Below are 55,736 nucleotides of genomic sequence, written 5' to 3'. Positions count from 1 at the left end.
CTGCGGGCGTCCAGTGCATTCTGAACTTTGCACCAGTTGTCCTTCAGGTTCCAGACAACGTCGAGGTGCGCAAGGTTGACTTGGCGGTCGAGATGCAGATCCTGTCGTTCCACGTCGCTCGACGTGCGGACGAGGCTGTGCACGCCTCAAGTGGCGGGGTCTCGGTCGGCAACAACGGACTCGGTGTGGACGGGATGGTGATTCGCCCGTGAGCGTGAGCCAATCGGCTCCGGCAGACGTGGTGACCACATGAGCTTGCTCGTAGTCGGTCTGTCGCACCGCACCGCCCCCGTTCCGGTCCTGGAACGCGTCACCGTGGCCGAGCCGAACCTGCCCAAGGTCCTCGGCCAGCTGCTCGCCGCGCCCAGCGTCTCCGAGGCGATGGTCCTGTCGACCTGCAACAGGGTCGAGGTCTACGCCGTCGTCGAGTCGTTCCACGGCGGCATGTCCGAGGTCGTCGACGTCCTCGCGCAGCACGCCCAGGTCGACGCGAACTCGCTCTACGAGCACTTTTACGTGCATTACGCCGCCGCAGCCGTCGAGCACCTGTTCTCCGTCGCGGCCGGCCTCGACTCGATGGTCGTCGGCGAGTCCCAGATCCTCGGCCAGCTGCGCGGTGCGTACGCGGCGGCGGACGAGGCGGGCACCGTCGGCAGGACCGTCCACGAACTCACCCAGAACGCGCTGCGCGTCGGCAAGCGCGTGCACTCCGAGACCGGCATCGACCACGCGGGCGCGTCGGTCGTGTCCGAGGCCCTCGGTGACGCCGAGGCCCAGCTGGGCACCCTCGTGGGCAAGCGCGCGCTGCTCGTCGGCGCGGGAGCCATGGGTGGCCTGGCCGCCGCGCACCTGCGCAGGGCGGGCATCGGCGAGGTCGTCATCGCGAACCGGACGCAGGCCAACGGTGTGCGTCTCGCCACGTCGCTGAAGGCGGAGGGCGTCCCCGCGACGGCCGTCGACCTGGCCGCGCTGGGCGTCGAGATCGACCTCGCGGACATCGTCTTCGCGTGCACCGGGTCGGTCGACACGGTCGTCCGCGCGGACATGATCAGCAAGCGCTCGCGGCCACTGGTCGTGTGCGACCTGGGCCTGCCCAAGGACGTCGACCCGGCCGCGGCCGAACTGCCGAACGTTCGTGTGGTGGACCTGGAAACGCTGCAGCGCCGTCTCTCGGACGCGCCCGCCGGCCAGGACACGCGGCTGGCGGTCCAGCTGGTCGCCGACGAGGTGAAGGCCTACCTCGCGGGCCAGCGGTCCGCCGAGGTCACGCCGACCGTCACGGCCCTGCGCAAGCGGGCCGCCGAGGTGGTCGACGCCGAACTGCTCCGTCTTGATTCGCGACTTCCCGAACTGGACGCCGCGACACGCGGTGAATTGGCCAAGACGGTGCGCCGCGTTGTAGACAAGCTCCTGCACACGCCGACCGTCAGGGTGAAGGAGCTCGCCTCCGCCCCTGGTGGTACCGGCTACGCGGAGGCTCTCCGCGAACTGTTCGGGCTCGACCCCCAGTCGCCTGGGGTTGTCAGTCAGACCAAGTCTTCTGTGGATGGTGAAACGCGGTGACCCGCACCCTACGGATCGGTACCCGAGGCAGCGCTCTGGCGCTCGCGCAGACGGGAACCGTGGCCGAGGCGCTGAAGGCTGCCGGAGCACAGGTCGAGATCGTCGTCATCAAGACGCCGGGCGACCTCTCCGACGCGCCGATCGCCCAGATCGGCATCGGCGTCTTCACGTCGGCTCTTCGTGACGCGCTCGCGAACGACGAGATCGACGTCGCCGTCCATTCCTACAAGGACCTCCCGACCGCGCCGGACCCCCGGCTGACGCTCGCGGCCGTGCCCCAGCGAGAGGACCCGCGCGACGCTCTCGTGGCGCGCGACGGCCTCACGCTCGGTGAGCTGCCGCAGGGGTCCACTGTGGGCACCGGTTCGCCGCGCCGCGCGGCCCAGCTGGAGGCCCTCGGCCTCGGGCTGGACATCGTTCCGTTGCGCGGCAACGTGGACACGCGGATCGGCAAGGTCCGCAACGGCGAGCTCGACGCGGTGGTGCTGGCTCGCGCCGGCATCGCGCGGCTCGGCCGCACGAGCGAGATCACCGAGAACCTGGAGCCCATCCAGATGCTTCCCGCACCCGCGCAGGGTGCGTTGGCAGTCGAGTGCCGGGTCGACGACGTCGACGCCGAGCACCTGATCCAGTCCACTTTGGACGATTCGGCCAGCCGGGCCGCTGTGACCGCTGAGCGCGCCATGCTGGCCGCACTCGAAGCGGGCTGCAGCGCGCCGGTCGGCGCGCTGGCCGATGTGGTGGAAGACCTCGATGACGACGGGAAGGTCGTGTACCGGCTTTCTCTGCGCGGGGTCGCTGCGACGCCGGAGAACGATCTCCTCCGGGCGTCCGCCACCGGTGACTTGACCGAAGCTGAGGGACTTGGCCGGGCGCTGGCCGCCGAGTTGCTCGACCTCGGGGCCGCGGTTCTCAGCGGTCCAGAGGCGTAATCGATGGGGAGTGCCCTGATGACCCGCGCACGCAAGACCCCCGGACGCATCGCCTTCGTGGGCTCCGGCCCCGGCGACACCGGGCTGCTCACGGTCCGGGCCCACGACTTGCTCACCAGGGCTGAACTCGTGGTCACCGACCCGGACGTTCCTTCGGACGTCCTCGCGACCGTGCCGGAGGGAGTCGAGGTCCGCCCCGCTGTCGGCGAGTCCGCCGACGTGGCCAAGGACCTGGTGAACGAGGCGCGCAACGGTGCGACCGTCGTCCGTCTCGTCGCGGGTGACCCGCTGACGCTCGACTCGGTCGTCAAGGAAGCGCAGGCCGTCGCGAAGTCGACGATCCCGTTCGACGTCGTACCCGGAGTGCCCTCGGGCACCGCGGTTCCGGCGTACGCGGGTGTCGCTCTCGGTGGTGTGCACACCGAGGTCGACGTGCGCGCCGTGACGGACTGGGCCGGCCTCGCCGCCGCGCCCGGCACGCTCGTGCTGCACGCGACCGGCTCGCACCTGGCAGAGGCCGCGTCGAACCTGGTGGAGAACGGCCTCGCGCCGCAGACACCGGTCGCCGTGACCGCCGAGGGAACGGGCTTCCAGCAGCGCACCATCGACACCACGCTGGCCGCCGTCGCGGCCGACGCCGGTGAGATGGGCGGCCCGCTGGTCGTCACCGTCGGTGCCGCCGCCGCCAACCGCTCGAAGCTCTCCTGGTGGGAGTCGCGGGCGCTGTACGGCTGGCGAGTGCTGGTCCCGCGGACCAAGGAGCAGGCCGGCGCGATGAGCGAGCGTCTGCACTCGCACGGCGCTATCGCCGTCGAGGTGCCGACGATCTCGGTCGAGCCGCCCCGCAGCCCCGCGCAGATGGAGCGCTCGGTCAAGGGTCTCGTCGACGGCCGCTACCAGTGGGTTGTCTTCACCTCGACCAACGCCGTCCGCGCGGTGTGGGAGAAGTTCCGCGAGTTCGGCCTGGACGCCCGTGCGTTCTCCGGCGTGAAGATCGCGTGCGTCGGCGAGGCCACGGCCGCGAAGGTGCGCTCGTTCGGCATCATCCCGGAGCTCGTGCCGTCGGGTGACCAGTCGTCCGAGGGCCTGCTGAACGACTTCCCGCCCTACGACGACATTCTCGACCCGGTCGACCGCGTGCTGCTGCCGCGGGCCGACATCGCCACCGAGACGCTGGCCGCGGGCCTGCGCGAACGTGGCTGGGAGATCGACGACGTGACGGCGTACCGCACCGTGCGTGCGGCCCCGCCGCCCGCCGACACCCGCGAGATGATCAAGTCCGGTGGCTTCGACGCGGTGTGCTTCACCTCGTCGTCGACCGTCCGGAACCTGGTCGGCATCGCGGGCAAGCCGCACGCCCGCACGCTCGTCGCGTGCATCGGCCCGCAGACCGCCGAGACGGCGCGGGAGTTCGGCCTCCGGGTCGACGTGCAGCCCGAGGAGGCGAACGTGCCCGCGCTGGTCGACGCGCTGGCCGCCCACGCCGCCCGGTTGCGCGCCGAGGGAGCGCTGCCTCCTCCGCGCAAGACCAAGCGTCTGCGCCGCAGCTAAGTCAATGAAGCCGTCGGGGCCACTCAAGATCCTTTGAGTGGCCCCTTCGACTCTCTTCCGTCAGGGAGTCAACGATGTACCCACTGCACCGGCCGAGGCGTCTGCGCACGACGCCCGCCATGCGCCGCCTGGTCTCCGAGACCGAGGTGCGCCCGAGGCAGCTCGTGCTGCCGATGTTCGTCAAGGAAGGCCTGGCCGAGCCTGCTGAGATCAGCAGCATGCCGGGCGTCCTGCAGCACTCCCGTGACTCGCTGCGCAAGGCCGCGGTCGAGGCCGTGCAGGCAGGAGTCGGCGGCATCATGCTGTTCGGCGTCCCCGCCGTGCGCGACGCCGTCGGTTCCGGCGGCACCGACCCGGACGGCATCCTCAACGCCGCACTGGGCGACCTGCGCGCGGAACTGGGCGACAGCACCGTGCTCATGTCGGACTGCTGCCTCGACGAGTTCACCGACCACGGCCACTGCGGTGTTCTCACCGCTGACGGCAGTGTGGACAACGACGCGACCCTGGAGGTCTACGGCGAGATGGCCGTGGCCCAGGCGCGCGCCGGTGCTCACGTCGTCGGCCCCAGCGGCATGATGGACGGCCAGATCGCCTTCATCCGCAACGCCTTGGACCAGGCGGGCCTCGCCGACACCGGCATCCTGGCCTACTCGGCCAAGTACGCGTCGGCGTTCTACGGCCCGTTCCGCGACGCCGTCGAGTCGCAGCTGTCGGGCGACCGCAAGACCTACCAGCAGGACCCGGCGAACGCCCGTGAGGCGATTCGCGAGGTGCAGCTGGACCTCGCCGAAGGCGCGGACATGGTCATGGTCAAGCCCGCCCTGCTGTACCTGGACGTGCTGCGCTCGGTCGCCGAGATCTCGGACGTTCCCGTTGCGGCGTACCAGATCTCCGGCGAGTACTCGATGATCGAGGCCGCTGCTCAGAACGGCTGGATCGACCGCGAGCGCTCGATCCTGGAGTCGCTCACGTCCATCCGCCGGGCCGGCGCGGACATCGTGCTCACGTACTGGGCAACCGAAGCCGCCCGATGGCTGGACCGGTAACTCCCGCTCCCGTCCCGAAGCTGATCGACGTCGCGCGCTGGCTGTGGATCGCCAGCGCGTGCGTCGGAATGCTGCGGTTCGTGGCGCAGCTCTTCGACCGCGAGACCCTGGTGGCCGAAGCGCGCCGGCAGAACCCGGCGATGAACCAGGACCAAGTTGACGCCGGCGTGAACGGCGGTGTCCTCTTCGGACTGCTGATCGCCGTAGCGGTTCTGCTCGCGTACACCCGTCTTGCCAACGCGATGGCGCGTGGCCGCAACTGGGCCCGGATCGTGCTGACGGTGCTGGGCGGGGCCTCCGTCGCGTTCGGACTGTTCCGGCTCGGTGCCTGGGCGAGCGGGGTAGCCGCGGAACTCGGCGTGGAGATGCGGGCGGTCGATCTGGCGGTAACGCTGGTCACCACCGTGCTGGACGCGACCGCGATCGTGCTGATGTACCGGGTGTCCGCGCACTTCAGGAAGCGCGTCACGGTGGACAGCACCTTCCTGCGGACCTAGGTTTCGAGCGTGACGTCTCCGAAGGAATCGGGCACCCCTCGCACCATCACCGCGGGCTACTGGCTCGTCGTGGCAGGTGTGGCCCTGAGCGTGCTGGCCTCGCTGTACGTGCTGCTCAACAAGCAGGTGCTGGTCGAGGCCACCCTGCAAGGCAACAAGGACCCGAAGGTCACGCGGGAGATGATCGCGTCGACGGTCGACACCCTGGTGATCGTCTCGCTGGTCGTGACGCTGGTGCTGGCCGGTCTCTCCGTGTGGTTCGCGGGCAAGGTCAAGGCGGGGATCAGGAAGAGCCGCACCGGCCTGATGATCACGTTGCTGATCGGGCTGTTCTTCCAGCTGATCTCGAACACCCTGGGGGTCGTGACGGTGCTGATCGCCATCTCCGGCCTGGTGCTGTTCTACTTCCGGCAGTCGACCGACTACCTGACCGAGCGCGAGCAGCTGACGTGAACGAGGCTCCCCGGCCGGTCCGCATCGCGGTCGGACTCTGGCTCGCGACGGCCGTTTTCGTGGTGTTCACCACGGCCGGGCTGTGGTTCCAGCGAGGCGAGGTGCAGCGCCTGACCGACTGGACTTCCGGACAGGTCACGAGCTTCCTGGCCACGCTGTCCGGGGTCGCGCTGATCTTCGTGGCGGCCTACGTGGTGCTGACCAGGCTGTTCCTCAAGCGCAGGAACTGGGCGCGGATCACGTTGTCGTTCGTCGCCATCGCGCACATGGTCTGGATCCTGTTCGTCGGCATCAGCGCGTCGAACTTGGTCACGTTGCTGCTCATCTGCTTCGCAATCGTCTTCACGTGGCAGGCGCGTACGGCACAGTGGATCGCGGAGGTGCGAGAGCAGTGACCTATCCGCAGGACCCGTGGCAGCAGCAGAACCCCGACGACGTCCAGTGGCAGAACCCCGCCGGCGCCTATCCCGTGGCCCCGGCGCCCGCCGGGCAGTACCAGGTGAACCAGGTCGGGCAGGCGAGCTTCGCGATGGCGCCGCTCTCGCCCGTGCTGCCCCACGAGATGGCGCCGCCGCGGCCCGCCACGATCACCGCCGCGATGTGGATCTGGATCGCGGGTGCCCTGCTCTCCGTGGCCGTGATCCCGGTGCTGCTGCTCGTCAACGCCGACTACATCCCGAACCAGGGCAGCTCCGTCACGGAGGAGGACCGGCAGGCGGGCGAGCTCGGGGTGCGGGTCATGGCCGTGTTCTCCGGATTCGCCATGCTCGTCGCCGCCGCGCCGTACGTCGCGTTCGCCGTCGTGCTGCGCAACGGCCAGAGCTGGGCGCGCATCCTGCTCACGATCCTCGGCGTCATCGGGTTCCTGTCGATGATCGCGATCACGCTCATCTCGCTGAACGCGCGGGTGTGGCAGCCGGGCGTGGTGATCAGCGTCGTCGTGATCGGGCTCACCGTCGCGGCCGTGGTGCTGCAGTTCCTGCCCGCCTCGAACAAGTTCGTGCGCTAGTGCTCTACCGGGAGTCCGGCAGCAGCTGGTGGCCGTTGGTGTGGGGACCGGGGTTCGCGGTCGCCGGGTACCTGATCGAGCTCATCACCGGGCCCGCGTCCGCGGCGCTGTGGACGATCGTGGGGCTCGTGCTGACGCTGTGCGCGGTGTTGTGGGTGAACCTGCGGGTCAAGACCGGCAGCGTCGTGCTGACGACCGAAGAGGCCCAGTTCGGGCGGGAGAAGCTGCCGGTCGCGATGATCCAGGCCTTCACCGACGTCGGCGCTCCGACGGGCGCCAAGGTGCTCGGCGGCGGCTGGTCGGTGCCCAAGGGAACGACCGCGATGCCGTTGCGGCTGGTCGACGGCACGGTGGTGCTGGGATGGGCGCGTGATCCGGAAGCCTTCCTCGCGGCGCTGCGGCGGGTCGTGAGAGGGTGAGCGACGTGACAGAGGCCGTGACTGAGCCGGAGTCGGACACCGTCGTGGCGGAGCCTGAGGCGGCCCCGCCGGTCGGTCCGAGCCTGCACCAGCCCAAGCGGTGGCTCATCGCCGCGGGTGAGGTCGTCGCGATCGTCGTGCTGGTGATCGTCGCCGTGTGGGCCTGGAACCGCGGCGTCGTGCGCCTGGAGTACCCGATCGACGGCCGCGAGCCGTTGATCTCCACGCGCTATCACGGCAACTGGCTGGGCACCGCCGCCGGCGCTCTCACGCTGGCCGTGGTCTTCCTCCTCGACGCCGTGCGGCAGGTCCTGCTGGCTGTGCGCACCCGGCCGCAGAAAGCCGCCGACTCCGACATGTGAGACTGGGGTACGTGACTGCGAGTCGATCCCAGGCCCTGTTCGAGCGCGCGTCGACGCTGACCCCCGGCGGGGTCAACTCTCCGGTGCGGGCGTTCCACTCCGTCGGCGGCACCCCGCGATTCATGGTTCGCGGCGAGGGCCCGCACCTGTGGGACGCGGACGGCAACCGCTACGTCGACCTGGTGTCCTCGTGGGGCCCGATGATCCTCGGGCACGCCCACCCGGCCGTGGTCGAGGCCGTGCGGAAGGCGGCGGTGAACGGTCTGTCGTTCGGCACGCCGACCGAGGGGGAGATCGACCTCGCGGCCGAGATCATCGACCGCGTCGAGCCGGTCCGCCAGGTCCGCCTGGTCAACTCGGGCACCGAGGCGACGATGAGCGCGATCCGCCTCGCGCGCGGCTTCACCGAGCGCCGCAAGGTCATCAAGTTCGCCGGCTGCTACCACGGCCACGTCGACGCGCTGCTCGCCCAGGCGGGCTCCGGTGTCGCGACCCTGGGCCTGCCTTCGTCGCCCGGTGTCACGGGCGCGCAGGCCGAGGACACGATCGTCCTGCCGTACAACGACATCGAGGCCGTGCGCGCGGCGTTCGCGGAGAACCCCGGCGAGATCGCCTGCGTCATCACCGAGGCGGCGGCGGGCAACATGGGCGCGGTCGCGCCCGGCTCCGACTTCAACGCGGGCCTGCGCGAGATCTGCGACGCCGACGGCGCGTTGCTGATCATGGACGAGGTCATGACCGGCTTCCGCGTCTCGCGGGCCGGCTGGTTCGGCCTGGAGCGCGTGCGCGGCGACCTCTACACGTTCGGCAAGGTCATGTCCGGTGGCCTGCCCGCGGCGGCGTTCGGCGGCCGCGCGGACGTGATGTCCCGCCTGGCGCCCTCCGGCCCCGTCTACCAGGCCGGCACGCTGTCGGGTAACCCCGTCGCCGTCGCCGCCGGTCTGGCCACGTTGAAGGCAGCCGACGAGGACGTCTACCGGGCCCTCGACCGCAACGCCACGCGCCTCGGCGCGCTGTTCACGGCCGCGCTGACCGAGGCCGGTGTCGAGCACCGCGTGCAGTTCGCCGGCAACCTGGTGAGCGTGTTCTTCGGTGCCACCGAGGTGAAGGACTACGCGGGCGCGCAGGCGTGTGAGACGTGGCGCTTCCCGCCGTTCTTCCACGCCCTGCTGGAGCGAGGCGTCTACGCCCCGCCGTCGGCGTTCGAGGCGTGGTTCGTGAACGCCGCCATGGGTGAAGAGGAGTTCGCAGTGATCGCCGACGCGTTGCCGCACGCGGCCCGTGCCGCCAAGGAGGCCAGCAAGTGACCCGCACCGTCGTCCACCTGCTCCGCCACGGCGAGGTGCACAACCCGACCGGCATCCTCTACGGCCGCCTGCCCGGCTTCAAGCTGTCCGAGCGGGGGCAGAAGCAGGCGCTGACCGTGGCCGAACACCTGGCGGACCACGACATCGTGCACGTCGTCGCGTCCCCTTTGGACCGTGCACAGCAGACCGCGTCGCCCATCGCCGACTCGCATCGGCTGGAGCTCGCGACCGACGACCGGTTGATCGAGGCCGACAACCAGTTCGAGGGGCTGAAGGTCGCTGTCGGCGACGGGGCTCTGCGCTCTCCCCAGCACTGGTCGAAGCTGGTCAACCCGTTCAAGCCCTCGTGGGGCGAGCCGTACATCGAGATCGCTCACCGGATGCTGGGCGCGGTGCAGAAGGCTCGCGCCGCCGCCGAAGGCCATGAGGCCGTGTGCGTTTCGCACCAGCTGCCCATCTGGACCGTGCGACGGTTCCTGGAGGGCAAGCGGATGTGGCACGACCCGCGCAAGCGGGAGTGCTCGCTCGCCTCGCTCACCTCGTTGATCTTCGAGGGTGAGCAGCTCGTGCGCATCGCCTACTCCGAACCGGTGGGTGCTACCAACCCTCGGGTGACCGGGGCATGAAGCGTTTTCTGGTGCTTTTGTTGTTGCTCGCCGGGTGCACGACCGGAAAGGACGCCGCTCAGATCGGGGCCGGGGACTTCTACCTCGTGGCGCCCGGCGGGCAGGTCAAGATCCGGTACGCGCCTGGCGAGCGCAAGGAGTTGAAGGGGCTCGAAGGCGAGTCCCTGCTCGAAGAGGGCAAGGTCGTCAAACTCTCCGACTACGCGGGCAAGCCCGTCGTGATCAACATCTGGGGAGCCTGGTGCGGGCCCTGCCGGACCGAGGCGCCCGAGATGCAGAAGGTCTTCGACGCCGGTACCCAGGTGCTCGGGGTCGACGTCAAGGAGACCTCGAAGGATCATCCCCGGGACTTCATGAAGGACCGGTCGCTGACCTACCCGTCCATTTACGACGCTTCGGCGCGGAGTTTCATCAACGTGTTCCGGGGAGTTCCGGCCAACACCGTGCCTTCCACGTTCATCGTGGACAAGGACCACAAGGTGGCGGCGGCGTTCCTGGTGCCGGTGCTGGCCTCCGACCTCCAGTCCGTTCTGGACGAACTGGCCAAGGAATGAGAAAAGGGGGCCCTCGCGGCCCCCTTTTTCGTTGCGGCGCCTACTGAGCGGGCGGTTCCACCGGAGCGTTCAGCGACGGGATCCTGGCCTTGAAGGCCTTGATCATCGCGTCCCGGCCGATCGAGTTGAACTGCTTGCCCAGCGTGCGCATGATCGAGTTGCCGGTCGGCCGGTAGAGGCCGGTCTTGTAGTACCGCGCACCCTCGACCGGGGCGACCACGCCGCCGTCCGGGGAGGGCTTGCCCAGGTACTCGCCCCACTTCGCGCCGGTCGGGTCGTTGGTCACGTTGATCTCGCGCGGTTCGGAGCCCACGTAGTTGGCGTACGGGTAGTCGTACTCGTCGGCCAGGCCGCCGATCGAGTGGCCGAGCTCGTGGATCGCGATCTGACCGGCCTGCGCGTTCGAACCGGACGCGGTGGCCACCGAACCGCCCGCGCCGCCGTACTTCGCGGTGTTGCCGAGGGCGATCACCTGGTCGGCCTGAGGGGCCAGCGCCGCGAACTCCTTGGCCTTGGTCTCGTTGACGCACAGCAGGCGCTCGGTGTTGGCGTCCCGGCCCTGGCACCAGAAACCCATGTCCAGCGCGGTGTTCTTGAGCAGGCCCTTGGTCGGGTCGTGGTCCACACCGGACTCGGCGGAGATCACGTTGACCTGCCAGACGTTGAAGTACTCCTTGTAGGAGGCGAAGGGCTCCACCGCGGAGAGCTCTTCCCACTTGCTCTTCACGTTGCCGGTGTAGGTCTCCAGGTCGTCGGCCGTGTAGCCGTCGCCCACGAAGACGAGGTCGAAGCGCTCGGCGGAGTCACCGGTCACCTGGACGGGGATCACGTCGGCCGCCGCCAGGGCGCGGAAGTTCGTCGACTTCTCGGCTGGTGCTTTCGGGGTCAGGGCCTGGGTGATGGAGCCGTCCTCGTTGAAGACCTCTCGCCATTCCATCGCCGGGGCAGCGCCACCGGCCGGTACCTGCGCGAACAGTGCCAGCGCCGCGACGGTGAACGCGGGGAGCAGCAGCCGGGAACGATGCATGACCTGACGCTAAGCAACCGTGATGTCACCCACAAGCGGCAATTGTTCGTAATTTTGGCCCAAGCCTTGTGTCGGGTGGAAACCGGTGCCGGTCGTCGCGTGATCTGGGCAACTACCTACTCTGAGGTCTGTGAACCCCACCGATCTGGCGATCTCCGGGCCGTTGCTGCTGGCCACCGGGGTTGCCTTGCTCGCTGGCTTCATCTCGTTCGCGTCACCGTGCGTGGTGCCGCTCGTGCCCGGTTACCTCGCGTACCTCGCCGGTCTGGTCGGTGCCGAGGCGCCTCGGGTGGAGGCGAACGAGCCGGCCAAGCAGGGCCGGTGGCGTGTCGCCGGAGCCTCGTTGCTGTTCGTGCTCGGGTTCACGGTCGTCTTCGCGTTGGCCTCGATGGCCATCCTCGGCGCGTCGGACGCGTTGTTCCTCAACGCCGATCTGTTCCAGCGCATCGGTGGTGTCGTCACGATCCTGATGGGACTGGTGTTCCTCGGTCTCGTTCCGGCGCTGCAGAAGGACGTGCGGTTCCACACCAAGCCCAACGCCGGGTTGTTCGGCGCGCCGGTGCTCGGGGCCGTGTTCGCGCTCGGGTGGACGCCCTGTCTCGGGCCGACGCTGGCCGGGGTGCTCGCTGTCGCGCGCAGCACCGAGGTCGGGTCGTCGACGGCGCGCGGCGCGGTGCTGGTCCTGGCCTACTGCCTGGGGCTCGGGTTGCCGTTCGTGGTCCTCGCGCTCGGCGCGCGGTGGGCGCTGGGCGTCACGAAGTGGCTGCGCACGCACGCCCGGCAGGTGCAGATCTTCGGTGGCGTGCTGCTGATCCTGGTCGGGATCGCGCTGGTCACCGGGCTCTGGGGTGAGTTCGTCGGGTGGCTGCGCTACTCGTTCGTCGACGTCGTGAGGCTGCCGCTCTAGTGATCGCCTTCCTCCGCAACACGTGGCGCGGGCTCACCTCGATGAGGACCGCGCTGACCCTGCTGTTCCTGCTCGCGCTCGCGGCCATGCCCGGCGCGTTGCTGCCGCAGCGGTCGCTCAACTCGGCCAAGGTCGACGACTACATCGCCCAGAAGGGCTGGTGGGGCGAGCTCCTGCTCAAGCTCGGGTTCTTCGAGGTGTACGCCACGCCGTGGTTCGCCGCGATCTACCTGCTGCTGTTCACGTCCCTCGTCGGGTGCCTGCTTCCCCGCACGTGGGAGTACTTCAAGCAGATGCGCGCGAAGCCGGTGCTGACGCCGCGCAATCTCTCGCGGATGCCGCACCACGCGCAGGCCGAGCTCGACATCACATCGGACGAGGCCGTCGCGCGAGCCAAGAAGGTCCTGCGCGGCTGGCGGATGGAGACCGGCGAGGACACGGTCAGCGCCGAACGCGGGTTCCTGCGCGAGACCGGCAACCTGGTCTTCCACTTCGCGCTGCTCGGCCTGCTGGTGTCGTTCGCGCTGGGCAAGATGTTCAGCTACGAGGGCCAGATCATCGTCCAGGCCGACGGCGGCCAGTTCTGCAACGGCGGCATCTTCAACTACGACCAGTTCCGGCCGGGCCTGCGGGTCGACGGCACGGACCTCACGCCGTTCTGCGTCGAGATCGGCAAGTTCTCCGCCGAGTACCTCGACAACGGCCAGCCCGTCGGCTTCAAGGCGGACATCCGCTACCAGTCGGGCGAGAGCCTCGCCTCGAACACCTGGAACCCGTACACGCTGCAGGTCAACCACCCGCTGCGCACTGAAGGCGACCGCCTCTACCTGCTCGGCCACGGCTACACGCCGACGTTCACGGTGACGTTCCCCAACGGCGAGAAGCGCACGCAGGGCATCCAGTGGCTGCCGACCGACCAGCTCACGCTGGCCTCGGAGGGCGCGACGAAGTTCGACCCGCCCGGCGTCACGGACTCCGAGACGCGGCGCAAGAACCAGATCGCGGTGACGGGCCTGCTGGCGCCGACGCCGTTGCTGCACGGCAACATCCTGAACTCGAAGTTCCCGGCGCTGAACGACCCGATGGTCGCCGTCGACGTGTACCGCGGCGACCTGGGCGTGGACGACGGCCGCGGCCAGTCGATCTTCTCGATCGACCAGAAGATGGTCGACCAGGGCCGGTTGCAGAAGGTCGCGCGCAAGAACCTCGCGCTGGGCGAGGAGATCGCGCTCGACGACGGCACCAAGGTGCGCTTCGACTCCGTGAGCGACTGGGTGTCGTTGCAGGTCTCGCACGACCCGACCCAGGGTTACGTGCTGGTTTTCGCCATCCTGATCATCCTCGGCCTGGGGGTCTCGCTGACCGTCAAGCGCCGCAGGGTGTGGGTCCGTGCGACTCGTCTGGAAGACGGGCGTACTTTGGTCGAGGTCGGCGGGCTCGCCCGCACTGACCAGGCAGGATACGGCGAGGAGTTCACGCGGCTCGCCCGCGCGGTGCTGAACGAGGAGAAGTCCTGATGCCGGTCAACGAGACCTTCGCGACCTACAGCGACTGGCTGTACCGCAGCGCCCTCGGGGTCTACCTCTTCGCGATCCTGCTCTACGCGGTCGAGCAGGCCTTCGCCCGTGCGCCGCGCAAGGCGCTGGTGGGTGCCGGTGGGCCGGACGTCCTCGTCGACGAGCCCAAGGCCGAGCTGACCAGGGCCGAGCGCATCGGCCGCATGGGCGCCGCGATGACGGTCCTCGGCGCGCTGCTGCACCTCGGCTCGTTGGTCATGCGCGGCCTGTCCGCCGGGCGCGCGCCCTGGGGCAACATGTACGAGTACATGTCGCTGCTGTGCCTCGCGGCCGTGGTGACGTGGATCGTGCTGATGGCGAAGTTCCCGATCCGCCGTCTCGGCGTGTTCGTGCTGCCGCCGATTCTGACGCTGCTGTTCCTCGGCGGCACCGTCCTGTACGCCGAGTCCGCTCCCGTCCAGCCGGCGCTGCGGTCGTACTGGCTGGTGATCCACGTCTCGGTGATCTCGATCTCGTCCGGCGTGCTGCTGATCCCCGGCGTGACGTCGATCCTCTACCTGCTCAAGGACAGCAAGGCGGACCGCTTCCCGAAGCTGCCGTCCGCCGACGTGCTGGACCGGATGTCGTACCGGACCACCGTGCTGGCGTTCCCGTTGTTCACGGCCGGGATCATTCTCGGCGCGATCTGGGCGGAAGCCGCGTGGGGCCGGTTCTGGGGCTGGGACCCGAAGGAGACGGTCGCGTTCGTCTCGTGGGTGGTCTACGCGGCGTATCTGCACGCGCGCGCTACGGCCGGATGGCGTGGCCGTGGGGCCGCTTGGATCAACATCGCGGGCTTTGCCCTGAACGTGTTCAACCTGTTCTTCATCAACTTGGTTACTAGCGGGTTGCATTCGTACGCGGGTCTCTAACGAGTTAAGCCCCCAGGTCGATGGAACCGTTGCCGGTTGCGTACCGTCGCAACCTGGGGGTCGGGGAAGTCTCGGTCCCTCTTGCTCAGGGAGGGCCACAGCGGTGACATGGCAACCACCGGGTGAGGAACAGGGCTCCGGCCCGCAGTACGTCGACCCGCAGGCGGCGGCCTACCTCGACCCGCAGCAGTCCGGTCCGCAGCACGTCAGCGGCGGCCAGTCCGGCCCGTACAACTTGGGCAACCAGTCGGGTTCCTACCCGGTGCCCGGCAACGCCTCCGGCCCCTACCAGGTGCCCGGCAACGCCTCCGGCCCCTACCCGGTCCCCGGCACCAGCTCGGGTGCCTACCCGGTGCCGGGCGCGCAGTCAGGTCCCTACCAGGTGGGTGGCGGCCAGTCGGGTCCCCACAACACCCAGAACACGGCGCAGTACGGCCAGTTCGCCGGCGCTCAGTTCCCGAACAACTTCCCGCAGCAGGAGTACCGCTCGCAGGCGCAGGAAGTCTCGTCGCAGCAGCTGATCAAGAAGGAGAAGCGTCCGCCGACCTCTGGCTGGCGCAAGTCCCTGCACTCGCTGTCCGGCGGCGCCATCAACCTCGGCGAGAGCCCGGCCGACGTGCGGCGACGCGAGCTGATCGCGCGGATCAACCAGCCCCTGCGCGGGTGCTACAAGATCGCGATGCTGTCCCTGAAGGGCGGCGTCGGCAAGACCACGACGACCACGACGCTGGGCTCGACGTTCTCGTCGCTGCGCGGTGACCGGGTGGTCGCGGTCGACGCGAACCCCGACCGCGGCACGCTGGCGTTGAAGATCCCGCGCGAGACCACGGCGACCGTGCGTCACCTGCTGCGCGACGCCCCGCGGATCACCAAGTACAGCGACGTGCGCGCGTACACCTCGCAGTCGCCGGCACGGCTCGAGGTGCTGGCGTCCGAGCAGGACCCGGCCGTCTCGGAGGCGTTCAGCGAGGACGACTACCGGCGCACGGTGGCGTTGCTGGAGCACTTCTACAACATCGTGCTGACCGACTGCGGCACCGGTTTGATGCACTCCGCGATGAAGGGCGTGCTGGACGAGGCGGACTCGCTGGTCCTGGTGTCGTCCGGCTCGGTCGACGGCGCGCAGACGTCAGCGGCGACGCTCGACTGGCTGGAGGCGCACGGCTACCGCGACCTGGTCGCGAAGTCCGTCTGCGTGATCAACTCGGTGCGCCCGAAGTCGGGCAAGGTCGACCTCGACAAGCTCGCCGCGCACTTCCAGCAGCGCTGCCGTGCCGTGGTCCGCCTGCCGTTCGACGAGCACCTCGAAGAGGGCGCGGAGATCGCGCTGGACCAGCTCGCGCCGGAGACCCGGCTCGCGTTGCTGGAACTCGCCGCCGTGGTGGCGGACGACTTCCAGCACTCCTCCTGAGCCGGTCAGCGGGTCTGAAAGTTAGCGGAAAGGGGTCCTGTGATCAGGGCCCCTTTTCCGTCACTCGTCGCGCTTGCGCTGCTCGTCGAGCTTGCGCAGGAACTCCGGGTCGTCGTCGGGCGCGATCACCTTGCGGCCTGGGGTGTACTCCGAGTGCTGCGGGGCGAACGCTCGCCACACGAGCACAGCCACGGTGAGCGCACCGATCACCGCCAGCAGGTAGATCATCGTGTCGCCACCTCCCTTTGCCACGAGATTACCCGCGGCACAGGGATAACTACGGTTTCAGTGGCGGACGGGTTCAGTCGCCTCGGTGGTCAGCTCCGAAAGCAGAGCCTTCACCTCGGTCTCACGGAACCTGCGATGTCCTCCAGGGGTGCGGATCGAGCCGATGCGACCTGCGGTGGCCCATCGGGTCACGGTCTTCGGGTCGACCCGGAACAGATTGGCGACTTCCCCAGGCGTCAAGAGCCGCTCGGTGGCTGCAGTCACTCGTCCTCCTCAGATCAGACGTTCCGGTCTGATCGTGGCATCTGACCCATCAGGTACTCGAACGCTTGTTTTTTGGTAAAGAGGTAGTAAGGGACGACCGGGGCGAACCGGACAGTTCAGTCTGCGCTCGCTCCGCTCGCGCGGCGAGTTCGCCGGGAAGTCGGTCGTCCGGCCCCCGCTTCGCGCCGAATCGCCTGCGGCGGTTGACACGAAGAGGGACCCGGACGACCGACGCGAACTCGCGGCCATGTGACCCCTGCTACGTGTGTGCACGCGTGGGCATAGGGTGTTCGGGGTGGATGCTCTTGATCGACAGATCATCGCCGCACTTCGTGCCAACGGACGGGCCACGTACGCCGACCTCGGCAGGCAGGTCGGCCTGTCCGCCTCCGCCGTGCACGAGCGGGTCGGCAAGCTCGAGTCCAGCGGCGTGATCGTCGGGTATCACGCGGTCGTCGACCCCAGCGCGGTCGGGCTGGGCGTGACGGCCCTGATCGGCATCCACCCCACCGACATCGCGGACGACAACGAGGTCGCGGTCGCGCTGGCCGAGCTCAACGAGGTCGAGTCCTGCTACCGGGTGGCGGGCGACGAGTCGTTCATCGTCAAGGTCAGGGTCGCGACGGTTGACGATCTGGAGCGCGCGCTCGGGCGGTTGCGGCGCATCCACGGTGTGGCCCGCACGCGTACGACGGTGGTGCTCTCCACGCGCTTCGAGGGGCGCCCGAACACCGGTGACGAGGAAGGCGACGTAACCTGAACGGGTGCTCGCTCGTGATGTGACGCTCTACGTCCTCGCCCGCCTCGGCCTCGTGGTCGTGGTGATGGGCGCGCTCATGTTGTTCAAGGTTCCTTTGCTGCCCGCCCTCGCCGTGGGCGTGGTCGTGGCGCTGCCGGCGTCGCTGTTCATCTTCAAGGGGCTGCGGCAGCGGGTCGCGACCGGCCTCGACGCGCACCAGGCGGTGCGCAGGGCCGAGCGCGAGAAGCTGCGTTCCGAACTGCGTGGTGACGAAGGTCCTCTCACCCAGGCGTAGGACGTCTGCCCGGTTATCGTGCGGGCTGTGAGTACCTCCGTTGACCGCGTTTGCAGCAGGACCAGGCACTGGGTGTGCGAGGCCGTCGGGATCATCGAGGCGGACGCGAACCGCAGCGCGGACACGCATCTGCTGCGCTACCCGTTGCCGCTCGAGTGGGGCATCGACCTCTACCTGAAGGACGAGTCGACGCACCCCACGGGTTCGTTGAAGCACCGGCTGGCGCGCTCGTTGTTCCTCTACGCGATCTGCAACGGCTGGATCACCGGTGGCACGCCCGTCATCGAGGCCTCCTCCGGTTCCACGGCGGTGTCCGAGGCGTACTTCGCCCGGCTGCTCGGGCTGCCGTTCATCGCGGTGATGCCCCGCTCGACCTCGGCCGAGAAGGTCGCGCTGATCGAGCGTCAGGGCGGCAAGTGCCACTTCATCGACGAGCCGTCGGCGCTCTACGACGAGTCGCGGCGGCTGGCGGCCGAACTCGGTGGCCACTTCATGGACCAGTTCACGCACGCCGAGCGCGCCACGGACTGGCGGGGCAACAACAACATCGCCGAGTCGATCTTCGAGCAGATGAAGCTGGAACCGTCGCCGACCCCCGACTGGATCGTCGTGGGCGCGGGCACGGGCGGCACGTCGGCCACGATCGGCCGGTACATCCACTACCAGAAGCTGAACACGCGGCTCGCCGTCGTCGACCCGGAGCACTCGGTCTTCTTCGACGCGTGGCGTGACGGCAACCGCGACCTGGTGGCGACGCGCGGTTCCGGCATCGAGGGCATCGGGCGGCCGCGGGTGGAGCCGTCGTTCATCGGCGAGGTCATCGACCGGATGATCAAGGTGCCGGACGCGTCGTCCGTCGCGACGATCCGGTACGTGGAGGACCTGCTCGGCCGGCGGGTCGGCGGGTCGACCGGAACGAATCTCTGGGGAGCGTTCCAGATCGTGGCCGAGATGAGGCAGTCTCGCACCCGCGGAAGCGTGGTGACTTTGCTGTGCGACGGTGGCGAGCGTTACGCGAACACCTATTACGACGACACATGGGTATCCGCTCAGGGCATGCATCTCGACCCGTGCCTTGAACGTCTCAACAACTTCCACCGCACGGGGAACTGGTGACGAGCGTTCTGCGTCACAGCGTGACCTGAGCACCTGAGTCCGCAGGGGGGACGCTGTGTCGACGCTGTTCACCGACGCGGCCGAGATGCGCGCGTACGCCGAGTACCTGCGCGCCGAGGCCCAAGAGTTCGACACGATCCGCAAGTACGTCCACGCCACGGCGTGCGACAAGGCGGGCTTCACCGGCCTGCTGACGTTGCTGCAGCCGGGCGTGGACATCGTGCGCGCGTTGTTCGACGAGACGCTCGACTTCGGCAAGTCGAAGCTCGAAGGCACGGCCGCGGCGGTGGACGCGACGGCGAAGGGCTACGAGGACATCGACGCCCTTCAGCGGCGGATCTTCGAGGGGCTGCTGAAGTGACCACCGCGTCCTACAGCGCCCCGCGCCCGGTCGCGGCCTCGCTCAAGCAGCCCGACGTCGACACGGCGTCGTTGAACGACGTCCTGCGCGACCAGGGCTGGGGCGTTCAGGCGGTCAACTGGGTGTTCGAGGCCGTGACCGGCGAGAGCCTGGTCTCCACGATCATCACGCCGATCACCGGCGACTGGTCGAAGATCCGTGCGGACGGCGACGCCTGGCGCATGGTCGGCAACGCCATGAACGACGTCTCGTACAACCTCACGGACGCCGTGGGCAAGGTGCGCGGCCACTGGGACGGCGACGCGGCCCGCGCCCACGAGAAGTACATCGCTCTCGGCTGGAAGGCCGGCCTGCTCGCGGAGATGGGCGTCGCCCAGCTGATCGCGAAGGGCTTCGACACGGTCGCCTCCGGCGCCGAGGCCCTGGGCAAGCAGGCCGCGCGCCTGCTCGACTACCTCGTCAACAAGCTCCTCGAAGCCGCCGCCACCGTCTGGATCCCGGTCGCCGGCTGGATCAAGGCAGCCGAGATGGTCTGGAACGCGTACCAGATCTACCGGCGCGTGATGGACATCATCGACACGGTCCAGAAGCTCATCGCCGACGTGAAGGCGCTCTTCGACGCCGTCGGCCGCGTCTTCTCCGCCATCGGCAAGCTGAAGGACGCCGACTCCCTGGCCGAGGCCATGAACGCCACCCAGGAGGTGGCCGAGGCGGGCCGCGACGTCCGCAACGCCGTCAGGGACATCAGCGACGACGCCGCGTCCATCAAGGACTCGGCCACCGAGATCGCCGACCGGGGCCGCGACATCGGCTCGCACGTCCGCGAGGTCTACACCCCGCAAGGCGGCTCCGAGGACACCAAACCGGCCGCCGTCTCCTCCGTGGCACCCGGCGGCGCCCCGGTAGCGCCCGCGCCCGCGGTGCACGGCGGCCCCGACGCCCCCGCCACCCACGCGGCGGCGGCCACCGGCTCAGCCACGTCCGCACCGCCTTCCCTGGGCGGCGGCGGAGGTGGCGGCATGCCGACCGGTGGCGTTCCCGCCGGCGGTCACGCCAGCTCAGGCGGCGTGCCTTCGCCCGGCGGCACACCTGCCTCGGGCGGCCACGGCCCCGTCGTGCCACCCAGCACGAACACCACGCACGCGGCCGGAGCGGCCCCCGCCGCAGCCCCGCCGGCGCCCCACCAGACCCCCATGGGCGGCGCGATGCCGATGGGCGCCCCCATGGCTCCAGGGGCAGGCGGCGGCGACCAGACCAGGAGCTCCGGCTCCCGTCCGGGAGCGGGCGGCGTCCCGTCCTTCCCGAGCGCGGGCGCCCCGGCCGGACCCAAGGCCCCCACGGGCCTGCCGACCCCTCCCGGACACGCCTCAGGCCTGCCCAGCCCGCCCACGACCCCGGCGTCCGGCACCGGCACCCGCCCCGGCGGCTCCGGCCTGCCCACGCCTCCGTCGGGCCCCGGCGCGCCGGGCAGCCACCCCGCCCCGCACCAGACGCCAGGTTCGCCCGGCAGCCACCCTGCGTCCGGCTCCGGCCTGCCGACCCCGCCCAACTCCGGCGCGCACGGGACGCCCGGTTCCGGCCTGCCGACCCCGCCGAACTCGGGTGCTCACCCGACGCCCGGCTCCGGCCTGCCCACGCCTCCTGGCCACCCGAGCGCCGGCACAGGCACGGCGACCGCCCCCGCCCCGTCCCACACGGGCGGCGGCCTGCCGTCGCCTCCTGGACACCCGGCCCCGAGCGCAGGCGGCGGTTTGCCTTCCCCGCCCGGACACCCGAGCCCCGGCACGGACCACCCGGCGCCGAGTTCCGGTGGCGGCCTCCCGTCGCCTCCTGGACACCCGGCCCCGAGCGCGGGCGGCGGTTTGCCTTCCCCGCCCGGACACCCGAGCCCCAGCACGGACCACCCGACCCCCAGCGGCTCGGCACCGCACGACGGCGGCACGCGTCCCCACGACACGACTCCGTCCGGTACCGCCCCGCACGACCCGCCGAGCCCGCGTCCGCACGACACCACGCCCAACGGGTCCCACGACACCAAGCCCCACGACACCCCGGACGGCACCAAGCCGCACGACGCCGACACCCGGCCGCACGACGCTGACCCGAAGCCGCACGACGCTGACACCAAGCCCCACGACAGCGACGCGAAGCCGCACGACGCCGACACCAAGCCCCACGACGACGACGCCCGGCCCGACGACGGCAAGCCGCACGACACCGACACGAGCGGTGCCGACGACGTCAAGCCCCACGACACCCAGCCGGACCACGACACCCCGGCCACCCACGACACCGACCCCAAGCCCGGCCACGACGACGCCACCACCCCCGGCCACAACGACAACGGCGACGGCAGCAGCACCCCGCCGCCCACCGGCCCGGACCTCAAGGGCCACTTCGACGCGGCCGCCATGGCGGCGCAGGGTCAGGGCTACCAGCACCAGCTTGAGCAGATGCTGCCCAACCAGGCCGACCGCGACCGCTACGTCGAGCTGAGCCAGAAGCTGTCCACCGACCTGAGCGCGAGCGAGGCCCAGCACGTGGCCGACGTCCGCAACCAGATCAAGGTCGACACCGGCGACATCGTCACCAAGGCCCTCAACCCGAGCGCGGTCAGCACCTACCTGCCCGACCAGCCGCACGCCGCGGGCAGCAAGCAGGAGACCTGGCAGAACCAGATGGGCGGCTCGATCGCCCGCGGCCAGGACGTGGTCGACGTCAACACGCCGCAGGGGCTCAGGGACGGCCTCGCGCTCGACGACAAGGGCAAGGGCTGGACGCCCATCCCGGCGGGCGCGCAGAACGCGATGCAGCTCCGGTACGAGATCACCGACCAGAACGCCGGCGCGCACAACGTGCCGTTCGGCGGGCCGAAGAAGGACACGCCGGACTTCACCCAGCCCGGGCCGTACCCGGCCGACCAGTACCAGTCGCCGCAGGAGAAGGCGCACTACGAGGCGTCGCAGCAGCAGATGGCGGCGGCGGGTGGCGCGACGAAGCCGTACGACGGCTACGACCCGTTCACCGGTACGGGGTCGACGATGGGCGGTATGCCGGAGTGGCGCGTTGACGGCGGCACACCGTTGCCTGATCGTGCCGAGATCTGGCAGGTGAACGCGGACGGAACTGAGAAACTGCACGCCGTGTACGACCGCAAGTTCGGCTGGACGAAGCTCTGATGACCCAGTACTCCCAGGAGATGGCCGAGTACCGCGGCGAGACCTTCTTCGCGGGCGCGGAGGGGAACGACGTGTGGATCCGCAAGATCCCCGGCATGACCTACGCGACCAGCGAGGGGTTCCAGACCTATGGGAACCGTGAGCTCAAAACGGTGGCTGTGAAGGAACTCCAGGCCTGGTACCTGGAAACCTGCACGGCCACCTGGCGCGGGCAGCCGTTCAACGTCGTCAGGACGGAGAACGGCAAGGCCGAGGCCGGGTACGCGGGCGGCGAGTACGTGTGGGCCGCGCAGAACGGGCTCGAAGGCGACCAGTACAACGGCTACCGGGCCACGCTCGACGTCGACGAGCTTCAGGACGTGCGGGTCGACCGCACCGACTTCCTGGCGCGGTGGAAGGAGAAGAACCCGGGATGAGCACCCCACAGGCCGTGCGCAAGGCGGCCGGCATCGGGCCGGAGACGATCCTGCAGAAGATCGTGCACCCCGCGATCGCGCAGCTCTACCTGGGCAACGTCGTGGTGCCCGGCAAGTTCGAACCGCACCGGGCCGCCGGCTTCGTGACGCGCGGGCAGGACTTCCCGCAGGGCACGTCGGACCAGTTCGCCGAGGCGTTCGGCGTCGACAAGGTCGCGGACTGGCCGAAGGGCACGCAGTACCTGCTGCGCTTCCTGGCCCACACCACCGAACTCTTCGACACCAGCTTCGGCGGGCCGACGCTCGACGGCGCGCAGAAGATGGGCACCACGCGCGTCTACCCGGTCCCGTTCACCGGCACCGGCTACACGCCGAGCGCGAACCCCATCCCGGAGTACGTCATGGAGCTCGCGGAACTCCCCGCGGGCACGGAACTCTGGCGCTTCGAGCCCACCGGAGAAGGCCGCAGCGTCGGCAAGTACCTCAACCGGCAGGTCGGCTGGGTCCCCACGGGAGACGTGGGCTTCGGTCCAGGAAGGTACTGGCAGGCCCCGGTTCCGCACCGGCCGACCGTCCGTCGTGGACTGATCGGCAACTACCGCGGCCAGGCCTTCGACATCGACTTCGGGCCGACGCCCGGCTCCGTTCTGCTGCACCCGCTGGCCGGTCAGCCCGCGCCGCCGGACTTCACCGAGGAGAACGGCGTCCAGTTCCTCGAGGTGCCGGACGCGGTCGTCGAGGACCTCCAGCTGGTCCGCACGCTCTGCACGTACCGGGGCGCGGAGTTCGAGATCATCGGCGTCCTGGGCGACCAGGCCGTGCTGCACTTCCTCGGCGAGAACTACGAAACGGCCAGGGAGCTCGGTCTGTCCGAAGTAGACTTCCGGCAGTGGCGCACCTTCGCGCAGCGCGCCGAGGTGGGCGACATCCGCGGTGAGGCCAGGCCGATCCAGCGCGGACTCTTCGCCAGGGAGAACTGATGACCACCCCGAACGAAAGCTGGAAGTCCGCGGAGCTGCGGGCGGCCGAGGCGCAGGTCGACGCGCGCTTCAAGGAGGCGCAGGACCTCGCGAACCGCCTCAAGGACACGCCGCTGCCGCCCGTTCCGCCGGTCGACTTCAAGGCGATCGCCCAGCAGGTCGAGCGGGCAGCGCAGGAACGGGACGCGCCCGAACAGCTCAAAGCGTTGAAGCGCAAGGTGGACGCGGGTGAGTTCACCTGGGAGGACGTCGTCTCCGGCAAGGCCGCGCAGGACCCCGACGTGCAGGCCATGCAGCAGGAGAACGTCAACAAGATGAAGCAGGCCTTCCAGATGTTGCAGGAAGGCCTGACCGCCGAAGAGATCATGGCCGCCCAGGACCCGCGCAGGAACCGGGGTGACGACGGCGACGAGAACGCCCCCGACATCTTCACGGAGGACAAGTGGTGATGACGGCCTGGCGGACACCGGACATCCTCGCGGCGGAGGACTTCCTGAGCAGCGCTGTCGCCGATGCGGACCGCGCGATGCGGTCCGCCCAGCAGAACCTCAAGGGCAAGGAACCGTCCACCGAGGACATCCGCAGGGTGATGCAGTTCGCGAAGTCCAGCGACGCCTCACCGGCGATGCGGCAGCTGGCCGACCGCATCGCGCGCGGTGCCGGCCTGAGCTGGCGTCAGGTCCTCACCGGCGAGGCGGGCCACGATCCGCTGGTGCGCCAGGCGCTCGACGCCGACCGCGCCAGGCTGGACGAGCTGATCAAGGGCGAGACGGCCCCGCCGCCACCCCCGCGCAGGCCCGTGCGGACGGACGACGACGAGCCGACCCAGTTCACCGAAGACGCCTGGTAGCGGTCAGTCCAGGACCAGGCCGACGCTGACCAGCACGGCCCACGCCAGCATCGCGATCCCGGTGAACTGCAGCACCGGGATCAGGTCGCGGCCGCCACGCCCGGCGGCCACCCGGCGCACGGCGGGCAGCAGCACCGGCGCCGCGAGGAACCCGAGCAACGCGTAAGGCACCCGCACGACCATCCCGAGCGCGATCAGGAACGGCACCGCGACCAGCGCGAGGTACAGCCTGCGCGTGTCCTTGTCGCCCAGCACCACGGCCAGGGTCCGCTTGCCCGTCACCGAGTCCGTCGGGATGTCGCGCAGGTTGTTCGCCACCAGCACCGCGGCCGAGATCGACCCCATCGCGATGGACGCGCCGATGCCGATGCCGGTGATCTCACCGGTCTGCACGTACAGCGTGCCCAGCACCGCGGCCGGGCCGAAGAAGAGGAACACCGCGATCTCGCCCAGGCCCGCGTAGCCGTACGGACGCTTGCCGCCCGTGTAGAACCACGCCCCGGCGATGCACACGGCGCCGAACCCGAGCAGCCACCAGTACCCGGACAACGCCACCAGCACCACGCCGGCCAACGCGCCGACGCCGAGTGAGATGAACGCCGCCAGCCGCACCTTGGCGGGCTCGGCGGCACCGGATCCGGTCAGGCGGAACGGTCCCACCCGGTTGTCGTCGGTGCCGCGGATGCCGTCGGAGTAGTCGTTCGCGTAGTTCACGCCGACCTGGAACGCCACCGAGACGACGAGAGCGAGCACCGTGTAGAGCACGTTGAACTCGTCGATGTGGTGCGCCGCAGCAGCTCCCACGACCACCGGGGCGATCGAGTTCGGCAGCGTGCGCGGGCGGGTCCCCTGGATCCACTGGACGACTGAGGCCATGCCTCCATCCTCCGGTATGGCTCCTGAGGACCCGCCAAAGGGGTGTATCAGCAGGCAGTAGCGCCGCTCACACCCGCGACGTACGCCTTGGCGATGTGCTTGCCCGAAGCGATGCGGTACCAGACGTTCGACGTGCCCTGCGTGCCCGACACCGACTCACCGGTGAGCTGGCAGGTCACCCTGACCTGGGCGTAGTTGCCGGCCAGACCCACCTGCGACGACGTGGAGTTCGCGCCGCTGCGGACGTTCACCGTGCCGTTGGCCGCGGACGTGCGGACCGTCCCGACAGGACCGGAGCCCGTCCACAGGTAGGTCACGGTCACCCACGAGTTCGTGGTCAGCTTGAGGCCGTCCCAGAACGTGCCGTCCGCCAGGTCGATGCCGGCCGGGTTCGCGACCTCACGGCCGTACTGGTCCTTGCCGCCGTTGTAGTTGTTCTCGTACGCGGCCTGCGCTTCGGGCTTGCCCTGCGGCAGGTCCTTCCACATCTCGCGGGTCGCGGACGCGTTCCAGTAGTCGTCCTTGGTGTTCCACGGGCCGACGTCCCACACGGGCGCCCATTCGCAACGGCCGTTCGACGCGCACACCTGCACGCTGTAGTTGCCGGAGTTCTTGTTGGCCAGGCCACGCCGCGACGGCAGCGCGACGAAGTGGTCGCGCGAGACGATCGTGTGGCCGTTCGCCGTGGTGCCGCCGACGAGACCCTCGCGCGTCGCGTAGACCCGGTACGCACGTCCAGCGGCAGCAACGGAAACGTCGTCCGCGGCAACGGTCGCCGGCGCCTGCGAAGCGGTCAGCTTCACGCGCGATGCCTTGCCACTGCTCAAAACCACGCGAGTCTCGATGGTGGACGTGGTCACCGGCAACGTCGCCGGCGCCTCCAGCCACTCGGTCCACTGGCCGTCCGCACGCAGGCCGCGCACATCGACGACACCATCGCCGGTCACCGCCGCCGTGACCGCGTTGGCGGGCTGAGCGAGTCTGTGCGTGCCGAGCTCGATCAGGCCCGTGCGCGGGGAACCGCCCCACGTGACAGTGCGGCCGCTGACGTCGGCGGCCCACTCGTTCGAGGCAGCCGCCGCCTGGGCGGGAGACGCCAGACCGACCACCAGCGTGGCGCCGGCGACCAGCGGTAACAGGTAGCGCATGAAGAAACCCCCATCGCTAGCGCGCGCGGATGGGGTTCCGCGCGCTTCGCGGGGAGAGTTGTCCTCAGCGGTAAAGGTTCACCTAAAGAGGTCGGCGACTGCTGTCCTGTCGACTTTGCCGGGTCCGCGCAACGGCAGCTCGGACACGAACCGCACCAGCTTCGGCGCCGCCGCCCTGCCCACGTCCCGTGCCACGGCGGCCCTCAGGTCGTCGACTGAAGGCTCCTCACCACGTGCGACGACCACGGCGGCCACGACCTGGCCCCACTCCTCATCCGGAAGCCCGACGACGCACGCCTCCAGCACGCCCTCAACGGTCGCCAGAGCCCGTTCGACCAGCACCGGAGGCACCTTCTCGCCGCCCGTGACGATCACGTCGTCCGCACGGCCCAGCACCTCCAGCCGCCCCTCGCGCAGCCGTCCGAGATCGCCGGTGCGGAACCACTCGCCGAACGGTTCCGCGCTGCCGCGGTACCCCAGCGCCAGCACCGGCCCGCTGATCTCGATCACGTCGTCGGTGCGCAACGAGACGCCCCGCAGCGGTTCGCCGTCGTACACGCATCCGCCGGCGGTCTCGCTCATGCCGTACGTCGTCACGACCTGCACGCCGAGCGCGCGCGCCTGCTCCAGCAGCTTCGGCGGGGTGGCGGCCCCGCCGATCAGCACGCCGTCGAACTGCCGCAGCGCCTCCAGCCCCGGCCCCTCACCGACGACGAGCCGCGAGAGTTGCGTGGGCACCAGAGCGGTGTAGTGACGTCCCGGCTGGGCCAGCACCGGTCGCGCGGCGTGCGCGAAACCCATGGCGCGGAAGCCCTTCGACATGTCGAGCACACCGGGGGTCGTGCCGGCGACGATCGACCGCACCAGCACCTGCGCCCCTGCGATGTGACCGGTGGGCAGCGCCAGCAGCCACGTGCCGGGCCCGCCGAGGCGTTCGTGCGTGGCCTGGGCGGACGTCGTCAGCGCGTCCGCGTCGAGCAGCACGGTCTTCGGCTCGCCCGTCGACCCGGAGGTCGGCACGCCGAGCACGGCCCGCTTCTCCCAGCCGTCGAGCGGGCCGTCCACCAGCGGGTCGCCGCCCTGCAGGGCCGCGCGCAGTTCGTCGAGCATGTTCTACCTGCTCAGAAGTAGTACGGGTAGTTGGACCAGTCGGGGTCGCGCTTCTCCAGGAACGAGTCCCGTCCCTCGACGGCCTCGTCGGTCATGTACGCGAGCCTGGTCGTCTCGCCGGCGAAGATCTGCTGTCCCACCAGGCCGTCGTCGATCAGGTTGAACGCGTACTTCAGCATCCGCTGGGCGGTCGGCGACTTCCCGTTGATCTCGCGCGCCCACTGCAGCGCCGTCGTCTCGAGCTCGGCGTGCGGCACGACCTCGTTGACCGCGCCCATCTTGTACATGTCCTCGGCGGAGTACGTGCGGCCGAGGAAGAAGATCTCGCGGGCGAACTTCTGCCCGACCTGCCGTGCGAGGTAGGCCGAGCCGTAGCCGCCGTCGAACGAGCCGACGTCCGCGTCGGTCTGCTTGAACTTCGCGTGCTCGGCGCTCGCGATCGTGAGGTCGCACACGACGTGCAGGCTGTGCCCGCCGCCGGCCGCCCAGCCGGGAACGACCGCGATGACGACCTTCGGCATGAACCTGATCAGCCGCTGGCACTCGAGGATGTGCAACCGCCCCGCACGTGCCGGATCCACGCTCTCGGCCGTCTCACCGGAGGCGTACTGGTACCCGCTGCGACCACGAATCCGCTGGTCACCGCCACTGCAGAAGGCCCAGCCGCCGTCCTTGGCGCTGGGGCCGTTGCCGGTCAGCAGCACGCACCCGACGTCCGACGACATCCGCGCGTGGTCCAGTGCCCGGTACAGCTCGTCCACCGTGTGCGGCCGGAACGCGTTGCGCACCTCGGGCCGGTTGAACGCGATGCGGACCGTGCCCTGGTCGAGCGCGCGGTGGTAGGTGATGTCGGTGAAGTCGAAGCCTTCGATCGGCTTCCACAACGACGGGTCGAAGAGCTCCTGATCTGCCACGGACGAGACTCTAAGCCGCCTGCGCCGAGGGCCGCTCCCGGACACTCGACGACGCGAGGGCCTGGTCTGTGATCCGATCGCGCCGGCGGGCCTGCTTCTTGCCGGCGAACTGGTCGAGGGTGCCCAGAGTGGTGGACGTTGTGCGGCTCCGGCTCCTGTGTCGTCCCCCACCCCCGTTCTCAGCAGGGCAGAGATGCCGACTGGGACAATCGAGAGATGAACGGGTCATCTGCCCACGCGAGGCTGATCGTCGACGAGCTGGTGCGCAACGGCGTGCGTCACGTCGTGCTGTGCCCCGGTTCGCGCAACGCCCCGCTGTCGTTCGCGCTGCACCAGGCCGAGCAGCAGGGCCTGCTCACGGTGCACGTGCGCATCGACGAGCGCAGTGGCGGCTTCCTCGCGCTGGGTCTCGCGAAGACCGGCGAACCGGCCGTGGTGACGTGCACCAGCGGTACCGCCGTCGCGAACCTGCACCCGGCCGTCATCGAGGCGCAGCTCACGAACGTGCCGCTGATCGCGCTGACGGCAGACCGCCCCGTCGACCTCTACCGCACCGGCGCCAGCCAGACGATCGACCAGTACGACGTGCTCGGCATCCCGACGCTGCACATGCCGGAGGGCGCCGACGAGCCGACGACCCGCTCGTTGATCTGCCGCGCGATCGCCACGGACGGCCCGTCGCACGTCAACGTGCCTTTCCGGCCGCCTTTGACGCCGTCCGACGACGCGTGGCCCGCGTCGGACCGCGGCCCGTGGACGGAGACGGACCGCACGTTCACCGTCGAGACCCGGCCGTCCTCGCTGCCGGCCCGCACGCTGGTGCTGCTCGGTGACGACCGTCCGGAACGGCTGCTGAAGGCCTCGCGGCTGGGGTGGCCGGTGATCGCCGAGCCGACCGCGCCCGGCGGCCTGCGGCACGGGTCGTTGCTGCTCAACGCGGGCCTGCCGGAGCAGCTGAAGCCCGACGCCGTGCTCGTCGTCGGCCGCGTCACCCTGTCGCGGGGTCAGCAGGCGCTGCTGGGAAGCGCTCCAATCGTGCACGCGGTCGGTGACCGGGCGCAGTGGCCGGACGTGCAGTTCACCGCCACGCGTGCGTCGACCTGGCTGCCCGAGCCCGCCGCGCTCGACGGCGAGTGGCTGCAGTCGTGGCAGAGCGCCGTGAAGAACGTCAGCGTGGCCGTCGACGACCTCCTGGACGCCGAGCCGTGGCCGACCGGCCTGCACGTCGCGCGTGATCTGACGCAGGCGATGCCGTCGGGTTCGTTGCTGTTCGTGGGCTCGTCCAACCCGATCCGCGACGTCGACTTCGCGGGGGAGCGGCGTTCGGACATCGCCGTGCACGCCAACCGGGGTGCCGCGGGCATCGATGGAAGCGTGTCCACGGCCATCGGACTCGCCCTGAACCACGACGGGCCGGCGTTCGCGCTGATGGGCGACCTGACGTTCCTGCACGACAGCAACGGCCTGCTGGCTGACCGAGTGCCGGACCTGACGATCGTCGTGCTCAACGACGACGGAGGTGGGATCTTTTCATTGCTGGAACAAGGCGCACCGGAGTACGGCGGAAGTTTCGAAAGGATTTTCGGCACCCCGCACGGGACTGATCTGACCGCTTTGTGCGCGGGCTACCGAATTCCGCACTCCACTGTGGACGACCAGGAGGAGTTCCGTAGCGCGATTGCGTCACCCAAGGGCCTCCAAGTGGTCGAAGTGCAGGCAAAACGCGACGAACTGCGCGCGTTGCACCAACGTCTCAAGTCGACGGTGTCAACCTTTTTCACCAGGTAGGAAACATACGTAAGTCGGTAGTTCGTCCATGATCGTGTGGATAGCGTCCGCCGCATGTCGATCAGATCAAAGACGACGGCCGCGGTGGCGTCCGCGGCCGCGATTACGTTCTTCGCGGGGACGGCGCTGGCGGCGTCTCCGGGTGCTCCCGGAGCCGGCGACCCGTACTTCCCGACGTACGGCAACGGCGGGTACGACGTCTCCCACTACGACATCAGGCTCAACTACAACCCGACCGGCGACCAGCTGTCGGGCACCACGACGATCCTGGCCAAGGCCACCGAGGACCTCACGCAGTTCAACCTCGACTTCCTGCTCAAGGTGAAGTCGGTCAGGGTGAACAACGTGCCGTCCTCGTTCGTCTCGGACAACGGCGAGCTCACGCTCACCCCGCGCGGCGGCGTCCGCAAGGGCCAGGACCTCACGATCGTCGTCACCTACGCCGACAGCCCGTCGACGGTGAAGGACCGCAACGGCTTCACGGCGTGGACGAAGACCGTCGACGGCGCACTGGCCATCGGCGAGCCGGAGATCGCCTCCTGGTGGTTCCCGTCCAACGACCACCCCACCGACAAGGCCACCTTCGACGTCAACGTCGCCGTGCCGAACGGCGTCGAGGCGATCTCGAACGGCACCTTCGTCGGCCAGACCCGCCAGATCAACGGCTACACCCGCTGGAACTGGCGCAGCACCAAGCCGCAGGCGACCTACCTGACGTTCCTGACCATCGGCCAGTTCGAGCTCCGCCAGGGCACCACCCCGTCGGGCCAGCCGTACGTCAACGCCTACTCCGAGCGCCTCGGCGAGAACGCCGACGCCGCGAAGGCCAGCGTCGAGCGCACGCCCGAGGTCATCGAGTTCCTGTCGGAGAACTTCGGCCCGTACCAGTTCGAGGCGCAGGGCGGCGTGGTCACCCCGAACCTCGGCTACGCGCTGGAGAACCAGACCCGCCCGAACTACGACACGGGCTTCTTCCGCCGCGGCGCCAACACCTACGTCGTCGCGCACGAGCTGGGCCACCAGTGGTTCGGCGACGCGGTCTCGGTCCACCACTGGCGGGACATCTGGCTGAACGAGGGCTTCGCCTCCTACGCGGAGTTCCTCTGGTCCGAGCACGTCGGTGAGGGCACGGCGCAGGAGAACGCCGACTTCACCTACGACCTGTACCCGGCCGACAGCGAGTTCTGGAACGTCCTGCCCGGCGACCCCGGTGCCGGCGCGGTGTTCGACGGCGCCGTCTACGACCGCGGTGCGCTGGCCGTGCACGCCCTGCGCGTGGCCGTGGGCGACGAGAAGTTCTTCGAGATCCTCAAGACCTGGGTGGCCGAGAAGAAGTACTCGGACGCCACGATCGAGGAGTTCATCGCGTTGTCGGAGCGGGTCTCCGGCCAGCAGCTCGACCAGCTGTTCCAGACGTGGCTGTTCACGAAGGGCAAGCCGGCCGAGGCGCCCGGACGTGCGGCGGACGTCGCGTCGAAGTCTTTGTCCGTTGCTTCGGGCAAGGCCGCGGAGCCGAAGTCGCGCGCCAAGATCCAGCTGACGCACGAACTGCTGGACGCGCACAAGTAGTTCGCGGACAAGTGGTTCGTGCGCAAGTGGTTCGCGCACAAGCAGTTCCGGACTGTCAGACCGGCTGAGTACGTTATGACGCAGGGGTTCCCAGCTCGGGGGGACCCCTGCGTCAGCGTGTGGAGGGGCCTTGACCACAGACCAAGACCGCCCTGGAGCCGTGGCCTGGCCACCCGCCCCGATCAAGACCGAACGACTCGTCCTCCGCCAGTCGGAGCCCCGCGACCGGCCGCGGTTCGTGGACCTGTTCGCCTCGCCGGAGGTCGGCACCTACATCGGCGGCGCCCAATCGCGCGACGAGGTGGAACGCACCGCGCCCGAGGTGCCAGGCCGTCGCTTCGGCTTCTTCGTGGTCGAACTCGACGGCACGATGATCGGCATGATCACGTTCGACCGCCGCGATCCCGCGCGCAAGGGCCGAGTCTGGCCGGACGCGGGGGAGGCCGAGCTCGGCTACCTGTTCCTGCCGCACTCGTGGGGCCACGGCTACGCGGCCGAGGCGTGCGCGGCGGCACTCGACTGGTTCACCGGCGCGCACCCAGGCGAACCGGTGGTGCTGTCGACCCAACTCGCCAACAAAGCCTCGCTTCGCCTCGTGGCGAAGCTGGGGTTCACCGAGGTGGACCGGTTCGAGGAGTACGGCGCCGAGCAGTGGTTCGGCGTGCTGACGAATGGCTGAGGACGCCCCGGCCTGGGCCTACGAGCGAGCCGAACTGCACCCGCACGACCCGCGATGGGCCGGCCGCGCGGCAACGGAGCGCGACAGCCTCCGGCAACTGCTGAACCCCTGGCTGGTCGACGGCGTCGAACACATCGGCTCCACAGCCGTCCCAGGCCTCTCCGCCAAGCCGATCATCGACCTGATGGCCTCGGTCACCGACCTGGACACCGTCGTCACCAACGCGTCCGATCTCCTCGCCGCAGCCGGCTGGTCCTACGTGCCCAAGGAACTCGACAACCGCCCGTGGCGCCGCTTCTTCGTCAAACCGGACGCCACCCACCAGCGCCGAGAAGCCCACCTGCACCTGATCCAGGCAGGCCACCAGAGGTGGACCGACCAGATCCGCTTCCGAGACGTGTTGAGAAGCGACGAAGAACGAGCGCAAGCCTACGAAGACCTGAAACGGCAACTAGCTCAACAAAGCGGCCACGACCGTGAGGCGTACACGAACGGCAAGGCGGCCTTCGTTGCTAGAGCCCTTCAAGGGCCTCACGCATAGGCCGCATCTTGGCGTGCGCCTCCTGCACCTCGATGTCGGGATCCGAGTCGGCCACCAGCCCGCACCCGGCGAACAACCGAGCCGTCGACCCCGAGATCTGCGCGCAACGCAGCGCGATCCCGAGCTCCCCGTCCCCGTTCCCGTCGATCCATCCGACGGGTCCGGCGTACCGCCCGCGATCCATCCCCTCCAGCTGCGAGATCAGCTGAGTCGCGTCCAGCCGGGGCGTCCCGCCCACGGCGGCGGTCGGATGCACCGCCTCGCCGAGGTGCAGCAACGACACCGACGACTCCAACGTCCCGATCACGTCCGAGGAAAGATGCGACACGTTGGGCAGCCGCAGAACGGAAGGCCCCTCGACGGACATGGTCGTGCAAAAGGGCCGCAACGTCTCCGCGAGAGAGGTGATCGCGTAGTCGTGTTCCTCGAGGTTCTTCTCCGACGACATCAACGCCGAAGCAAGCTCCTCATCGGACACCCCGTCGTGCGGCCAGGTGGTCCCGGCGAGCACCCGCGAGTCCACGACGGACCCGGTCCGCCGCAGCAGCAGTTCGGGCGTGGCGCCGACCAGGCCGTCCACGGCGTAGGCCCAGCACTCGGGATAGCGCCGGGCGAGACCCTGCAGCACGAACCGCTGGTCCAGCCGCCGGTCGGTGCGCGCCACCAGGTCGTGGGCCAGCACCACCTTGTCCAGCTCGCCGCCGCGCATCCGGTGAACGGCCTCGCGCACGGCCTCGCGGTACTGCGTGACCGGCAGCTGACCGTTCGAGTACCGCACCGTCGAAGGCCGCGACAACGGCGTGACCAGCGGCGCGGGGTCCGATGCGCCGATCGTGGTGACCCACTGCTCGCCGTTGCGGCGGCCGACGACCACCTCGGGCACGATCAGCACCGAGTCGCCCGGCGAGTCGGCGAAGGCCATCGAGACGAACGCCACGGGGCCGCTGCCCGGCACGCCCAGTTCGTCGTCCACGTCGAGGTGCGACACGAACTCCTGCCACCACTTGTCGGCCTGCGCGAACCTGTCCGGTCCGCTGACCTCCAGCCGTGCCGCCTCGCCCCAGCCGACCAGGCCGGACCCGTCGCGCACCCATGCGAGCGCGCGCTCCGGGTCGGGCAGCATTCCGAGCAGGTCACCGGCGGTGTCCCGTTTCGACCGGACGCGGATTCGCTGCCGTGCTCGCGATGTCGGTGCTGAGGTCACTCTTTGACTGTATGGACCTCAACCTGAAAGCGCGGCATCCGCCCGGCTCTAGACTTCTCAGTTGTGGTGGAGGACGCAGTGACCAAGTCGCCCCGCGGTGTACGCGTCCGCCGTGCGGTTTGCAGGGCTTTGTTCGTCGTCGGTGGCGTGATCACGCTCGTCTGCGTGCTGCTGCCGATCGCGTGCTGGCGTGATGACGTGGCCATCGAGCGGTCGATGGGGCAGGCGGTCGCGCAGGTCGACTCCGTGTCCTTCAACCGGACCGTTGTGCGCTACGCCACACCCGACGGGCGCGTGATCATCCCGTCGCAGGGCGTGCTGTACCCGGACGGGCTGAAGGTCGGGGACAACGTGCGGGTCGAGTACGACCAGACGAACCCCGAACTCACCCGCGTCGCCGGCCGGACGGCGACTCTCAGCTTGCTTCCCGTTGGAACCTTCCTCGTGATCGTCTGGATCGTCATCGCCGCCGTTGTGACAGTTCTACGCAGATTTGGCGTCCGGGTGTAACATCGGGGCATGGCGGATGACCTGGAGCTGCGCTTCGAGCGCACCGTGCGGTCCGAATCGCGCATCGAACCGCGCGACTGGATGCCCGACGGCTACCGCAAGACCCTGATCAGGCAGATCGCCCAGCACGCGCACTCCGAGATCATCGGGATGCAGCCGGAGGGCAACTGGATCAGCCGCGCGCCCTCGCTGCGCCGCAAGGCGATCCTGCTCGCGAAGGTGCAGGACGAGGCAGGTCACGGCCTGTACCTGTACTCGGCGACCGAGACGCTCGGCGCCGACCGCGAGGACCTGACGACCAAGCTCATCGAGGGTCGCCAGAAGTACTCCTCGATCTTCAACTACCCGACGCTCACGTTCGCCGACGTCGGCGTCATCGGCTGGCTGGTCGACGGCGCCGCGATCTGCAACCAGGTGCCGCTGTGCCGCACGTCCTACGGGCCGTACGCGCGCGCCATGATCCGCATCTGCAAGGAAGAGTCGTTTCACCAGCGTCAGGGCTACGAGCTGCTGATGACGATGATGAGCGGCACCCAGCAGCAGCGCGACATGGTGCAGGACTCGGTGAACCGCTGGTGGTGGCCGGCGTTGATGATGTTCGGCCCGCCGGACGCCGAGTCGACGAACACCGAGCAGTCCATGGCGTGGCGGATCAAGCGCGACACCAACGACGAGCTGCGGCAGAAGTTCGTGAACATGAGCATGCCGCAGGCCGAGAAGCTGGGCGTGACCTTCCCGGACCCCGAGCTCAAGTGGAACGAAGAGCGCGGCGAGTACGACTTCGGTCAGCCCGACTGGGAAGAGTTCTGGCAGGTCGTCAAGGGCGGTGGCGTCTGCAACGAGCAGCGCATCGCCCACCGCCGCAAGGCGCACGAGGACGGTGCGTGGGTCCGTGACGCCGCGGCCGCGCACGCTCAGAAGCACGCACGTAAGGAAGGTGCCGCGTGAGCACGTCTTGGCCGCTGTGGGAAGTGTTCGTGCGCGGCAAGCGCGGGCTGAACCACGTGCACGTCGGTTCGCTGCACGCGCCGGACGCGGAGATGGCGCTGCGCAACGCCCGTGACGTCTACACGCGTCGCAACGAGGGCGTGTCGATCTGGGTGGTGCCCGCCACGGAGATCACCGCGTCCTCGCCGGACGAGAAGGACCCGTTCTTCGCGCCCGCGGGGGACAAGGTCTACCGGCACCCGACGTTCTACGCGATTCCCGAGGACGTGCCGCACCTATGAGCTTCGACAACGCTTATGAGTCGCTTCTCGGGCATGAGGACGCGCATTGGGCGTTCGGAACGGGCTTCTCGGAGGCTCTGTCCGGCGTCAACCGCGAGTTCTCCGAGGGTGTCGATCGCGAGGCGCTCGCCGCGTACTGCCTGATGCTGGGCGACGACGCGTTGATCTTCTCCCAGCGCCTCTCGGAGTGGTGCTCGCGCGCTCCCGAGCTGGAAGAGGACATCGCGCTCGCCAACATCGCGCTGGACCTGCTCGGTCAGGCCCGCATGCTGCTGACGCGCGCCGGCGAGGTGCTCGGCCGGGACGAGGACGCGCTGGCCTACCTGCGCGACGAACGCGAGTTCCGCAACGTGCACCTGGCCGAGATCGACTGCGGTCCTGGGCCCGGCGGCGACTTCGCGACGACCATCGCGCGCCTGCTGGTGTTCTCGTCGTGGCGGCTCGCTTTGTTCTCACGCCTGCGCGGCTCGGCGGACCCTGTTCTCGCCGCGATCGCCGAGAAGGGCCTCAAGGAGCTGGCCTACCACCGCGACCACGCCGCTCAGTGGACCGTTCGCCTCGGCGACGGCACCGACGAGTCGCACCGCCGCATGCAGGCGGGCCTGGAACGCGTGTGGCCGTTCGTCGACGAGCTGTTCGCGACGCACTCGGTCGAAGCCGCGCTTCAGGGCGTCGCCGTCGACCCGGCATCGCTGCGGTCCGAAGTGGACGGTGTGCTGGAGGCGGTGCTCAGCGCCGCGGGCCTCACGCGTCCCAAGGACACCCGCGCCGCTCGTGTCGCGGGCATGGCGGGCCGTGACGGCGTGCACACCGAGGTCATGGGCTACCTGCTCGCCGAGATGCAGCACCTGCACCGTTCGCTGCCGGGAGCGGTCTGGTGACGACGGCACTGGAGGTCGCGTCGGCCGTGCGGGACCCGGAACTCCCGGTCCTCACGCTGGCCGACCTCGGCGTGCTCCGCGAGGTGTCCGAACAGGACGGTCGCGTCGTCGTCACCATCACCCCGACCTACTCGGGCTGTCCCGCGATCGACGAGATGGGCGCTGACCTGCGTCGATCGCTCGTCGGCGCCGGTTACGCCGAGGTCGAGGTGCGCCTGTCGCTCTCCCCGGCCTGGACCACGGACTGGATCAGCGACGAGGGCCGTTCGAAGCTGGCCGCCGCCGGCATCGCGCCGCCGTCCCGAATCGGCCCGGCGGTCGCGGGCCCGATCCCGCTGAACCTGGTACCGCCGTCACGCCAGGTCGCGTGCCCGCAGTGCGGCTCGCTGAACACCTCGGAGATTTCACGGTTCGGCTCGACCGCGTGCAAGGCCCTGCGCCGCTGCCACGCCTGCGCCGAACCGTTCGAGCACGTCAAGGAGATCTGAGTTGTCGCGCCGCGCCGCCTTCCACAAGCTCACGGTCGCCCAGGTGGACCGCCTCTGCGACGACGCCGTGGCCGTCACCTTCGACGTGCCCGCGGACCTCTCGGAGGACTTCGCCTTCACCGCGGGCCAGTACCTGACCCTGCGCCAGGGCGACGAACGCCGCTCGTACTCGATCTGCGCCCCCACCGGCGCCGCTCCGCGCATCGGCGTGCGGCGAGTCGACGGCGGCCAGTTCTCCACCTGGCTGGTCGACCGCGTCGCCCCCGGTGACGTGCTCGAAGTCCTGCCGCCACTGGGCAAGTTCACGCCAACCGGCGTCGGCACCCACCACGGCATGGTCGTCGCGGGCTCCGGCATCACCCCGGCCCTGTCGATCGCCGCGACCGTGCTGGCCACCGGCGCCCGCGTGACCCTGATGTACGGCAACCGCAGCACGAACACGGTGATGTTCGCCGACGAGCTGGCCGACCTGAAGGACCGCTACCCGGCCACGTTCCAGCTGATCCACGTCCTGTCCCGCGAACCGCGCGACGTGGAACTGTTCACCGGCCGTCTCACCGCCGAGAAGCTGACTGCCCTGTTCGGCAGCGTCGTCCCGTTCGACGCCATCGACGAGTGGTGGCTGTGCGGCCCCTACGAGATGGTGCAGGACGCCACGGCCGTGCTGCGCGATCGCGGCGTTGCCACTGACCGCGTGCACCACGAACTCTTCTACGTGGACGAGCCACCACCCCCACCCCGCCGCACGGAAGCCGTAGTGGACGCCGCGGCTTCGGTCACGGTCGTGCTGGACGGCAAGTCGACCACGCTGCCGCTGCCCGCCGACGAGCCGATCCTGGACGCCGCCCAACGCGTCCGCGCCGACCTGCCGTTCGCCTGCAAGGGCGGGGTCTGCGGCACGTGCCGTGCGTTGGTGACCGAGGGCAGCGTCGAGATGCGCCGCAACTACGCGCTCGACGAGTCCGAGGTGGCGGCGGGATTCGTGCTGACGTGTCAGGCGTTGCCGACCAGCGAGTGCGTGACTGTCGACTTCGACGCCTGAGTTCTCCGACGAACGGGCGATGAACGTGGCACGATCAGTGCCATGGGGGTCGTCGTCCGCTCAACGCTCTGGGGTGCCGGGATCGGTGCCCTGCTGATGGGCGCCCTCACCACGGCTGTCGAGGTGAGCGTCCCGAGCGAGAACCCGTCCTCGCTCCCCGTCACGATCATCGCGATCCTCGCCATCGTCTTCATGTTCGGCGCCATCCCCGGCGGGGTCCTCGGCATCGCCGTCGGCTTCATCCGCCGCTCGGCCCAGCGGCCGAGTCAGATCCAGCGGCCGATGCATCCCCCGTTGCCGCAGCAGCCCTACGACATGTGGTCCGACCTGGTCGAACGGTGTGCGGAGTCGACGCGCCGGGTCGCCGCCGCCGTGCAGACCGTGCCGAAGTCGGCGGCCAAGGACTGGCTGCAGCGGATCAGCGAGCAGCTCACCAAGGAGCTCGACGACGTGCGCGGCATCGCGCAGCTCGGGCGGGCGCTCGGCGCGGTCGACAGTCAGCACCCGGTCTACCAGCGGTTGCTGAAGGCCTCGCACGACTTCCACCAGTTCGAGAACGAGGTCGCGCGGGTGGCGTTGCAGATGTTCGACCACCCGGAACTGGACGAGGCGCGCACGCACCTCGAGGTGCTGGAGAAGCAGCTTCCTCAGCTGTCGGCCTGAAGCGCGGACTGCCACCAGCCCAGCACCTCGTCGGCTGCCTCGGGAGCGGCGACCAGTAGTCCGTCCACGGGCAGTTGAGCGCCCTCGCCGCGTCTGTCGAGCACGACCGCACCCGACTCCACGGCCAATGACACCGCACCGGCGACGTCCCACTCGTGGTAGCCGTGCAGCACGGCCGCCGCCACGTGACCCAGCGCCACTTGTGCGACGGCCAGGCACTTGGAGCCGAGAACGCGCACGCCCGTGCCTGCTATCGCTGCCGTGGAGATGAACTCGCCCATGCCGGGCCACGGACCGGTGCGCGTCATCTCTGTGCACACGACAAGAGAGTCGCCTTGGCGTTCGGTCAGGCGGATCGGGGTACCGTTCGCGCGCATGCCACGGCCGCGGGCGGCGGCGTAGATCTGCGAGCGGTACGGGTCGGCGACCACGCCGACCACCGGGCCCCAGCGGTCCACCAACGCCAGGCTGTAGGCACACCAGGGCATGCCGGCCGTGTAGTTCGCGGTGCCGTCGACGGGATCGACGACCCAGCGGAACTCGGAGTCGCTCGGTGCGTCCCCGGAGTCGGAGTTCTCGCAGAACACCGGGATCGACGGGAACTCCTTGGTGAGCACGCGCCGGGTGTGGCGTTCCAGGGTGCGGTCGGTGTCGGTGACCCAGTCGAACGGTGACTCGCCGGAGTCGGGACGCACGCCGCGGCCGGCGGTGGCCATGATGACGTCCGAGGCGTCGTTCGCCAGGCGACCGGCCACTTCCAGCGCGATGGACACGAGGCCGGGGTCGACCGGGTGGGCGGGACGGGACGACAAGACGGTCATGCTGGCCTAGTTTCACCGCGTCGGATGACCGGGAACCCAAGCGCAGATGACGAATCGACGATCACCTGGCCACGACGTGAGGTGTTCCGTCCGCGTCAAATCTGAGGTCACGCGGACTTCATGCGGGCACCTCATGGTGTCCCTGTGCGAGTAGCGATCGTGACCGAGAGCTTCCTGCCTCAGGTGAACGGCGTCACCAACTCCGTGCTCCGCGTGCTGGAGCACCTGCGCCGCAACGGCCATCAGGCGCTGGTCGTGGCGCCCGGTGCCGGCGCGGACGAACACCACGGCACGCCCGTCGTCAGAGTGTCTGCGGTCGACGTGCCGATGGTGACCAGTCTGCCCATCGGCGTGCCCAGCCCGAGAGTGCTGCACGCGCTCGCCGACTTCCGGCCCGACGTCGTGCACCTCGCGTCGCCGTTCGTGCTGGGCGCGTACGGCCTCAGAGCCGCGCGCAAGCTCGACGTGCCGACCGTCGCGGTCTACCAGACCGACGTGGCCGGGTTCGCCGGCAACTACGGCCTCGGGCTCACCAAGCGCGCGGCGTGGCGGTGGACCAAACGCCTGCACACACTGGCGGACCGCACGCTGGCGCCGTCGAGTTCGGCGGTCGAGGCGCTGGAACACCACGGCGTGCCGCGCGTGCACCGATGGGGCCGCGGCGTCGACATCGACCTCTTCCACCCGCGCCCCCGGCACAACGACGAGCTCACCATCGGCTACGTCGGCCGCCTCGCGCCGGAGAAGCAGGTCTCGAGGCTCAAGGAACTGCACGACCTGCCGGGCGTGAAGCTGCGGATCGTCGGCGACGGCCCGGACCGCGAGCAGCTCGAGAAGGACATGCCGAACGCGGAGTTCCTCGGTTTCCGCACCGGCCACGAACTTGCCGAGGCCTACGCGTCGTTGGACGTCTTCATCCACACGGGCCCGCACGAGACGTTCTGCCAGGCCGTGCAGGAGGCCCTGGCGACCGGCCTGCCGGTGCTCGCGCCGAACGCGGGCGGCCCGCGCGACCTCGTTCGGCACGGCCGCACGGGCTACCTCTTCGAAGAAGACATCGCGCAGTACGTGGACCTGCTCCGCGACCCGATGCTGCGCAAGCGGTTCGGTCTGGCGGCCCGCAAGTCGGTCCTCTCCCGCACCTGGCCGGCGATCTGCGACCAGCTGATGGGTCACTACGCCGCAGTGATCGGACTAACTCACCAGGCGGCCGCTTGAGGATCGTGCAGCTCGCCAACTTCTACGGCCCCAAGTCGGGCGGCCTCCGCACCGCGCTGCACCACCTCGGCACCGGCTACGCGCAGCTGGGCCACGAGGTGGTGCTGGTCGTGCCGGGCCCCCGCCACGCGGACGAGGAACTGCCGGGCGGAGTCCGCCGCATCACGCTGCCCGCGGTCAAGATCCCGTACACCGGCGGCTACCGCGTGGTGGACCCGTGGCGCGTCAAAACCCTGATGGAACACCTTCGACCGGACCGCCTGGAGGTCTCCGACCGCCTGACCCTGCGCGGCATGGGCGCGTGGGCGAGCGAGCGCGACATCCCGAACGTGGTCATCTCCCACGAACGCCTGGACCGCCTGCTGCAGTTCGTGCTGCCGACCACCCCGGCCGTCCACGCCGCGGACTGGGCGAACCGCCGCATGGCCGCCTCCTACGACACCGTCGTCTGCACGACAGGTTTCGCCCGCGAGGAGTTCGAACGAATCGGCGCCTCGAACGTCACCCAGGTCCCGCTGGGCGTGGACCTGACCACGTTCACCCCGAGCAGACACTCCGCAGACCTTCGCCGAGACCTCTTGCAGGGCAAGGAGAACCTGCTGATCCACTGTGGACGATTGTCGCCGGAGAAGCACGTGGAACGCTCCGTGGACACCCTCGCCGAACTGCACGAACAGGGCCACTCCACCCGCCTGGTGATCGCCGGCGACGGTCCGAGACGCGCCTCCCTGGAAAAGCGGGCGGCGGGCTTGCCGGTGACGTTCCTGGGCTTCGTGAAGTCCCGCCTGGACGTGGCCTCCCTGCTGGCGTCAGCAGACCTGTCCCTGGCGCCGGGCCCACACGAAACGTTCGGCCTGGCCGCACTGGAAGCCCTGGCGAGCGGCACTCCGGTGGTCGTAAGCCAGAGCAGCGCTCTAAAGGAAATCGTCCAACCGTCCTGCGGCGCCGCGGTCTCCGACGACGCCCCGGCCTTCGCCTCCGCGGCTCAGCGCCTGCTGACGTCAGGCTCGAGAGAGGCTGCCAGAGCCAGAGCCGAGGAGTACCCGTGGCACACGGCGGTGGACGGCATGCTGACCGCCCTGAAGGTGCCCTGAAGATGATCTCAGCGAGCCTGACTTAGTCTCTAGTCATGTCGCGAGCCGGCCTGGACAAGAACCCCCGCGAAGTAGCCGAGATGTTCGACGGCGTGGCCAAGGGCTACGACCGCACGAACTCGGTCATGACGCTGGGCTTCGACCGCCGCTGGCGGGACTGGAGCAGGCGCGTCCTGGACGCCCGCCCGAACGAGAAGGTCCTGGACCTGGCCGCGGGCACCGCGGTCTCGACCGTCGAGTACGCCGCGTCAGGCGCCTGGTGCGTGGCGGCGGACTTCTCCGTCGGCATGCTCGCCTCAGGAGCCCACCGCCGAGTCCCGAAGGTGGCGGCGGACGCCCTCCGCCTGCCCTTCAAGGACAACTCGTTCGACGCGGTCACGGTCTCCTTCGGCATCCGCAACTTCAACGACACGGTCGTGGCCCTCCAGGAGATGGCCCGTGTGACCAAGCCGGGCGGCCGCATGGTGATCTGCGAGGTCTCCACGCCGGTCTGGAAGCCGTTCCGCTTCGTCTACATGCGCTACCTGCTCAAACTCCTCCCGCTGATCGCGAAGTTCGTCTCGAGCAACCCGGTCGCGTACTCGTACCTGGCCGAATCCATGGCCACGTGGCCGGACCAGCGTTCGCTCGGTGAGCTCATCTCGCAGGCGGGCTGGGAGGACGTGGCCTGGTTCAACCTGACCGGCGGCATGGTCGCCCTGCACCGCGCGACGAAGCCGAAGCCGAAGCCGAAGGCAGAACCCGAGGACGCGGAGAAGCCGACGGCCTGAGGCACTGCCCCGCAAGGTGACCACGTACGAGTCCTGGCGTGGCGATGCGAAGCGAGCCGTCTGAACCTAGAGCGCCGGGTAGCGGTGAGCCCCGCTCATGGCGATTGGGGCTTGACCTTGAGGGGCTGGGTGCCACCCTCGTGGGCTCGGCCGGGGCGCTTTGAACCCCGGTCTTTGAGGCCGACTACGCGCCCAGCTAGAGGCTCAAGGTCAAGCCCCAATCGCAACCCCGCACTTCGTCACGACCCGCGCAAGCACCCTCGCAAGGCGACCGTCCGCACGGAACGCGACCAACCCCGCTGGAACGCGACAAACGCTCGCAAGCCGACCCGCACCGCCCCAGCCCCCGAGACCCTCAGCAATGTCCGGTTAGAGTCGCCAGCAGAAGCTGTGACCGGTACACGCAGGGAGTCTGGATGAGCAGGCGCGGGATCAACGAGGACGCCGACGTCATCGTGGTGGGGGCGGGACCGTCGGGCTCGACCGCGGCCACCTACCTCGCCAGGGCGGGCCTCGACGTTCTCCTCCTGGAGAAGAGCACCTTCCCCAGGGAGAAGGTCTGCGGCGACGGCCTGACCCCCCGTGGCGTCAAGCAACTCATCGACCTGGGCATCGACACCCGCGAGAGCAACGGCTGGCTCCACAACAAGGGGCTCAGGGTCGTCGGCGGCGGCGTCACGATGGAGCTGGACTGGCCGGATCTGGCCACGTTCCCGAACTACGGCGTCGTGCGTCCGCGGATGGACTTCGACGAGATGCTCGCGAACGCGGCGAAGGCGGCCGGCGCGCGCATGCACGAGCACACCACGGTCACCAAGGCCATCATCGAGAACGGCCGGGTCGTCGGCGTCGAGGCCAAGCAGGGACCGGAAAAGAACCCGGTCACCTACCGGGCCCCGATCGTCGTCGGTTGTGACGGTGTGTCAGCTCGTTTGGCTCTGAGCATCGGCCTGCAGAAGGACGACGCCAAGCCGATGGGCGTGGCGGTCCGCCGCTACTACAACAGCCCGCGCACCAAGGACGACTACCTCGAGTCGCACCTCGAGCTCTGGGCACCGGACGGCCAGCTGCTGCCCGGCTACGGCTGGATCTTCGGCATGGGCGACGGCAGCGTGAACGTCGGTCTGGGCATTCTCAGCACGTCAAAGGCCTACGGGACGACCGACTACCGCCAGCTCCTGCGCAGCTGGCTCGACGGCACGCCGGAGGAGTGGGGCTTCCGCGAGGAGAACGCGACGAGCCGCATCGGCGGCGCCGCGCTTCCCATGGGCCTCAACCGCAAGCCGCACTACCGGGCGGGCCTGCTGCTCGTCGGCGACGCCGGCGGCATGGTCAACCCCTTCAACGGCGAGGGCATCGGCTACGCCATGGAGTCGGCGAAGATCGCCTCCGAGTCGATCGTCCAGGCACTCGCGCGCACCGGCGTCAACCGTGAACGGGCGCTGCACGGCTACCCCGTCCGGATCGAAGAGGCGCTCGGCAGTTACTACCGGCTCGGGAACGTCTTCTCGAAGCTCATCGGAAACCCGGCGATCATGCGGACCGCAACGAAGTACGGAATGCCGCGGAAACGCCTGATGAAACTGGTGCTCAAGCTCCTGGCGGGCCTCTACGACCCCAAGGACGGCGACTCAATGGACCGCCTGATCGTGGCCGCCACGAAGCTCGCTCCCAGCGCGTAAATTACTCCGAATAGGTGACGGCACCGGCTCAATACGAGCCGGTGCCGTTTCGCATGTGTCCACCACGTTAAAGCCCCAGGTCAGACCCTGTGATCTAGGTCATTTACAGGCGTTCTACACTGGCGGGCGACCTTGTGAATCACTTCACAACAGTCTGAACAAGCTTGTGAACTGTTTCACAAGCGTTTGTTAGGTTCGCCTAACAAACGCGCTGCACAACAACACCCTTAGGGTGCGGGCGACCGCGAGGAAAGGACGACGGAGCGTGCTTGACCCTTACCTCCCCCTCGTATTGATGTTCGCGCTCGCCGGGGCGTTCGCACTGTTCTCGGTGACCGCGGCTCCCTACATCGGACCGCGCCGCTACAACAAGGCGAAGCTCGACGCGTACGAGTGCGGCATCGAGCCGAGCCCGCAGCCCGTCATCGGTGGTGGGCGCATGCCCGTCGCCTACTACCTGACGGCGATGCTGTTCATCTTGTTCGACATCGAAATGGTCTTCCTCTACCCGTTCGCCGTAGCGGCCGACAAGCTCGGCCTGTTCGGGCTGGTGGAGATCGTCCTGTTCGTCGCCACGGTCGGCTTCGCGTACGTCTACGTGTGGCGTCGCGGCGGCCTCGACTGGAACTGAGGAAGTCATGGGTCTCGAGGAGAAGCTCCCGAACGGCATCCTGCTGGTCAGCGTCGAGAAGCTGGTCAACTGGACCCGCAAGTCCTCGCTGTGGCCTGCCACCTTCGGCCTGGCCTGCTGCGCCATCGAGATGATGACGACGGGTGGTCCGCGGTACGACCTGGCCCGCTTCGGCATGGAGGTCTTCCGGGCCTCACCGCGCCAGGCGGACCTGATGATCGTGGCCGGCCGCGTCACCAACAAGATGGCGCCGGTGCTGCGGCAGATCTACGACCAGATGCCCGAGCCGCGCTGGGTGCTGGCCATGGGCGTGTGCGCCAGCACTGGCGGCATGTTCAACAACTACGCGGTGGTGCAGGGCGTCGACCACGTCGTGCCCGTCGACATGTACCTGCCGGGCTGCCCGCCGCGGCCGGAGATGCTGATGGACGCGATCCTCAAGATCCACGCCAAGATCATGGACGAGCCGCTCAACGCCGTGCGCGCCAAGGCACTCGCCGACTCGGGCTACCGCACCGATCTCATCCCGTCGTCCGAGCGTTTTGCGAGGAAGAAGTGACCGAGCCAGGGGGCGAGCACTCCAGCGTCAACCGCGCGGGAGAAGACCTCGAGAAGACCAATCCGACAGACGCCAAAGCGAAGGCGCCGATCTTCGCGGGCAAGGACCGCCAGGGACTCTTCGGCGTCTCCGGCTCCGGTGACACGTCGGGCTTCGGTGGCCTGCGGTTGCCCGCCCACGTCGCCGCGCCCGCCGAGCGCCCGTTCGGTGGCTGGTTCGACGAGGTCGCGGACGAGCTGTTCGCGTCGATCGCGGACAAGGGCCTGCCCGCCGACACGGTGCAGCAGGTGACGGTCGACCGCGGCGAGATCACCTTCTACCTCAAGCCGGAGACGCTGCTGGAGGTCGCGCGGATCTTCCGCGACACCCCGGCGCTGCGCTTCGAGCTCTGCAGCTCCGTGTCCGGTGTGGACTACGGCGCCGACGTGCCGCAGCGCCTGCACTCGGTCGTTCACCTCACGTCGATGACGTACCGCCGCCGCGTGCGGCTGGAGGTCGCGGTCGACGTCGAGCACCCGCACGTGCCGAGCCTCGTCGAGGTCTACCCGACGGCGGACTGGCAGGAGCGCGAGACCTGGGACATGTTCGGGATCATCTACGACGGTCACCCCGGACTGACCCGCATCCTCATGCCGGACGACTGGGACGGACACCCCCAGCGCAAGGACTACCCGCTGGGTGGCATCCCGGTGGAGTACAAGGGCGCGGAGATTCCTCCGCCGGACCAGAGGCGGTCCTACTCATGACCGAGCGGCTTTCCGACGCGACGACCGGCACCGACACGAGCGGGCCCGGCCGCGACTCCGTGGAGACCAAAGAGACTCCCGAGATCGCCGACTCCCGGAAGACCACCGAGGGCACCGTCTACACGGTGACCGGCGGCGACTGGGACGAGGTGCTCGCGGACGCGGTCCACGACGAGCGCATCGTCATGAACCTCGGCCCGCAGCACCCCTCGACCCACGGCGTGCTCCGCCTGGTCCTGGAGCTCGAGGGCGAGACGGTCACGCACGCGCGCAGCGTCATCGGGTACCTGCACACCGGAATCGAGAAGAACCTCGAGTACCGGAACTGGGTCCAGGGCGTCACCTTCATCACGCGCACCGACTACCTCGCGCCGCTGCACCACGAGGCCGCGTACTGCATGGCCGTCGAGAAGCTGCTCGGCGTCACGGTGCCGGACAAGGCGCAGGCGATCCGCGTGCTGCTGATGGAGATCAACCGCATCAGCTCGCACCTCGTCGCGCTCGCCACCGGCGGCATGGAGCTCGGTGCCCTCACCGGCATGACCTCCGGCTTCCGCGAGCGCGAAGAGGCCCTGCACCTGCTGGAGCACCTCACCGGCCTGCGGATGAACCACGCGTTCATCCGTCCCGGTGGTCTCGCGCAGGACCTGCCGGACGACGCGGTCGAGAAGATCACCGCGTTCGTCAAGATCATGGAAAAGCGGCTGCCGGACTACGACAAGCTGCTCACCGGTCAGCCGATCTGGCGCAACCGCATGGCGGGCGTGGGTTACCTGCCCGTCGACGCGTGCCTCGCGCTCGGCATCACCGGCCCGATCCTGCGCTCCGCCGGCCTCGCCTGGGACCTGCGCAAGATCGAGCCGTACAGCGGCTACGAGAACTACCAGTTCGACGTGCCGACCTCGAACGCGGCGGACTGCTTCGCGCGGTACCTGCTGCGGCTCGAGGAGATGCACCAGTCGCTGCGGATCATCAAGCAGGTCGTGAAGAGCCTGCCGACCGGTCCGGTCATGGTCGAGGACGCGAAGATCGCGTGGCCGGCCCAGCTCACGATCGGCAGCGACGGCATGGGCAACTCGCTCGAGCACGTCCGCAAGATCATGGGCCAGTCCATGGAGTCCCTGATCCACCACTTCAAGCTGGTGACCGAGGGCTTCAAGGTTCCGGCGGGCCAGGTCTACGTGCCGGTCGAGTCGCCGCGCGGCGAGCTCGGCTACCACGTCGTCTCCGACGGCGGCACCAGGCCGATGCGCGTGCACCTGCGCGAACCAAGCTTCGTGAACCTCCAGTCGATGCCCGCGATGTGCGAGGGCGGCATGGTCGCCGACGTGATCGCGTCCGTCGCCTCGATCGACCCCGTGATGGGTGGTTGCGACCGATGACTCAGGCACAGGACACCGCCTTCGACCAGTCCACTGTGGACCGGGCGCAGGCGATCGTCGCTCGTTACCCGCAGGCCCGCAGCGCGCTGCTGCCGATGCTGCACCTGGTGCAGTCGGTCGAGGGCTACGTCTCCCAGGACGGCATCCGGTTCTGCGCCGGGCAGCTCGACCTGAGCGAGGCCGAGGTCAGCGCGGTCGCGACGTTCTACACGATGTACAAGCGCAAGCCGTGCGGTGAGCACCTGGTCAGCGTGTGCACGAACACGCTGTGCGCGGCGCTGGGCGGCGACGCCATCTACTCGACCCTCAAGGACCACCTCGGGGTGGGCCACGAGGAGACCGCGGGCGAGCCGGGCACGACCGGTTCGATCACGCTGGAGCACGCCGAGTGCCTCGCCGCGTGCGACCTCGGCCCGGTGCTGCAGGTCAACTACGAGTTCTACGACAACCAGACGCCGGACAAGGCGCTGGGACTCGTGAAGGCGTTGCAGTCAGGGGACAAGCCCGCCCCGACGCGCGGTGCCCCGCTCACCGACTTCAAGCAGGCCGAGCTCCAGCTCGCCGGGTTCTTCGAGGGTCGCGACGCCGACCTCGACGGCCCGTCGGCGGCGCCGGAGACGCTGGCCGGTGCGCAGATCGCCAAGGACCGCGGCTGGGACGCGCCGAACACGCCGTCCACGGTCGAGTTCCCTGCCCTGCCGGAAAAGAAGTAGGGAAGACAATGGTTGACCCGCTGACTCCTGTTCTCACCAAGCGCTGGACTGAGCCCAAGTCCTGGACCATCGAGACCTACGAGCGCACCGGTGGCTACACCGCCCTGCCCAAGGCGCTGACGGCCCACCCGGACCAGCTCATCCAGCAGTGCAAGGACTCCGGACTGCGCGGCCGCGGCGGCGCGGGGTTCCCCACCGGCATGAAGTGGGGCTTCATCCCGCAGGGCGACGGCAAGCCGCACTACCTCGTCATCAACGCCGACGAGGGCGAGCCCGGTACCTGCAAGGACATCCCGCTGATGATGGCGGACCCGCACTCGCTGATCGAGGGCGTGATCATCACGTCGTTCGCGATCCGCGCGAACTTCGCGGCGATCTACGTCCGCGGCGAGGTCCTGCACTGCATCCGCCGCCTCAACGCGGCGGTGCGCGAGGCGTACGCCAAGGGCTACCTGGGCAAGAACATCCTCGGCAGCGGGTTCGACCTCGACGTGGTGATCCACGCCGGCGCCGGCGCGTACATCTGCGGCGAGGAGACCGCGCTGCTCGACTCGCTGGAGGGCCGTCGTGGCCAGCCGCGACTCAAGCCGCCGTTCCCCGCGACCTCGGGCCTCTACGCGTCGCCCACTGTCGTGAACAACGTCGAGACCATCGCGTCGGTTCCCTTCATCGTCAACGGTGGCGCCGACTGGTTCCGCGAGATGGGCCGCGACCGCTCACCCGGTCCGAAGATCTACTCGCTGTCCGGTCACGTGACGCGTCCCGGCCAGTACGAGGCGCCGATGGGCACCACGCTCCGGCAGCTGCTGGACATGGCCGGTGGCATGAAGGACGGCATCCCGATCAAGTTCTGGACGCCGGGTGGCTCGTCCACCCCGCTGTTCACGGCGGAGCACCTCGACGTGCCGCTGGACTTCGAGGGTGCCGCCGAGGCCGGTTCGATGCTGGGCACCACCGCCCTGCAGATCTTCAACGAGACCGTGTCCGTGCCGTGGGCCGTCATGAAGTGGACGGAGTTCTACAAGCACGAGTCGTGCGGCAAGTGCACGCCGTGCCGCGAGGGCACGTACTGGCTCGTGAAGATCCTGCAGCGGATGGTGGCGGGCAACGGCACGGCGAGCGACATCGACACGTTGCTCGACGTCTGCGACAACATCCTCGGCCGCTCGTTCTGCGCGCTGGGTGACGGTGCCGTCAGCCCGATCACCAGTGGCATCAAGTACTTCAAGGACGAGTTCCTCGCCCTGTGCGACCAGAACTCCAAGGTCCTGGCTGGAGCGAACGCATGACCATCGCGCCTGACAAGCCCACTGAGGCTGAGGTCGTTGTCCCAGAAGGACACGTCAAGCTCGTCATCGACGGCGAGACGGTCGTCGCGCCCAAGGGCGAGCTGCTGATCCGCACGGCCGAGCGCCTCGGCACGGTCATCCCGCGCTTCTGCGACCACCCGTTGCTGGAGCCCGCGGGCGCCTGCCGCCAGTGCCTCGTCGAGGTCGAGATGGGCGGCCGGCCGATGCCGAAGCCGCAGGCCTCCTGCACGATGACGGTCGCGGACGGCATGGTCGTGAAGACCCAGCTGACCTCGCCCGTCGCGGACAAGGCCCAGCAGGGTGTGATGGAGCTGCTGCTCATCAACCACCCGCTGGACTGCCCGATCTGCGACAAGGGCGGTGAGTGCCCGCTGCAGAACCAGGCGCTCGCCCACGGCCGCAGCGACTCCCGCTTCCACGAGCACAAGCGGACGTTCCCGAAGCCGATCAGCATCTCCACGCAGGTGTTGCTCGACCGCGAGCGTTGCGTGCTCTGCCAGCGCTGCACCCGGTTCTCCGCGCAGATCGCCGGCGACCCGTTCATCGAGCTGCTGGAGCGCGGCTCGCAGCAGCAGATCGGCATCGCGCAGGAGAAGCCGTTCCAGAGCTACTTCTCCGGCAACACCATCCAGATCTGCCCGGTCGGCGCTTTGACGAGCGCGGCCTACCGCTTCCGCGCCCGGCCGTTCGACCTGGTGTCGGCGCCCGGTGTGTGCGAGCACTGCTCCTCCGGTTGCGCCGAGCGCACCGACTACCGGCGGGGCAAGGTGCAGCGCAAGCTCGCCGGCGACGACCCGCAGGTCAACGAGGAGTGGATCTGCGACAAGGGCCGGTTCGCCTTCCGCTACGCCACGACCGGTGACCGCATCAGGCGTCCGCTGGTCCGCGACGCCGAGTCCGGTGAGCTGCGCGAGTCGTCCTGGACCGAGGCGCTGCAGGTCGCGGCGGCCGGTCTGACGGCGGCCCGCGAGGCGAACGGCGTCGGCGTGCTGACCGGTGGCCGGCTGACCGTCGAGGACGCCTACGCGTACTCGAAGTTCGCCCGGATCGCCTTGCACACCAACGACATCGACTTCCGCGCCCGGCCGCACAGCGCCGAGGAGCTGGAGTTCCTGTCCGGCACCGCGGTGTTCACGAACCCGGAGACCGGAGTCACCTTCCAGGGCATCGAGTCCGCACCGGCCGCGCTGCTGGTCGCGTTCGAGCCCGAGGAAGAGGCGCCGATCGTCTTCCTGCGCCTGCGCAAGGCCGCTCGCAAGGGCACCACGAAGGTCTTCCACCTCGGCCAGTACACGACCCCGGCCGTCGAGAAGACCTACGGCACGCTGCTCGCCTGCGTGCCCGGTGCCGAGGCGAACGCCATCAACGCGTTGCCGGAGCACGCTTCCGACGTCGTCGACCTGCTCGGCAAGCCCGGTGCGGTGATCCTGGTCGGCGAGCGCGCCGCCGAGATCCCCGGCACGTTCTCCGCGGTCGCCAGGCTGGCCGAGCGCACGGGCGCCAAGGTCGCGTGGATTCCGCGCCGTGCCGGTGAGCGCGGTGCGCTCGCGGTCGGTGCCACGCCGAACCTGCTGCCCGGCGGCCGTCACGTCGCGAACGCCGCGGCGCGCACCGAGGTCGAGCGCACCTGGGGCGTCGAGGAGGGCTCGCTTCCCGCGACGCCTGGCCGCGACACCACGGGCATCCTCGAAGCCGCCGCGAACGGCGAGCTGTCCGGTCTGCTGATCGGTGGCGTCGACCCGTTCGACCTGCCGGACCCGCGGCTCGCGGAAAAGGCCCTGTCGGGCGCCGGTTTCGTCGTGAGCCTGGAGCTTCGGCCCAGCGCGGTCACCGCGTACGCCGACGTCGTGCTCCCGATCGCCCCGGTGGTCGAGAAGTCCGGCAGCTTCCTCAACTGGGAGGGCCGCCGCCGCGAGTTCGGCGCGACGCTCGAAGGCACCGGCGCGCTGCCGGACTGCCGCGTGCTCGACACCCTCGCGGTGGAGATGGACGCGGACCTGTTCACGCAGACGCCCGCCGCCTCGGCCGCCGACCTGGCCCGCCTGGGCGAGGGCACGCCGAGCGGTTCCTCGCTCAACGTCGCCGCGCCGCTGGTGTCCCCGGCCGGTGCCGGCAAGGCAGTGCTCGCCACGTGGCACCGCCTGCTCGGCAACGGCTCGCTGCAGGTCGACGAGCCGAACCTCGCCGGTACGGCCCGCCCGGTCGTCGCGAAGGTCGCCGTGACCACCGCACAGCAGTTCGGCCTGGAGAACGGTGGTCAGGTCACGGTCTCCACCGACCGCGGCGCGATCACGCTCCCGGTCGAGACCGACGACCTGCCCGAGGGCGTCATCTGGCTGCCCACCAACTCGGGTGACGTGACCGTGCGCCGCACGCTCGGCGCGGGCCACGGCTCGATCGTCTCCGTCAGTGGGGTGAAGTCATGACCCAGCAGTTCGTCGCAGCGGAGATCGGCGAGACCGCCAAGCTCCTCGCCGACGACCCGATCTGGCTGGTGCTGATCAAGGTCGTCGCGATCTTCGCGTTCCTCGTGGTCATGACTCTGTTCATGATCAACTGGGAGCGCAAGGTCGTCGCGCGGATGCAGCACCGCCCCGGCCCCAACCGGGTCGGCCCGAACGGCTGGCTCCAGTCGCTCGCGGACGGTCTGAAGCTCGCGTTCAAGGAAGACATCCGCCCCGTCCTCGCGGACAAGTGGGTGTTCTTCCTCGCGCCGGTGATCTCCTGCATCCCCGCGTTCCTCGCGTTCTCGGTGATCCCGCTCGCGGGCGAGGTCAACCTGTTCGGTCAGCAGACCGCGCTGCAGCTCGTCGACCTCCCGGTCGGCGTGCTGGTGGTGCTGGCCTGCTCCTCGATCGGCGTCTACGGCATCGTGCTGTCCGGCTGGGCCTCCGGCTCGCCGTACCCGCTGCTCGGCGCGCTGCGGTCGGCCGCGCAGGTGATCTCCTACGAGATCGCGATGGGCCTGTCGATCGTCGCGGTGATCATGTTCACCGGCTCGATGTCGACCGGTGACATCGTCGGCGCGCAGGCGACCACCGTGCTCGGGTTCGCGCCCGGCTGGTTCGGCCTCCTGCTGTTCCCCAGCTTCGCGATCTACGTCGTGTCGATGGTCGGCGAGACCAACCGCGCCCCGTTCGACCTCCCCGAGGCCGAGTCGGAGCTCGTCGGTGGTTTCCACACGGAGTACAGCTCGCTGAAGTTCGCGCTGTTCTTCCTCGCCGAGTACGTCAACATGGTCACCGTCTCGGCGCTCGCGACCACGCTCTTCCTCGGCGGCTACCACGCCCCGTGGAGCGGCGAGTTCATGAACACCGGCTGGTGGGGCCTGCTCTGGTTCATCATCAAGACGCTGGGCTTCCTGTTCATCTTCATCTGGCTGCGCGGCACGCTGCCCCGCATGCGCTACGACCAGTTCATGCGCCTGGGCTGGAAGGTGCTGGTCCCGACCAGCCTCGTCTGGATCATGGCCGTCGCGGTCATCCGCACCGGTGCGATCCAGCAGCTCTCCACGGCACAGCGGCTCATCGCGCTCGGCGTCATCGTCGGCCTGGTGCTGCTGGTCTCGTTCCTGCTGCCGGACAAGAAGGTCCAGGACACCAAGGGCGTTCCGCTCGCGGGTTCCGGCTTCCCCGTCCCGCCGCTCGACCTCGTCGTTCCCAAGGCCGCGCCGAAACGCAAGGTCAAGGTCGCCACTCTCCCCAAGGAGACGGCAGCCGTCACCACCGGTAAGGAGGCTGAGTAGGGATGTTCGAGTCCCTGAAAGGCTTCGGAGTCACCTTCGGCACCATGTTCAAGAAGGTGGTGACGGAGGAGTACCCCGAGGTCAAGAAGGTGACCGCGCCGCGGTTCCACGGCCGTCACCAGCTCAACCGGCACCCGGACGGGCTGGAGAAGTGCGTCGGCTGCGAGCTGTGCGCGTGGGCCTGCCCGGCGGACGCGATCTTCGTCGAGGGTGGTGACAACACCGAGGAGGCGCGGTTCTCTCCCGGTGAGCGCTTCGGCGCCGACTACCAGATCAACTACCTGCGCTGCATCGGCTGCGGCCTGTGCATCGAGGCGTGCCCGACGCGTTCGCTCACGATGACGAACGAGTACGAGCTCGCCGACGACAACCGCCAGGACCTGATCTTCACCAAGGAGGACCTGCTCGCCCCGCTGCTGCCCGGCATGGAGCAGCCGCCGCACCCGATGCGGCTCGGCGAGAACGAGCAGGACTACTACGTCAACGGCCCGCGGCTCGCGAAGGAGGCTCAGCAGTGAGCCTCCTGGCTTTCCTCGCCCAGCAGCCGGAGCCCGTGCAGCGCGTGGTCGACACCGTGACCACGGGCGAGGCGATCATGTTCTGGATCCTCGGCCCGCTCGCGCTGGCCGGTGCGCTCGGCATGCTCTTCGCGCGCAACGCGGTGCACTCCGCGCTGTGGCTCGTCGTGACGATGCTCAGCCTCGGCATGATGTACATGGTCCAGCAGGCGCCGTTCCTCGGCTTCGTGCAGATCATCGTCTACACCGGCGCGATCATGATGCTGTTCCTGTTCGTGCTGATGATGGTGGGCCGCGACAGTTCGGACTCCGTCGTCGAAGTGATCCGCGGACAGCGACTCGCGGCCGCGTTGCTCGGCATCGGGTTCGCCGTCCTGCTGGTCGGCTCGGTCGGCCGCGCGCTGAACGCGGTCGAGCCCCGCGGCCTGGCCGAGGCGAACACCACGAACGGCGGCAACGTCGGCAACATCGGTCAGAAGCTCTTCACGGACTACCTGTTCGCGTTCGAGCTCACGTCGGCGCTGCTGATCACCGCCGCCCTCGGCGCGATGATCCTGGCCTTCGTCGGCCGCGACGGGAAGCCCTCCAAGAAGACGCAGAAGGAACTCGTCGAGGAGCGCTTCCAGGACGGCAAGCGGGTCGGCTCGCTGCCCGGCCCCGGCGTCTTCGCGACCGCCAACTCGGTGGCCACCCCCGCCCTGCTGCCCGACGGCACGGTGGCGGAGGAGTCGCTGTTCGAGGTCATCGAGGCGACCGACAAGGCCACGCTCTCGGACGACGTCGCCGACGTGGCCGGCACCGGGCACGAGGCCGACGCGCACGCGCTCAAGGGAAGTGAGTCGTGACTCCCACGTACTACCTGCTGCTGTCGGCACTGCTGTTCAGCATCGGCGCCGTCGGCGTCCTGGTGCGCCGCAACGCCATCGTGGTCTTCATGTGCGTCGAGCTCATGCTCAACGCGGTCAACCTGAGCCTCGTGACGTTCGCGCGGATCAACGGCTCGCTCGACGGTCAGGTGATGGCGTTCTTCGTGATGGTCGTCGCCGCGGCGGAGGTCGTCGTCGGCCTCGCGATCATCATGTCCATCTTCCGGACGCGTCGCTCGGCCTCGGTCGACGACTCGAACCTGCTGAAGTACTGAGGGGTCACCGGTGACGGAACCTGTTGTCGCCAGCGGGGTCGCGAGCTTCGCCTGGTTGTTGCTCGCGCTGCCCGCGTTCGGTGCGGCGGTGCTGTTGGTCAGTGGCAGGCGCGCCGACAAGTGGGGTCACCTGCTCGGCAGTGCCACGCTGCTGGCGTCGTTCGGCTACGCGCTCGCGTTGTTCTTCTCGACGATCGGCATCTCGAACGCAGAGGAGCGGGTGCAGAACCTGCACCTGTTC

The 55,736-nt window shown here is 69.2% G+C and carries 63 protein-coding genes (2 of these 63 running past the window's edge); 54 read left to right on the top strand and 9 right to left on the bottom strand.

What is annotated here, in order from left to right; genetic code table 11:
- The 14 genes from ACIQF0_RS45540 to ACIQF0_RS45475 form a co-directional block, all read left to right on the top strand.
- Positions 1–212 carry the final stretch of a redox-sensing transcriptional repressor Rex gene (locus ACIQF0_RS45540; protein WP_401040987.1) on the top strand. Its footprint begins 559 nt before the window's first position, so the window shows 212 of its 771 coding nt (coding positions 560–771); its start codon lies beyond the left edge, outside the window; its stop codon occupies positions 210–212.
- A 37-nt stretch (positions 213–249) separates the two neighbouring features.
- On the top strand, positions 250–1,563 hold the full coding sequence (locus ACIQF0_RS45535) for a glutamyl-tRNA reductase (RefSeq protein WP_360045248.1): 1,314 nt from the start codon (positions 250–252) through the stop codon (positions 1,561–1,563).
- A complete protein-coding gene (gene hemC, locus ACIQF0_RS45530) occupies positions 1,560–2,495 on the top strand; it encodes a hydroxymethylbilane synthase (RefSeq protein ID WP_360045245.1) in 936 nt (311 codons plus the stop codon). Before ACIQF0_RS45535 ends, hemC begins: the two co-directional genes overlap by 4 nt.
- An 18-nt stretch (positions 2,496–2,513) precedes the next feature.
- Entirely contained in the window at positions 2,514–4,046 is a 1,533-nt protein-coding gene (locus tag ACIQF0_RS45525) for a bifunctional uroporphyrinogen-III C-methyltransferase/uroporphyrinogen-III synthase (RefSeq protein ID WP_090065980.1), read from the top strand.
- 74 nt (positions 4,047–4,120) lie between these two features.
- Positions 4,121–5,095 (top strand): porphobilinogen synthase, encoded by a 975-nt coding sequence (gene hemB, locus ACIQF0_RS45520; protein ID WP_401040983.1) that lies wholly within the window; start codon positions 4,121–4,123, stop codon positions 5,093–5,095.
- Positions 5,080–5,592, top strand: a complete 513-nt coding sequence (locus tag ACIQF0_RS45515; protein ID WP_401040980.1) for a hypothetical protein — start codon at positions 5,080–5,082, stop codon at positions 5,590–5,592. The genes hemB and ACIQF0_RS45515 overlap by 16 nt, the downstream gene beginning before the upstream one ends.
- 9 nt (positions 5,593–5,601) lie before the next feature.
- Entirely contained in the window at positions 5,602–6,045 is a 444-nt protein-coding gene (locus tag ACIQF0_RS45510; protein WP_401040978.1) for a hypothetical protein, read from the top strand.
- Positions 6,042–6,440 carry a hypothetical protein gene (locus ACIQF0_RS45505; protein ID WP_401040975.1) on the top strand — a complete coding sequence of 133 codons (399 nt, stop codon included), beginning with the start codon at positions 6,042–6,044 and terminating at the stop codon, positions 6,438–6,440. Before ACIQF0_RS45510 ends, ACIQF0_RS45505 begins: the two co-directional genes overlap by 4 nt.
- Entirely contained in the window at positions 6,437–7,054 is a 618-nt protein-coding gene (locus tag ACIQF0_RS45500) for a hypothetical protein (RefSeq protein WP_401040972.1), read from the top strand. Before ACIQF0_RS45505 ends, ACIQF0_RS45500 begins: the two co-directional genes overlap by 4 nt.
- The gene (locus ACIQF0_RS45495) at positions 7,054–7,473 is read left to right on the top strand and encodes a hypothetical protein (RefSeq protein WP_360045226.1); all 420 of its coding nucleotides are present in this window, start codon (positions 7,054–7,056) and stop codon (positions 7,471–7,473) included. Before ACIQF0_RS45500 ends, ACIQF0_RS45495 begins: the two co-directional genes overlap by 1 nt.
- A gap of 5 nt (positions 7,474–7,478) precedes the next feature.
- Entirely contained in the window at positions 7,479–7,835 is a 357-nt protein-coding gene (locus ACIQF0_RS45490) for a hypothetical protein (protein WP_360045223.1), read from the top strand.
- 11 nt (positions 7,836–7,846) lie between these two features.
- Positions 7,847–9,142 carry a glutamate-1-semialdehyde 2,1-aminomutase gene (hemL, locus tag ACIQF0_RS45485; RefSeq protein WP_401040967.1) on the top strand — a complete coding sequence of 432 codons (1,296 nt, stop codon included), beginning with the start codon at positions 7,847–7,849 and terminating at the stop codon, positions 9,140–9,142.
- Entirely contained in the window at positions 9,139–9,768 is a 630-nt protein-coding gene (locus ACIQF0_RS45480) for a histidine phosphatase family protein (protein WP_360045217.1), read from the top strand. Before hemL ends, ACIQF0_RS45480 begins: the two co-directional genes overlap by 4 nt.
- Positions 9,765–10,322 (top strand): TlpA disulfide reductase family protein, encoded by a 558-nt coding sequence (locus ACIQF0_RS45475; RefSeq protein ID WP_360045214.1) that lies wholly within the window; start codon positions 9,765–9,767, stop codon positions 10,320–10,322. Before ACIQF0_RS45480 ends, ACIQF0_RS45475 begins: the two co-directional genes overlap by 4 nt.
- A gap of 40 nt (positions 10,323–10,362) precedes the next feature.
- Here the strand turns inward: ACIQF0_RS45475 and ACIQF0_RS45470 are convergent, their stop codons facing one another.
- Positions 10,363–11,349, bottom strand: a complete 987-nt coding sequence (locus ACIQF0_RS45470) for a M64 family metallopeptidase (protein WP_401040963.1) — start codon at positions 11,347–11,349, stop codon at positions 10,363–10,365.
- 121 nt (positions 11,350–11,470) lie between these two features.
- Here ACIQF0_RS45470 and ACIQF0_RS45465 point away from each other — a divergent pair, with 121 nt between their 5' ends.
- The 4 genes from ACIQF0_RS45465 to ACIQF0_RS45450 all read left to right on the top strand — a co-directional run bounded on the left by ACIQF0_RS45465 (position 11,471) and on the right by ACIQF0_RS45450 (position 16,095).
- Complete coding sequence (locus tag ACIQF0_RS45465) at positions 11,471–12,256, top strand: cytochrome c biogenesis CcdA family protein (RefSeq protein ID WP_319976956.1); 786 nt, start codon at positions 11,471–11,473, stop codon at positions 12,254–12,256.
- A gap of 41 nt (positions 12,257–12,297) precedes the next feature.
- Positions 12,298–13,773: a cytochrome c biogenesis protein ResB gene (locus tag ACIQF0_RS45460; protein WP_401041115.1), complete on the top strand. Its 1,476-nt coding sequence runs from the start codon at positions 12,298–12,300 to the stop codon at positions 13,771–13,773.
- Positions 13,773–14,684, top strand: coding sequence for a c-type cytochrome biogenesis protein CcsB (gene ccsB, locus ACIQF0_RS45455; RefSeq protein ID WP_360045208.1), 912 nt, complete (start codon positions 13,773–13,775; stop codon positions 14,682–14,684). Before ACIQF0_RS45460 ends, ccsB begins: the two co-directional genes overlap by 1 nt.
- A 103-nt stretch (positions 14,685–14,787) precedes the next feature.
- The gene (locus tag ACIQF0_RS45450) at positions 14,788–16,095 is read left to right on the top strand and encodes an AAA family ATPase (RefSeq protein ID WP_401040959.1); all 1,308 of its coding nucleotides are present in this window, start codon (positions 14,788–14,790) and stop codon (positions 16,093–16,095) included.
- 60 nt (positions 16,096–16,155) lie between these two features.
- Here the strand turns inward: ACIQF0_RS45450 and ACIQF0_RS45445 are convergent, their stop codons facing one another.
- Complete coding sequence (locus tag ACIQF0_RS45445) at positions 16,156–16,323, bottom strand: hypothetical protein (protein ID WP_086667950.1); 168 nt, start codon at positions 16,321–16,323, stop codon at positions 16,156–16,158.
- A 57-nt stretch (positions 16,324–16,380) separates the two neighbouring features.
- Complete coding sequence (locus ACIQF0_RS45440) at positions 16,381–16,587, bottom strand: BldC family transcriptional regulator (protein ID WP_030473853.1); 207 nt, start codon at positions 16,585–16,587, stop codon at positions 16,381–16,383.
- Positions 16,588–16,882: 295 nt separating this feature from the next.
- On the opposite strand from ACIQF0_RS45440, the gene ACIQF0_RS45435 reads away from it, so the two are divergent.
- Genes ACIQF0_RS45435 through ACIQF0_RS45395 form a run of 9 tightly spaced genes read left to right on the top strand, consistent with a single transcriptional unit; the run spans position 16,883 to position 24,523 of the window.
- Positions 16,883–17,347, top strand: a complete 465-nt coding sequence (locus ACIQF0_RS45435; protein ID WP_093605870.1) for an Lrp/AsnC family transcriptional regulator — start codon at positions 16,883–16,885, stop codon at positions 17,345–17,347.
- Between the two features lie 4 nt (positions 17,348–17,351).
- Entirely contained in the window at positions 17,352–17,621 is a 270-nt protein-coding gene (locus tag ACIQF0_RS45430) for a DUF4229 domain-containing protein (protein ID WP_401040955.1), read from the top strand.
- A gap of 27 nt (positions 17,622–17,648) precedes the next feature.
- Complete coding sequence (locus ACIQF0_RS45425) at positions 17,649–18,737, top strand: PLP-dependent cysteine synthase family protein (RefSeq protein WP_360045195.1); 1,089 nt, start codon at positions 17,649–17,651, stop codon at positions 18,735–18,737.
- Positions 18,738–18,792: 55 nt separating this feature from the next.
- Entirely contained in the window at positions 18,793–19,098 is a 306-nt protein-coding gene (locus ACIQF0_RS45420; RefSeq protein ID WP_360045192.1) for a hypothetical protein, read from the top strand.
- Entirely contained in the window at positions 19,095–22,277 is a 3,183-nt protein-coding gene (locus tag ACIQF0_RS45415; protein WP_401040951.1) for a hypothetical protein, read from the top strand. Before ACIQF0_RS45420 ends, ACIQF0_RS45415 begins: the two co-directional genes overlap by 4 nt.
- The gene (locus tag ACIQF0_RS45410) at positions 22,277–22,693 is read left to right on the top strand and encodes a hypothetical protein (protein ID WP_401040948.1); all 417 of its coding nucleotides are present in this window, start codon (positions 22,277–22,279) and stop codon (positions 22,691–22,693) included. The genes ACIQF0_RS45415 and ACIQF0_RS45410 overlap by 1 nt, the downstream gene beginning before the upstream one ends.
- Positions 22,690–23,673 carry a hypothetical protein gene (locus ACIQF0_RS45405; RefSeq protein WP_401040945.1) on the top strand — a complete coding sequence of 328 codons (984 nt, stop codon included), beginning with the start codon at positions 22,690–22,692 and terminating at the stop codon, positions 23,671–23,673. Before ACIQF0_RS45410 ends, ACIQF0_RS45405 begins: the two co-directional genes overlap by 4 nt.
- The gene (locus ACIQF0_RS45400; RefSeq protein ID WP_401040943.1) at positions 23,673–24,122 is read left to right on the top strand and encodes a hypothetical protein; all 450 of its coding nucleotides are present in this window, start codon (positions 23,673–23,675) and stop codon (positions 24,120–24,122) included. Before ACIQF0_RS45405 ends, ACIQF0_RS45400 begins: the two co-directional genes overlap by 1 nt.
- Positions 24,122–24,523: a hypothetical protein gene (locus ACIQF0_RS45395; protein WP_401040940.1), complete on the top strand. Its 402-nt coding sequence runs from the start codon at positions 24,122–24,124 to the stop codon at positions 24,521–24,523. Before ACIQF0_RS45400 ends, ACIQF0_RS45395 begins: the two co-directional genes overlap by 1 nt.
- Before the next feature lie 3 nt (positions 24,524–24,526).
- Here ACIQF0_RS45395 and ACIQF0_RS45390 read toward each other — a convergent pair whose 3' ends face one another.
- The 4 genes from ACIQF0_RS45390 to ACIQF0_RS45375 form a co-directional block, all read right to left on the bottom strand.
- Positions 24,527–25,399, bottom strand: coding sequence for a 1,4-dihydroxy-2-naphthoate polyprenyltransferase (locus ACIQF0_RS45390; RefSeq protein WP_401040938.1), 873 nt, complete (start codon positions 25,397–25,399; stop codon positions 24,527–24,529).
- 47 nt (positions 25,400–25,446) lie between these two features.
- Positions 25,447–26,547: a hypothetical protein gene (locus tag ACIQF0_RS45385; RefSeq protein ID WP_360045172.1), complete on the bottom strand. Its 1,101-nt coding sequence runs from the start codon at positions 26,545–26,547 to the stop codon at positions 25,447–25,449.
- A 78-nt stretch (positions 26,548–26,625) separates the two neighbouring features.
- Positions 26,626–27,657 (bottom strand): o-succinylbenzoate--CoA ligase, encoded by a 1,032-nt coding sequence (gene menE, locus ACIQF0_RS45380; protein WP_401040935.1) that lies wholly within the window; start codon positions 27,655–27,657, stop codon positions 26,626–26,628.
- A gap of 11 nt (positions 27,658–27,668) precedes the next feature.
- Positions 27,669–28,571, bottom strand: a complete 903-nt coding sequence (locus ACIQF0_RS45375) for a 1,4-dihydroxy-2-naphthoyl-CoA synthase (protein WP_093605881.1) — start codon at positions 28,569–28,571, stop codon at positions 27,669–27,671.
- Between the two features lie 216 nt (positions 28,572–28,787).
- On the opposite strand from ACIQF0_RS45375, the gene menD reads away from it, so the two are divergent.
- The 4 genes from menD to ACIQF0_RS45355 all read left to right on the top strand — a co-directional run bounded on the left by menD (position 28,788) and on the right by ACIQF0_RS45355 (position 33,148).
- Positions 28,788–30,359 carry a 2-succinyl-5-enolpyruvyl-6-hydroxy-3-cyclohexene-1-carboxylic-acid synthase gene (gene menD / locus ACIQF0_RS45370; protein WP_401040931.1) on the top strand — a complete coding sequence of 524 codons (1,572 nt, stop codon included), beginning with the start codon at positions 28,788–28,790 and terminating at the stop codon, positions 30,357–30,359.
- Between the two features lie 54 nt (positions 30,360–30,413).
- Entirely contained in the window at positions 30,414–31,928 is a 1,515-nt protein-coding gene (locus tag ACIQF0_RS45365; RefSeq protein ID WP_401040928.1) for a M1 family metallopeptidase, read from the top strand.
- Between the two features lie 130 nt (positions 31,929–32,058).
- On the top strand, positions 32,059–32,607 hold the full coding sequence (locus ACIQF0_RS45360; RefSeq protein ID WP_401040926.1) for a GNAT family N-acetyltransferase: 549 nt from the start codon (positions 32,059–32,061) through the stop codon (positions 32,605–32,607).
- Complete coding sequence (locus tag ACIQF0_RS45355; protein ID WP_401040923.1) at positions 32,600–33,148, top strand: GrpB family protein; 549 nt, start codon at positions 32,600–32,602, stop codon at positions 33,146–33,148. Before ACIQF0_RS45360 ends, ACIQF0_RS45355 begins: the two co-directional genes overlap by 8 nt.
- Here the strand turns inward: ACIQF0_RS45355 and ACIQF0_RS45350 are convergent.
- Complete coding sequence (locus tag ACIQF0_RS45350; protein WP_330272237.1) at positions 33,120–34,352, bottom strand: isochorismate synthase; 1,233 nt, start codon at positions 34,350–34,352, stop codon at positions 33,120–33,122. The two genes, ACIQF0_RS45355 and ACIQF0_RS45350, sit on opposite strands and share 29 nt — an antisense overlap.
- 78 nt (positions 34,353–34,430) lie before the next feature.
- Between ACIQF0_RS45350 and ACIQF0_RS45345 the strand changes: the two genes are divergently transcribed.
- Genes ACIQF0_RS45345 through ACIQF0_RS45315 form a run of 7 tightly spaced genes read left to right on the top strand, consistent with a single transcriptional unit; the run spans position 34,431 to position 39,165 of the window.
- The gene (locus ACIQF0_RS45345; protein WP_360045148.1) at positions 34,431–34,862 is read left to right on the top strand and encodes a DUF3592 domain-containing protein; all 432 of its coding nucleotides are present in this window, start codon (positions 34,431–34,433) and stop codon (positions 34,860–34,862) included.
- Between the two features lie 9 nt (positions 34,863–34,871).
- A complete protein-coding gene (paaA, locus tag ACIQF0_RS45340; RefSeq protein ID WP_401040919.1) occupies positions 34,872–35,810 on the top strand; it encodes a 1,2-phenylacetyl-CoA epoxidase subunit PaaA in 939 nt (312 codons plus the stop codon).
- Positions 35,807–36,091, top strand: coding sequence for a 1,2-phenylacetyl-CoA epoxidase subunit PaaB (gene paaB / locus ACIQF0_RS45335; protein WP_090065945.1), 285 nt, complete (start codon positions 35,807–35,809; stop codon positions 36,089–36,091). The genes paaA and paaB overlap by 4 nt, the downstream gene beginning before the upstream one ends.
- Complete coding sequence (gene paaC / locus ACIQF0_RS45330; RefSeq protein WP_401040915.1) at positions 36,088–36,972, top strand: 1,2-phenylacetyl-CoA epoxidase subunit PaaC; 885 nt, start codon at positions 36,088–36,090, stop codon at positions 36,970–36,972. The genes paaB and paaC overlap by 4 nt, the downstream gene beginning before the upstream one ends.
- Positions 36,969–37,460, top strand: a complete 492-nt coding sequence (paaD, locus tag ACIQF0_RS45325) for a 1,2-phenylacetyl-CoA epoxidase subunit PaaD (RefSeq protein WP_360045138.1) — start codon at positions 36,969–36,971, stop codon at positions 37,458–37,460. Before paaC ends, paaD begins: the two co-directional genes overlap by 4 nt.
- Before the next feature lies 1 nt (position 37,461).
- Entirely contained in the window at positions 37,462–38,502 is a 1,041-nt protein-coding gene (gene paaE, locus ACIQF0_RS45320) for a 1,2-phenylacetyl-CoA epoxidase subunit PaaE (protein ID WP_401040912.1), read from the top strand.
- Positions 38,503–38,544: 42 nt separating this feature from the next.
- The gene (locus ACIQF0_RS45315; RefSeq protein WP_401040909.1) at positions 38,545–39,165 is read left to right on the top strand and encodes a hypothetical protein; all 621 of its coding nucleotides are present in this window, start codon (positions 38,545–38,547) and stop codon (positions 39,163–39,165) included.
- Here the strand turns inward: ACIQF0_RS45315 and ACIQF0_RS45310 are convergent.
- Entirely contained in the window at positions 39,150–39,986 is an 837-nt protein-coding gene (locus ACIQF0_RS45310; protein WP_360045129.1) for an inositol monophosphatase, read from the bottom strand. The genes ACIQF0_RS45315 and ACIQF0_RS45310 overlap by 16 nt on opposite strands.
- A gap of 144 nt (positions 39,987–40,130) precedes the next feature.
- Here ACIQF0_RS45310 and ACIQF0_RS45305 point away from each other — a divergent pair, with 144 nt between their 5' ends.
- The 16 genes from ACIQF0_RS45305 to nuoL form a co-directional block, all read left to right on the top strand.
- Complete coding sequence (locus tag ACIQF0_RS45305) at positions 40,131–41,204, top strand: glycosyltransferase family 1 protein (RefSeq protein WP_360045126.1); 1,074 nt, start codon at positions 40,131–40,133, stop codon at positions 41,202–41,204.
- Positions 41,201–42,298 (top strand): glycosyltransferase, encoded by a 1,098-nt coding sequence (locus tag ACIQF0_RS45300; protein ID WP_401040906.1) that lies wholly within the window; start codon positions 41,201–41,203, stop codon positions 42,296–42,298. Before ACIQF0_RS45305 ends, ACIQF0_RS45300 begins: the two co-directional genes overlap by 4 nt.
- Positions 42,299–42,333: 35 nt before the next feature.
- Complete coding sequence (locus ACIQF0_RS45295) at positions 42,334–43,068, top strand: demethylmenaquinone methyltransferase (RefSeq protein WP_401040904.1); 735 nt, start codon at positions 42,334–42,336, stop codon at positions 43,066–43,068.
- A 416-nt stretch (positions 43,069–43,484) separates the two neighbouring features.
- Positions 43,485–44,750: a geranylgeranyl reductase family protein gene (locus tag ACIQF0_RS45290; RefSeq protein WP_360046986.1), complete on the top strand. Its 1,266-nt coding sequence runs from the start codon at positions 43,485–43,487 to the stop codon at positions 44,748–44,750.
- A gap of 265 nt (positions 44,751–45,015) precedes the next feature.
- A complete protein-coding gene (locus ACIQF0_RS45285; protein WP_360046987.1) occupies positions 45,016–45,381 on the top strand; it encodes an NADH-quinone oxidoreductase subunit A in 366 nt (121 codons plus the stop codon).
- A 7-nt stretch (positions 45,382–45,388) separates the two neighbouring features.
- On the top strand, positions 45,389–45,940 hold the full coding sequence (locus tag ACIQF0_RS45280) for an NADH-quinone oxidoreductase subunit B family protein (protein ID WP_086666372.1): 552 nt from the start codon (positions 45,389–45,391) through the stop codon (positions 45,938–45,940).
- Positions 45,937–46,686 (top strand): NADH-quinone oxidoreductase subunit C, encoded by a 750-nt coding sequence (locus tag ACIQF0_RS45275; protein WP_360046988.1) that lies wholly within the window; start codon positions 45,937–45,939, stop codon positions 46,684–46,686. The genes ACIQF0_RS45280 and ACIQF0_RS45275 overlap by 4 nt, the downstream gene beginning before the upstream one ends.
- The gene (locus tag ACIQF0_RS45270) at positions 46,683–48,068 is read left to right on the top strand and encodes an NADH-quinone oxidoreductase subunit D (RefSeq protein ID WP_360046989.1); all 1,386 of its coding nucleotides are present in this window, start codon (positions 46,683–46,685) and stop codon (positions 48,066–48,068) included. Before ACIQF0_RS45275 ends, ACIQF0_RS45270 begins: the two co-directional genes overlap by 4 nt.
- A complete protein-coding gene (gene nuoE, locus ACIQF0_RS45265; protein WP_401040897.1) occupies positions 48,065–48,781 on the top strand; it encodes an NADH-quinone oxidoreductase subunit NuoE in 717 nt (238 codons plus the stop codon). The genes ACIQF0_RS45270 and nuoE overlap by 4 nt, the downstream gene beginning before the upstream one ends.
- Before the next feature lie 8 nt (positions 48,782–48,789).
- Positions 48,790–50,070 (top strand): NADH-quinone oxidoreductase subunit NuoF, encoded by a 1,281-nt coding sequence (gene nuoF, locus ACIQF0_RS45260; RefSeq protein ID WP_360046991.1) that lies wholly within the window; start codon positions 48,790–48,792, stop codon positions 50,068–50,070.
- A complete protein-coding gene (locus ACIQF0_RS45255) occupies positions 50,067–52,517 on the top strand; it encodes an NADH-quinone oxidoreductase subunit G (RefSeq protein WP_401040894.1) in 2,451 nt (816 codons plus the stop codon). The genes nuoF and ACIQF0_RS45255 overlap by 4 nt, the downstream gene beginning before the upstream one ends.
- Positions 52,518–52,540: 23 nt before the next feature.
- Positions 52,541–53,836, top strand: a complete 1,296-nt coding sequence (gene nuoH, locus ACIQF0_RS45250; RefSeq protein WP_093605932.1) for an NADH-quinone oxidoreductase subunit NuoH — start codon at positions 52,541–52,543, stop codon at positions 53,834–53,836.
- Between the two features lie 2 nt (positions 53,837–53,838).
- Complete coding sequence (nuoI, locus tag ACIQF0_RS45245) at positions 53,839–54,354, top strand: NADH-quinone oxidoreductase subunit NuoI (RefSeq protein ID WP_090065930.1); 516 nt, start codon at positions 53,839–53,841, stop codon at positions 54,352–54,354.
- The gene (locus ACIQF0_RS45240) at positions 54,351–55,199 is read left to right on the top strand and encodes an NADH-quinone oxidoreductase subunit J (RefSeq protein ID WP_401040891.1); all 849 of its coding nucleotides are present in this window, start codon (positions 54,351–54,353) and stop codon (positions 55,197–55,199) included. The genes nuoI and ACIQF0_RS45240 overlap by 4 nt, the downstream gene beginning before the upstream one ends.
- Positions 55,196–55,495 carry an NADH-quinone oxidoreductase subunit NuoK gene (gene nuoK, locus ACIQF0_RS45235; RefSeq protein WP_030473209.1) on the top strand — a complete coding sequence of 100 codons (300 nt, stop codon included), beginning with the start codon at positions 55,196–55,198 and terminating at the stop codon, positions 55,493–55,495. The genes ACIQF0_RS45240 and nuoK overlap by 4 nt, the downstream gene beginning before the upstream one ends.
- A gap of 10 nt (positions 55,496–55,505) precedes the next feature.
- Positions 55,506–55,736 carry the start of an NADH-quinone oxidoreductase subunit L gene (gene nuoL, locus ACIQF0_RS45230; protein ID WP_360046994.1) on the top strand. Its footprint extends 1,707 nt past the window's final position, so only the first 231 of its 1,938 coding nucleotides appear in the window; it begins with the start codon at positions 55,506–55,508; the stop codon falls past the right edge of the window.

Source organism: Lentzea sp. NPDC092896, assembly GCF_044754905.1.
Taxonomy (GTDB): Bacteria; Actinomycetota; Actinomycetes; order Mycobacteriales; family Pseudonocardiaceae; genus Lentzea.
The sequence above is the reverse complement of the archived record's forward strand: the minus strand, read 5'-3'. Positions and strand labels throughout refer to the sequence as shown.

Excerpts from the sequence above, each read along its gene's own strand:
- ACIQF0_RS45405 (WP_401040945.1), top strand. The coding sequence starts at position 22,690 with ATGAGCACCCCACAGGCCGTGCGCAAGGCGGCCGGCATCGGGCCGGAG.
- nuoF (WP_360046991.1), top strand. The coding sequence starts at position 48,790 with ATGGTTGACCCGCTGACTCCTGTTCTCACCAAGCGCTGGACTGAGCCC.
- ACIQF0_RS45410 (WP_401040948.1), top strand. The coding sequence starts at position 22,277 with ATGACCCAGTACTCCCAGGAGATGGCCGAGTACCGCGGCGAGACCTTC.
- ACIQF0_RS45470 (WP_401040963.1), bottom strand. The coding sequence starts at position 11,349 with ATGCATCGTTCCCGGCTGCTGCTCCCCGCGTTCACCGTCGCGGCGCTG.
- ACIQF0_RS45445 (WP_086667950.1), bottom strand. The coding sequence starts at position 16,323 with ATGATCTACCTGCTGGCGGTGATCGGTGCGCTCACCGTGGCTGTGCTC.
- paaC (WP_401040915.1), top strand. The coding sequence starts at position 36,088 with ATGAGCTTCGACAACGCTTATGAGTCGCTTCTCGGGCATGAGGACGCG.
- ACIQF0_RS45315 (WP_401040909.1), top strand. The coding sequence starts at position 38,545 with ATGGGGGTCGTCGTCCGCTCAACGCTCTGGGGTGCCGGGATCGGTGCC.
- ACIQF0_RS45270 (WP_360046989.1), top strand. The coding sequence starts at position 46,683 with ATGACCGAGCGGCTTTCCGACGCGACGACCGGCACCGACACGAGCGGG.
- ACIQF0_RS45365 (WP_401040928.1), top strand. The coding sequence starts at position 30,414 with ATGTCGATCAGATCAAAGACGACGGCCGCGGTGGCGTCCGCGGCCGCG.
- ACIQF0_RS45400 (WP_401040943.1), top strand. The coding sequence starts at position 23,673 with ATGACCACCCCGAACGAAAGCTGGAAGTCCGCGGAGCTGCGGGCGGCC.
- paaA (WP_401040919.1), top strand. The coding sequence starts at position 34,872 with ATGGCGGATGACCTGGAGCTGCGCTTCGAGCGCACCGTGCGGTCCGAA.
- ACIQF0_RS45310 (WP_360045129.1), bottom strand. The coding sequence starts at position 39,986 with ATGACCGTCTTGTCGTCCCGTCCCGCCCACCCGGTCGACCCCGGCCTC.
- nuoE (WP_401040897.1), top strand. The coding sequence starts at position 48,065 with ATGACTCAGGCACAGGACACCGCCTTCGACCAGTCCACTGTGGACCGG.
- ACIQF0_RS45295 (WP_401040904.1), top strand. The coding sequence starts at position 42,334 with ATGTCGCGAGCCGGCCTGGACAAGAACCCCCGCGAAGTAGCCGAGATG.
- ACIQF0_RS45515 (WP_401040980.1), top strand. The coding sequence starts at position 5,080 with ATGGCTGGACCGGTAACTCCCGCTCCCGTCCCGAAGCTGATCGACGTC.
- ACIQF0_RS45460 (WP_401041115.1), top strand. The coding sequence starts at position 12,298 with ATGAGGACCGCGCTGACCCTGCTGTTCCTGCTCGCGCTCGCGGCCATG.
- hemB (WP_401040983.1), top strand. The coding sequence starts at position 4,121 with ATGTACCCACTGCACCGGCCGAGGCGTCTGCGCACGACGCCCGCCATG.
- ACIQF0_RS45355 (WP_401040923.1), top strand. The coding sequence starts at position 32,600 with ATGGCTGAGGACGCCCCGGCCTGGGCCTACGAGCGAGCCGAACTGCAC.
- ACIQF0_RS45280 (WP_086666372.1), top strand. The coding sequence starts at position 45,389 with ATGGGTCTCGAGGAGAAGCTCCCGAACGGCATCCTGCTGGTCAGCGTC.
- ACIQF0_RS45255 (WP_401040894.1), top strand. The coding sequence starts at position 50,067 with ATGACCATCGCGCCTGACAAGCCCACTGAGGCTGAGGTCGTTGTCCCA.
- nuoI (WP_090065930.1), top strand. The coding sequence starts at position 53,839 with ATGTTCGAGTCCCTGAAAGGCTTCGGAGTCACCTTCGGCACCATGTTC.
- ACIQF0_RS45385 (WP_360045172.1), bottom strand. The coding sequence starts at position 26,547 with ATGCGCTACCTGTTACCGCTGGTCGCCGGCGCCACGCTGGTGGTCGGT.
- menD (WP_401040931.1), top strand. The coding sequence starts at position 28,788 with ATGAACGGGTCATCTGCCCACGCGAGGCTGATCGTCGACGAGCTGGTG.
- ccsB (WP_360045208.1), top strand. The coding sequence starts at position 13,773 with ATGCCGGTCAACGAGACCTTCGCGACCTACAGCGACTGGCTGTACCGC.
- ACIQF0_RS45390 (WP_401040938.1), bottom strand. The coding sequence starts at position 25,399 with ATGGCCTCAGTCGTCCAGTGGATCCAGGGGACCCGCCCGCGCACGCTG.
- ACIQF0_RS45525 (WP_090065980.1), top strand. The coding sequence starts at position 2,514 with ATGACCCGCGCACGCAAGACCCCCGGACGCATCGCCTTCGTGGGCTCC.
- ACIQF0_RS45290 (WP_360046986.1), top strand. The coding sequence starts at position 43,485 with ATGAGCAGGCGCGGGATCAACGAGGACGCCGACGTCATCGTGGTGGGG.
- ACIQF0_RS45535 (WP_360045248.1), top strand. The coding sequence starts at position 250 with ATGAGCTTGCTCGTAGTCGGTCTGTCGCACCGCACCGCCCCCGTTCCG.
- menE (WP_401040935.1), bottom strand. The coding sequence starts at position 27,657 with ATGCTCGACGAACTGCGCGCGGCCCTGCAGGGCGGCGACCCGCTGGTG.
- ACIQF0_RS45395 (WP_401040940.1), top strand. The coding sequence starts at position 24,122 with ATGACGGCCTGGCGGACACCGGACATCCTCGCGGCGGAGGACTTCCTG.
- ACIQF0_RS45475 (WP_360045214.1), top strand. The coding sequence starts at position 9,765 with ATGAAGCGTTTTCTGGTGCTTTTGTTGTTGCTCGCCGGGTGCACGACC.